The 57,671-nt window shown below is 45.6% G+C and carries 49 protein-coding genes and 1 pseudogene (1 of these 50 running past the window's edge); 24 read left to right on the forward strand and 26 right to left on the reverse strand.

Going from position 1 to position 57,671, the window contains the following annotated elements; genetic code table 11:
• Positions 1-174: 174 nt before the first annotated feature.
• Positions 175-1,965, reverse strand: a complete 1,791-nt coding sequence (locus H6F66_RS22065) for a glycosyltransferase (RefSeq protein WP_190425503.1) — start codon at positions 1,963-1,965, stop codon at positions 175-177.
• Between the two features lie 51 nt (positions 1,966-2,016).
• Entirely contained in the window at positions 2,017-3,231 is a 1,215-nt protein-coding gene (locus tag H6F66_RS22070; protein ID WP_190425505.1) for a glycosyltransferase, read from the reverse strand.
• Between the two features lie 472 nt (positions 3,232-3,703).
• Between H6F66_RS22070 and H6F66_RS22075 the strand changes: the two genes are divergently transcribed.
• Entirely contained in the window at positions 3,704-4,684 is a 981-nt protein-coding gene (locus H6F66_RS22075; RefSeq protein ID WP_190425508.1) for a glycosyltransferase family 2 protein, read from the forward strand.
• A 95-nt stretch (positions 4,685-4,779) separates the two neighbouring features.
• The gene (locus H6F66_RS22080; protein WP_190425510.1) at positions 4,780-5,469 is read left to right on the forward strand and encodes a TVP38/TMEM64 family protein; all 690 of its coding nucleotides are present in this window, start codon (positions 4,780-4,782) and stop codon (positions 5,467-5,469) included.
• Between the two features lie 58 nt (positions 5,470-5,527).
• Here the strand turns inward: H6F66_RS22080 and H6F66_RS22085 are convergent, their stop codons facing one another.
• Both H6F66_RS22085 and H6F66_RS22090 read right to left on the reverse strand, forming a co-directional pair.
• Positions 5,528-7,201: a hypothetical protein gene (locus H6F66_RS22085; protein ID WP_199295170.1), complete on the reverse strand. Its 1,674-nt coding sequence runs from the start codon at positions 7,199-7,201 to the stop codon at positions 5,528-5,530.
• A gap of 345 nt (positions 7,202-7,546) precedes the next feature.
• A complete protein-coding gene (locus H6F66_RS22090; protein ID WP_199295171.1) occupies positions 7,547-8,434 on the reverse strand; it encodes a hypothetical protein in 888 nt (295 codons plus the stop codon).
• 269 nt (positions 8,435-8,703) lie between these two features.
• On the opposite strand from H6F66_RS22090, the gene H6F66_RS22095 reads away from it, so the two are divergent.
• Together H6F66_RS22095 and fmt are read left to right on the forward strand one after the other, a co-directional pair.
• The gene (locus tag H6F66_RS22095) at positions 8,704-9,510 is read left to right on the forward strand and encodes an OmpA family protein (RefSeq protein WP_190425514.1); all 807 of its coding nucleotides are present in this window, start codon (positions 8,704-8,706) and stop codon (positions 9,508-9,510) included.
• Positions 9,511-9,898: 388 nt separating this feature from the next.
• A complete protein-coding gene (gene fmt / locus H6F66_RS22100) occupies positions 9,899-10,900 on the forward strand; it encodes a methionyl-tRNA formyltransferase (protein WP_190425516.1) in 1,002 nt (333 codons plus the stop codon).
• Between the two features lie 26 nt (positions 10,901-10,926).
• Here fmt and H6F66_RS22105 read toward each other — a convergent pair whose 3' ends face one another.
• From H6F66_RS22105 to ccsB, 3 genes are all read right to left on the reverse strand, one after another.
• A complete protein-coding gene (locus H6F66_RS22105; protein ID WP_190425518.1) occupies positions 10,927-11,286 on the reverse strand; it encodes a DUF6464 family protein in 360 nt (119 codons plus the stop codon).
• Positions 11,287-11,576: 290 nt separating this feature from the next.
• Positions 11,577-12,350 carry a KGK domain-containing protein gene (locus H6F66_RS22110; protein ID WP_190425521.1) on the reverse strand — a complete coding sequence of 258 codons (774 nt, stop codon included), beginning with the start codon at positions 12,348-12,350 and terminating at the stop codon, positions 11,577-11,579.
• 146 nt (positions 12,351-12,496) lie between these two features.
• Positions 12,497-13,570 (reverse strand): c-type cytochrome biogenesis protein CcsB, encoded by a 1,074-nt coding sequence (gene ccsB / locus H6F66_RS22115; protein ID WP_190425524.1) that lies wholly within the window; start codon positions 13,568-13,570, stop codon positions 12,497-12,499.
• A gap of 197 nt (positions 13,571-13,767) precedes the next feature.
• On the opposite strand from ccsB, the gene clpP reads away from it, so the two are divergent.
• Positions 13,768-14,367 carry an ATP-dependent Clp endopeptidase proteolytic subunit ClpP gene (clpP, locus tag H6F66_RS22120; protein ID WP_190425527.1) on the forward strand — a complete coding sequence of 200 codons (600 nt, stop codon included), beginning with the start codon at positions 13,768-13,770 and terminating at the stop codon, positions 14,365-14,367.
• 115 nt (positions 14,368-14,482) lie between these two features.
• Here clpP and H6F66_RS22125 read toward each other — a convergent pair whose 3' ends face one another.
• Both H6F66_RS22125 and H6F66_RS22130 read right to left on the reverse strand, forming a co-directional pair.
• The gene (locus H6F66_RS22125) at positions 14,483-15,472 is read right to left on the reverse strand and encodes a hypothetical protein (protein ID WP_190425530.1); all 990 of its coding nucleotides are present in this window, start codon (positions 15,470-15,472) and stop codon (positions 14,483-14,485) included.
• A 499-nt stretch (positions 15,473-15,971) separates the two neighbouring features.
• Positions 15,972-16,151 (reverse strand): hypothetical protein, encoded by a 180-nt coding sequence (locus H6F66_RS22130; RefSeq protein WP_190425534.1) that lies wholly within the window; start codon positions 16,149-16,151, stop codon positions 15,972-15,974.
• A 120-nt stretch (positions 16,152-16,271) separates the two neighbouring features.
• Here H6F66_RS22130 and H6F66_RS22135 point away from each other — a divergent pair, with 120 nt between their 5' ends.
• The 3 genes from H6F66_RS22135 to H6F66_RS22145 all read left to right on the forward strand — a co-directional run bounded on the left by H6F66_RS22135 (position 16,272) and on the right by H6F66_RS22145 (position 19,997).
• On the forward strand, positions 16,272-18,545 hold the full coding sequence (locus tag H6F66_RS22135) for a ribonuclease R family protein (RefSeq protein WP_190425537.1): 2,274 nt from the start codon (positions 16,272-16,274) through the stop codon (positions 18,543-18,545).
• Between the two features lie 74 nt (positions 18,546-18,619).
• A complete protein-coding gene (locus tag H6F66_RS22140) occupies positions 18,620-19,237 on the forward strand; it encodes a flavin prenyltransferase UbiX (RefSeq protein ID WP_190425540.1) in 618 nt (205 codons plus the stop codon).
• Between the two features lie 46 nt (positions 19,238-19,283).
• Positions 19,284-19,997, forward strand: a complete 714-nt coding sequence (locus H6F66_RS22145) for a LapA family protein (RefSeq protein ID WP_190425543.1) — start codon at positions 19,284-19,286, stop codon at positions 19,995-19,997.
• Positions 19,998-20,070: 73 nt separating this feature from the next.
• Here the strand turns inward: H6F66_RS22145 and H6F66_RS22150 are convergent, their stop codons facing one another.
• Positions 20,071-20,262 carry a hypothetical protein gene (locus H6F66_RS22150; RefSeq protein ID WP_190425544.1) on the reverse strand — a complete coding sequence of 64 codons (192 nt, stop codon included), beginning with the start codon at positions 20,260-20,262 and terminating at the stop codon, positions 20,071-20,073.
• A gap of 381 nt (positions 20,263-20,643) precedes the next feature.
• On the opposite strand from H6F66_RS22150, the gene H6F66_RS22155 reads away from it, so the two are divergent.
• Entirely contained in the window at positions 20,644-22,053 is a 1,410-nt protein-coding gene (locus H6F66_RS22155; RefSeq protein WP_190425547.1) for an NB-ARC domain-containing protein, read from the forward strand.
• Positions 22,054-22,215: 162 nt separating this feature from the next.
• Here H6F66_RS22155 and H6F66_RS22160 read toward each other — a convergent pair whose 3' ends face one another.
• On the reverse strand, positions 22,216-22,437 hold the full coding sequence (locus H6F66_RS22160; protein WP_190425697.1) for a hypothetical protein: 222 nt from the start codon (positions 22,435-22,437) through the stop codon (positions 22,216-22,218).
• A 253-nt stretch (positions 22,438-22,690) separates the two neighbouring features.
• Between H6F66_RS22160 and H6F66_RS22165 the strand changes: the two genes are divergently transcribed.
• The 3 genes from H6F66_RS22165 to argB all read left to right on the forward strand — a co-directional run bounded on the left by H6F66_RS22165 (position 22,691) and on the right by argB (position 25,906).
• A complete protein-coding gene (locus H6F66_RS22165; RefSeq protein WP_190425550.1) occupies positions 22,691-24,187 on the forward strand; it encodes an NB-ARC domain-containing protein in 1,497 nt (498 codons plus the stop codon).
• A gap of 86 nt (positions 24,188-24,273) precedes the next feature.
• Complete coding sequence (locus H6F66_RS22170; protein WP_190425555.1) at positions 24,274-24,852, forward strand: shikimate kinase; 579 nt, start codon at positions 24,274-24,276, stop codon at positions 24,850-24,852.
• Positions 24,853-25,012: 160 nt separating this feature from the next.
• Positions 25,013-25,906: an acetylglutamate kinase gene (argB, locus tag H6F66_RS22175; RefSeq protein ID WP_190425558.1), complete on the forward strand. Its 894-nt coding sequence runs from the start codon at positions 25,013-25,015 to the stop codon at positions 25,904-25,906.
• 89 nt (positions 25,907-25,995) lie between these two features.
• On the opposite strand, the gene H6F66_RS22180 is transcribed toward argB, so the two are convergent.
• Complete coding sequence (locus H6F66_RS22180) at positions 25,996-26,439, reverse strand: hypothetical protein (protein ID WP_190425561.1); 444 nt, start codon at positions 26,437-26,439, stop codon at positions 25,996-25,998.
• Between the two features lie 329 nt (positions 26,440-26,768).
• Here H6F66_RS22180 and H6F66_RS22185 point away from each other — a divergent pair, with 329 nt between their 5' ends.
• On the forward strand, positions 26,769-27,299 hold the full coding sequence (locus tag H6F66_RS22185) for a hypothetical protein (protein WP_190425564.1): 531 nt from the start codon (positions 26,769-26,771) through the stop codon (positions 27,297-27,299).
• A gap of 52 nt (positions 27,300-27,351) precedes the next feature.
• Here the strand turns inward: H6F66_RS22185 and H6F66_RS22190 are convergent, their stop codons facing one another.
• Positions 27,352-27,867, reverse strand: coding sequence for an SLATT domain-containing protein (locus H6F66_RS22190; RefSeq protein ID WP_190425567.1), 516 nt, complete (start codon positions 27,865-27,867; stop codon positions 27,352-27,354).
• 182 nt (positions 27,868-28,049) lie between these two features.
• On the opposite strand from H6F66_RS22190, the gene H6F66_RS22195 reads away from it, so the two are divergent.
• The 3 genes and pseudogenes from H6F66_RS22195 (at position 28,050) to H6F66_RS29500 (ending at position 30,611) form a co-directional block, all read left to right on the forward strand.
• Positions 28,050-29,354, forward strand: a complete 1,305-nt coding sequence (locus tag H6F66_RS22195) for a metallopeptidase TldD-related protein (protein WP_190425700.1) — start codon at positions 28,050-28,052, stop codon at positions 29,352-29,354.
• A complete protein-coding gene (locus H6F66_RS22200) occupies positions 29,355-30,215 on the forward strand; it encodes a DUF3153 domain-containing protein (RefSeq protein ID WP_190425570.1) in 861 nt (286 codons plus the stop codon).
• Positions 30,216-30,293: 78 nt separating this feature from the next.
• Positions 30,294-30,611, forward strand: a pseudogene (locus H6F66_RS29500) (DUF5615 family PIN-like protein).
• Positions 30,612-30,621: 10 nt separating this feature from the next.
• Here the strand turns inward: H6F66_RS29500 and H6F66_RS22205 are convergent.
• Positions 30,622-31,092: a tetratricopeptide repeat protein gene (locus tag H6F66_RS22205; protein ID WP_190425573.1), complete on the reverse strand. Its 471-nt coding sequence runs from the start codon at positions 31,090-31,092 to the stop codon at positions 30,622-30,624.
• Here H6F66_RS22205 and H6F66_RS22210 point away from each other — a divergent pair.
• Entirely contained in the window at positions 31,091-31,594 is a 504-nt protein-coding gene (locus H6F66_RS22210) for a DUF1499 domain-containing protein (protein ID WP_190425576.1), read from the forward strand. The genes H6F66_RS22205 and H6F66_RS22210 overlap by 2 nt on opposite strands.
• A gap of 270 nt (positions 31,595-31,864) precedes the next feature.
• On the opposite strand, the gene coaE is transcribed toward H6F66_RS22210, so the two are convergent.
• From coaE to H6F66_RS22250, 8 genes are all read right to left on the reverse strand, one after another.
• Entirely contained in the window at positions 31,865-32,473 is a 609-nt protein-coding gene (gene coaE, locus H6F66_RS22215) for a dephospho-CoA kinase (protein ID WP_190425579.1), read from the reverse strand.
• Between the two features lie 128 nt (positions 32,474-32,601).
• Positions 32,602-34,818 carry an EAL domain-containing protein gene (locus tag H6F66_RS22220; RefSeq protein WP_190425582.1) on the reverse strand — a complete coding sequence of 739 codons (2,217 nt, stop codon included), beginning with the start codon at positions 34,816-34,818 and terminating at the stop codon, positions 32,602-32,604.
• A gap of 236 nt (positions 34,819-35,054) precedes the next feature.
• Positions 35,055-35,504, reverse strand: coding sequence for a response regulator (locus tag H6F66_RS22225; protein ID WP_190425586.1), 450 nt, complete (start codon positions 35,502-35,504; stop codon positions 35,055-35,057).
• A complete protein-coding gene (locus H6F66_RS22230) occupies positions 35,491-40,602 on the reverse strand; it encodes a PAS domain S-box protein (protein WP_190425589.1) in 5,112 nt (1,703 codons plus the stop codon). Before H6F66_RS22230 ends, H6F66_RS22225 begins: the two co-directional genes overlap by 14 nt.
• Before the next feature lie 235 nt (positions 40,603-40,837).
• Complete coding sequence (gene cobA, locus H6F66_RS22235) at positions 40,838-42,427, reverse strand: uroporphyrinogen-III C-methyltransferase (RefSeq protein ID WP_190425592.1); 1,590 nt, start codon at positions 42,425-42,427, stop codon at positions 40,838-40,840.
• A gap of 134 nt (positions 42,428-42,561) precedes the next feature.
• A complete protein-coding gene (locus tag H6F66_RS22240) occupies positions 42,562-43,026 on the reverse strand; it encodes a tetratricopeptide repeat protein (RefSeq protein ID WP_190425595.1) in 465 nt (154 codons plus the stop codon).
• 283 nt (positions 43,027-43,309) lie between these two features.
• Entirely contained in the window at positions 43,310-44,248 is a 939-nt protein-coding gene (locus H6F66_RS22245; RefSeq protein WP_347269419.1) for a homogentisate phytyltransferase, read from the reverse strand.
• A 538-nt stretch (positions 44,249-44,786) separates the two neighbouring features.
• Positions 44,787-45,647, reverse strand: a complete 861-nt coding sequence (locus tag H6F66_RS22250) for a methyltransferase domain-containing protein (RefSeq protein WP_190425598.1) — start codon at positions 45,645-45,647, stop codon at positions 44,787-44,789.
• Positions 45,648-45,778: 131 nt separating this feature from the next.
• On the opposite strand from H6F66_RS22250, the gene H6F66_RS22255 reads away from it, so the two are divergent.
• Together H6F66_RS22255 and H6F66_RS22260 are read left to right on the forward strand one after the other, a co-directional pair.
• Positions 45,779-47,113, forward strand: a complete 1,335-nt coding sequence (locus H6F66_RS22255) for a TrkH family potassium uptake protein (RefSeq protein WP_190425601.1) — start codon at positions 45,779-45,781, stop codon at positions 47,111-47,113.
• Between the two features lie 121 nt (positions 47,114-47,234).
• Positions 47,235-47,939, forward strand: coding sequence for an NAD-binding protein (locus H6F66_RS22260; protein ID WP_190425604.1), 705 nt, complete (start codon positions 47,235-47,237; stop codon positions 47,937-47,939).
• An 82-nt stretch (positions 47,940-48,021) separates the two neighbouring features.
• Here H6F66_RS22260 and H6F66_RS22265 read toward each other — a convergent pair whose 3' ends face one another.
• The gene (locus H6F66_RS22265) at positions 48,022-49,443 is read right to left on the reverse strand and encodes a tetratricopeptide repeat protein (protein WP_190425606.1); all 1,422 of its coding nucleotides are present in this window, start codon (positions 49,441-49,443) and stop codon (positions 48,022-48,024) included.
• A 56-nt stretch (positions 49,444-49,499) separates the two neighbouring features.
• Positions 49,500-50,813: a tRNA preQ1(34) S-adenosylmethionine ribosyltransferase-isomerase QueA gene (gene queA / locus H6F66_RS22270; protein WP_190425608.1), complete on the reverse strand. Its 1,314-nt coding sequence runs from the start codon at positions 50,811-50,813 to the stop codon at positions 49,500-49,502.
• Between the two features lie 167 nt (positions 50,814-50,980).
• On the opposite strand from queA, the gene H6F66_RS22275 reads away from it, so the two are divergent.
• A complete protein-coding gene (locus H6F66_RS22275; protein ID WP_190425610.1) occupies positions 50,981-51,370 on the forward strand; it encodes a hypothetical protein in 390 nt (129 codons plus the stop codon).
• A 98-nt stretch (positions 51,371-51,468) separates the two neighbouring features.
• On the opposite strand, the gene H6F66_RS22280 is transcribed toward H6F66_RS22275, so the two are convergent.
• Positions 51,469-51,975: a YraN family protein gene (locus tag H6F66_RS22280; protein WP_190425612.1), complete on the reverse strand. Its 507-nt coding sequence runs from the start codon at positions 51,973-51,975 to the stop codon at positions 51,469-51,471.
• 17 nt (positions 51,976-51,992) lie between these two features.
• Between H6F66_RS22280 and H6F66_RS22285 the strand changes: the two genes are divergently transcribed.
• A complete protein-coding gene (locus H6F66_RS22285; RefSeq protein WP_190425613.1) occupies positions 51,993-52,502 on the forward strand; it encodes a pentapeptide repeat-containing protein in 510 nt (169 codons plus the stop codon).
• Between the two features lie 69 nt (positions 52,503-52,571).
• Here H6F66_RS22285 and dnaG read toward each other — a convergent pair whose 3' ends face one another.
• Positions 52,572-54,545 carry a DNA primase gene (gene dnaG, locus H6F66_RS22290; protein WP_190425615.1) on the reverse strand — a complete coding sequence of 658 codons (1,974 nt, stop codon included), beginning with the start codon at positions 54,543-54,545 and terminating at the stop codon, positions 52,572-52,574.
• Positions 54,546-54,760: 215 nt separating this feature from the next.
• Here dnaG and H6F66_RS22295 point away from each other — a divergent pair, with 215 nt between their 5' ends.
• The 3 genes from H6F66_RS22295 to H6F66_RS22305 form a co-directional block, all read left to right on the forward strand.
• Complete coding sequence (locus H6F66_RS22295; protein ID WP_190425618.1) at positions 54,761-55,858, forward strand: adenylate/guanylate cyclase domain-containing protein; 1,098 nt, start codon at positions 54,761-54,763, stop codon at positions 55,856-55,858.
• 624 nt (positions 55,859-56,482) lie between these two features.
• A complete protein-coding gene (locus H6F66_RS22300; protein ID WP_199295174.1) occupies positions 56,483-57,292 on the forward strand; it encodes an HpsJ family protein in 810 nt (269 codons plus the stop codon).
• Positions 57,293-57,381: 89 nt separating this feature from the next.
• Positions 57,382-57,671, forward strand: partial view of a glycosyltransferase family 2 protein gene (locus tag H6F66_RS22305; RefSeq protein WP_190425622.1) — the beginning only. Its footprint extends 607 nt past the window's final position; the window shows 290 of its 897 coding nt (coding positions 1-290); it begins with the start codon at positions 57,382-57,384; its stop codon lies beyond the right edge, outside the window.

The raw sequence follows: 57,671 nt of genomic DNA on the forward strand, positions 1-57,671 counted from the left end.
AAGGATTTCCCACTCTTCGTCTGTTAGGCTGCTAGAGTACGGCATGACTGCTGGATACGGCTTTTGCGGTAACTGTACTTCAAGATAGTAAAAGATGTCAAATGGGTTCTATACGCAAAGAGCGCGAAGGAAGAAGTAGAAGGAAGAAGTTAGTAACGAAACCCAAAACTCTTTTTATTTTTCGCAGCGATACAGTTTGTAGTCGTAGCCATCTACTGCGAGAGAAGATAAAGGGTTTTGAACGCATCCGTTTAATTCTATTGGCGCGTGGAAATTTACTAGCCACAAATCTAGGGGTCGCGGCAAAGTAGCTAAAGTTTTTTGCAAGGCAATTGTTGAGGTTTTGGGATTTTTGTCTTGATGGGCTAGGAGAAATTGGGGATTTTGTGGCAAACCTTGACGTTTAAATTCCCAAGCTATTCCCATCATTTCTCCATTTTGTACGTGGGTTTTGCGGGTGGTGGCAATGAGCACGGGCGCTTGAGAATTTTGTTGAATTATTGGGGCTAAAAGGTCGGGACGATAATATTTTTGATAGCCTAAATTACTGACTACTGTTATTCCGCTCAAAAGTCCCATCAGCCAAATTAGAACAACGGCTGTTTTCCCTTTATTTTCCCAACAAGCGGCAAGACTAGCTCCCACTACCACTATTACAGCCGGAAAATAGACAAAGTTATACCGTGCGCCCCGCGTGAGATCGATACCGAGAAAATAGGTAAAGACGAAAAACAACGCGATCGCACTCCAGACGAAAACCTCAAATAACCAAGTATTTTGATGGCGCTGCCGCTGGACTTTTAGACCGCGATATAGTATCGGTAGCGCCCAGAAAAAGAAAATCACCATCACCACCACAGAAGCAATTACTAAAGGTAACTGACTTGCCTCCACTGGTAGCAGAGATATCATAGTTATCCAAGCGGCGATCGCCTGAAACACTGGACTCAACCAAGCAAGACCGACGCGATCGCCTTGAATCCATTCAGTAAGCTTACCTCCATAACTGTTCTGCAAAAATACTGGCACCCAAACTAATCCTCCTGCCAGCGTACCCGCAGCAACCGCAACCAATGGAAGTAGAAACCGAGGAGTAAACAGATCCCCTTTCTCAAGGGAAGCTTGTTTCACATTCTCAACTGCATCTGTTTCTTCTTCCTCTGTTTCCTTTGCGTTCTTCGCGCCTAAAGCCCTAACGCGCATGGCTTCGCTAACGCTAATGCGGTTCATTCCTCCCCAAACTATGGCAATTAACGCCACAGCTTCCGCACACAAGGTAAGAGCGAAGAAATAATGACTAGCAATACCCAAAGTATTCACCCCTACCCAAACCAGCACCAACCAGATTGGCAGTGGTTTCTGACGCTGAATGTGCCTTACAGCGACCACCAAGCCCCCCAAAGAAGCAATCACCCATAACATTGCCAGAGTGTAATGACGAGCTTCCTGCGCCAGGAAGATGCCGTAGGGAGAAACCGCCATCATTGCCGCCGCCATTTGCCCGACTAACTGGGAGCGAAAAGCAAACCGTGCCAGTGCGTAGACAGCGGGAATGGAGGCTACACCCAGAAGCGCAGCAAGCGATCGCGCTCCCCACAAAGAAACCAATCCTTCGATCTCTCCGTTGACGGGAGGAGGAAACAGTTGTAGCCACAGGTGAGTTAAGACAAAGTAGAGTGGCGGATGGTTACTCTCAGTAAGTAAGTGATGAATTACATCGCCTATACCTGCTGCTGGGCTAGGTATAAGCGGTTGCAGAAGAGTATCGAGAGCGATCGCTTGATCTAGAGGAACGCCCGTAAAACTATTGCCCAGACTAAAAGTGAGCGTAGAAAACTCATCAGTCCAAGGCGACTTAAGAGCCAGATTCATCAAGCGCAAGCCAGTTCCAATTCCTATCCACACCACTAGCAGCAGGAGTGGGAATTTTGAGTTTTGAATTTTGAGTTTTGAGTTAGAACTCATAATTTATATTTCCTAATTCTTAATTCCTAACTCCCAACTCCTAACTCGTAACTACTTGACTTCCGTCACCCGCCAGCTAAGTTTGAGGTTAATCCAGAAATTCCAGAATGTGACAGTAGCGATCGCAATCAGATTCGCTATATATTCGTTGATTCCCAACAAATTAAACAGCAAATTTAGAATCGTCACATTCAACACCAGCCCTGCCAAACAGATAATATTAAATTTCAACAACCTTTTAAAGCGCTTGCTCCAGCCCTTTTGCTGACTGCTGATATCCCCAAACGTCCAACGGTCATTCCACAAGAAATTATTGATAATTGCCACTTCAGCAGCAATAACTGCACTGCGAGTCAATCCCCATTCCAACTCGCTACGCAACAGATAAAACACTGCCATATGGACAAACACCCCGCTTAAACCCACCGCACCAAAGCGAATAAACCGACCCACAGGCCAGAGGGAAAGACGTAACTTCAGCAGATGTCGCAAATACTCCACGTATTGTTTCCAAGTTACCTTGCTCATCCCCTCCTGCCGCTCTTGAAACACGTAGCCTACCTCGGCAATCCAACTGATATTTCCTCGGCCCAGCACCTCAATCAAAATCTTGTAACCTAGCGGATTGAGCATTTTGCCAGCAAGACAGTCGTGGCGCACTAAAAAGTATCCACTCATCGGGTCAGAAACGCGACCAACCACCCCAGGCAGCACCATTAACCCAATTAACTGCGCCCCACGGGACAAAAACCGCCGCACAATACTCCAATCGCTTACGCCGCCGTTTTCCACATGGCGACTGGCAACTGCCAAATCTGCTCCGCGCTGCATTTTGCCCCACAGCTGCAATAACAACTCTGGAGGATGCTGGAGATCGCCATCAATCACGCCTAACACTTCTCCCCTCGCTACCTGCCAACCGCGAATCACGGCAGTAGAAAGTCCCCGTTCCTCGACTCGCCGCATCACCCGTAGTTGGGGATATTTGCTGACGAGTGACAGGGCAACTTTCCAGGTAAGGTCTGGGCTATCATCATCGACGACGATCAGTTCGTAGGCATTAGGGAGAACTGCATCCAGCAGTAGGCTCAATAACTGAATTATGTACTCAATGTTTTCACCTTCGTTATAAGTAGGAATCACTAGAGATAAACGAATCAGGCTAGTGCTTGTATTCTTAGAAGCTGTTTGGGCTTCAGGAATTTGCAATGCACCCAAGGGGACGGGCAAAAGGAAGTGAGGTTGTGTAACAGACCAATTCGCCATGAAACTCCACCAAATCGAGTGTGTGGGAGGAGCGAACTCGATTCATGAGATTCCAGGACAGCTTAAAGCAAAATGATAATCTTTATTCAGGTAAGTCGTGTCGCCAAGGTAAATAATTTTTTGTTTTTATAAGCCGAGACAGAAATTAACATTTGGCTCTAAGCTCCACAAGGCCGTATATTCGCGTAGAGCAAAGTTAACAGCGTCTGGATTTTGGTAATTTCCCCGTTGTCTGGTGGACAGGATTGGCGATAAAACTTCGGCATACCCGAATTTTCAGCCTTCCAGATTATAGGATGCGTAACTACACGCTTGATCGCGATCGCGCTCCTTAAAGCCACATCGAACAGCGGCCAGCGCCGCAGCGGTATATAAATCCTAGCGCGAGCATCCTACTGGAAAAAGGAGAATTTAGGTTATTTAGCTCAGCTAGATGAAACTTAACATATCTTAACTTGTCGTGTTTTTTTATATGTCCTCAGATATAAACTCTGTAGAACTCTCTGTAATAGTTCCTGTTTACAACGAGGAGCTAAATATTGACTATTTGTTTGAACGACTGCTATCTGTGCTGGAAACCTTGGACACTAGCTATGAGATAGTTTGCGTCAATGATGGCAGTAAGGATAATACCTTGAAGTGTCTAATTGAACATCATCATCGTAATCCAGTTATTAAAGTAGTCAACTTGTCCCGCAACTTCGGCAAAGAAGTTGCTCTCAGCGCCGGACTCGACTATGCTACTGGTGCCGCCGTGGTGCCGATTGATGCCGACCTGCAAGATCCGCCAGAGTTAATTAAAGAACTCGTGGAAAAATGGCGCGAAGGCTATGATGTAGTTTATGCGACCAGGCGATCGCGTGGAGAAGAAAGCTGGCTGAAGCAAATGACAGCCAACGCTTTCTACAAAATAATTGGTAAAATGAGCCGCGTTCCCATCCCCCGCAATACCGGAGACTTTCGCTTGCTAGATCGGCGTGTGGTTGAAGCCATCAAGCAAATGCCAGAACGCACCCGGTTTATGAAAGGATTATTTGCCTGGGTAGGTTTTAAGCAAACATCCGTACTTTTTGACCGTCCCCAACGTTACAAAGGAACTACTACCTGGAACTATTGGCGTTTGTGGAACTTTGCCATTGATGGTATTACCTCTTTTAGCTTTCTCCCCTTGAAAGTTTGGAGTTACGTAGGCGTTACCATCTCCCTACTGTCATTTCTCTACGCCACTTTTTTAATTTATCGGACTTTGCTCTATGGGGTCGATCTTCCTGGTTATGCCTCGATAATGGTAGCGATTCTATTTCTGGGAGGCATTCAGCTAGTAACGCTGGGTATCATTGGCGAGTATCTTAGTCGTGTCTACGAAGAAGTCAAAGGACGACCGCTTTATTTAGTGCGAGACGCTTATGGCTTTAAAAATAATGGGGAAGAGGGGATTGGTAATAGGGATTAGGGAATTGGTAATAGGGAATAGCTAAGAGGTAAAAGTTGTGAATTAATAAATTCTAATTTCTAAGTTTTTCCCAATCCCCAATCCCCAATCCCTAAATGTTGAATTTTAAAAGCGGCATTTTCCTACTTACTTTCGTCTGCATTATTGTGACTGCGATCGCAGTATATCTGCTGGGAGGCATCGATCCCGCACAACTTCAGGCAAGCCTGAATAAAGCTGGCATCTGGGCACCAATTATTTATATCGCCCTGTATACCGTGGCAACGCTGTTAATATTGCCTTCAACAGCACTCAATCTCACCAGTGGCGCAATTTTTGGCCCTTGGCTGGGGACGCTTTGGACGACTATTGCCGCTGTGATTGCCGCTGTAGTGGCTTTTGCCTTTACGCGCACGGTCGGACGCGAATTTGTTGCCCGAAAGCTGGCTGGGCGCTTAGCTGCCATCGATGCGGAGATGATTCAGGGGGGATTGTTCTATATGTTTGCCGTTCGGCTACAGCCAATTATTCCCTACGGCTTAGTCAATTTTGCCGCTGGTTTAACGTCAGTCCGCTTTCGGGACTACCTTCTGGGAACAATTCTGGGAACAGTTCCGGGAGTGCTGCCGTTTGTAATGTTGGGCAGTTATGGTTTGCGAGCGTTGAGAACGGGTGATTTTTTGCCTCTAATCGGGGCGTTGCTGTTAGCGGCGATGCTGGTTGGGGGTGCCACATGGTATTATCGTCGCCGCAGCGATCCACGCAAGGCTTTATTAGAAAAAGAGCGTGGGGAAACTAAGGAGTGAGGAGTTAGGAATCAATAGGGTTTACTTAACGCTTTGCAATTCATAACCCACAATTCTTTCAATTTGTGCGATGACCCAAAATTGCTGTTGGGGCAACAGGCGCAATATCTGGATTAAATCCTCCCACCTGATTAGTACGAATTACCCACAATGTGGCACCATTTTTTAACAATATAGTAGCAATTTCATCATGCGCTCGTCGCGGTAACATTGTGCGCCAAGTTGTCAGCGCCTTGAAGATGGTGGTAAGGGTGCCGTCTGTTGCCCGAATTCCTGCTAAATTTTCAGCGTTTTTCTCCCAGTCTGATCGGATAATCCCCAAGGGTGCTAATTGTTTTTCAAGGCTGCGGCCCAATTTTACTAACTGTTTAAATCTCAGAGTTTGGGTGTCTTGGGGATGACGGCGTAACCATTCTTGAATGCGGGGATTAGACTTAACTTCTTCCTCTACTTGCTTAATTGTCACAAAAAGCGCCTGATTTGCATCTTGTACGCAAGAAGTTGCTGGTGTGACTACCGATCCGCCAGTACCATCACCAATTCGATAGCGTGCCATCATGATGTTTAACTGCCGCAAAAATTCATCCATTGGTGACAGTTTGATGCCATCAAAATCATAATCTTGGGTGACAGCATCGAATTTAACAATGATGTCGGAAACTGGTCGATTCCCTAGCCAACCCCGCTGTAAATCTCCCATGTAGCTAGACCATTTAATTGCGCCAGCAACGATGCCATCAGGATTATGGGCATAAATTTGCTGATATTCGATGTCGAAGCGTAACTCTGAAGTTATGCGATCGCGCACTACTTTAGCAATACCATAAGCGAAGTGTCCCGTAACCAAACCCAAAGGTGCTGGTTCAGCTTTTTTCCCACCTATCCCCCCATAAGTATGAATCACAATTGCCTTATCTCCCTCGCGCCAAGGAGTATCTATTAAAGATTGGGGAGTAATTGGTTGCTTCTTTGGTTCTAGTAAAATAATTTTTGCAGTTCCCTTTTGCCTTTTCGTACCTTTCCAAATCTTATTAATATAGGCAATTGCCCTCTGATTTACATAAACTTCATCCGCTTGGAGTCGCATCAGGGCGCGGGGTTCAATTGCTTGTGTCACAAAGACACCATCCGCATCTTTTGCACCATAAATATACCAACCTGTTGAATTAAAAGGAGATTTTTCCAGCCCGCGATTCGTCGATCTGGTAATCCCATTGCGGTCAGGTGGCACTTGAGGAATGCGGATAGTTTCTCTGGTGCCATCGAATTGTTGTGATGTTTTATTAAAGTGACGAACAACAAACTTATCTTTGTTCTTTTCTGCTCTTTTAATAATACTAACCAAGCCATAAACTCGACCCACGACTTGCACGGGTTCCTTGGTAATAATCAAAGATTGGCGTTCGTCGTTGGCGTTGGATACAACAACAGGATTTTGTAATTCCACGATGATATTATCTTGAGGGTTTGCCCCCGCCAGTGACTCTAAAGGGCCAACCCTTTGCCAATTGTTCAATCTATCGGGATGCAAATTTCCTGATTTTTTACTATCTTCAGTTGTCTGGTTAAAACTTACATCTTGCGTTACAGTTTTAACAAATTCTTGCACCTCTGGGTCGCCACTCCACTTTAAATTGACAATCTTTCCAATTAAATTTTGATGAGTGGAATCAGCGTTTTGTACTTCAAAAAGTACCGAATCGTCTTTTTGTCGCTGTTCTTTCGATGGCAATATAAGTCTTCCCGTCCACGAACTAACGGGTTGATAAATTGATGAAATCCTTTGATTTGCCGGATAATAATTTGGTTGATTGAATGGACTTTTGATATATATTTCATAATTAGATATATTAGGTTTAGCAGAATTATTTTTTAGGGTATAATAAATATATCCTCCTAAAGTACCAATTAATAGACTCAGAAGCAAAAAAATAATTAATAATACCTTTTTTGGTCGTTTTGTTTTCCGCAATTTATTTATTAATAAAAATAATTTATAAAAATATCTAACTAAGTAAAAACATAAAAGTTTTGAGTTTTGAATTAAAAGCTAATTCAAAACTCAAAATTCCAAACATTAGTAATGAGCTTGCGGCCCTGCCCAAGAATGGGTAATTGTTTGACCAAACACCAAAGGTTGATCTTCGATGGCGGCTAGGGTTTGACCATCGAGATCAACAGCCCATAAAGGCCAGTTTTCCTCGCCCAATTCGCCAGCGCGAAAGAGAACTTGGTCGGGATTGGTGCGACTCCAACCTAACAGGATAGCGTTACTGTAATCATTCCTATTTGGCGCAATTGTGGTAGTGCGATTTTGCTTACGATCCCACACAACGGCGTAGTCAGAAGCATCAGAGGTGCTAAACAGACCTTCAAATTGCCGTGCTAGGATGCGATCGCCTTCTTTAGACCAAGAAACGGGGATCAAAATGGCGATTATCCCTGGCATATCGGCTTCTTCGTTACTGACAAAAGGATTGTCAGCCAAGGGAGAAGATGCTGAGATTGTCCTTAAGTCCCCTGTCCGCAAATTTTCCAAAAACATCACACTCGTAACGCGGGAGCGGAATAAATCCGGCTGCACCTCCATCTTAATCCGACTGTAGGCTGCGTACTGACCATCCGGAGAAACTAAGGACGGACTGCGATAGTAGCGCACACCAGAACCCGCCTTGGTGCTGACTTCCGTATGGGTTGTCAATACCCAATTCCAAGGGATGGGATGAGGACTATCGAGGGGATCGATCTGCACCCCAAGTTGAGCTATTTGGGGAGTCATTTCGGGGGCAGCTTCACGAACTTCCTTTGACGACTGGGGATATTGCATAGGTGAGGGACGTGCGATTGTAGACGCAGCTGTGCTAGCCAAGGCAAATGAGCTAGGAGCCATCAGCAGCGCAGCCGCTAAGAGAGGAAGGTATGGTTCGGGGCAAAACCATACTGAGCGGAGGAGGCGTTTCAACATCGATTAGGGGTTTGTTGCTAAACAGCGTTTCTTGTGTGAAGAGCAACGCCTAAGGAACAGTGCAGCGTCCCTATACGTATATGTATATGTCATAAAACCTGGCATAAATGACAAAAGATTTTAAAAAATTTATTATCTGACCTTAAATCTCGCTTCCGGGGTCATGCAGCACAAACAGGGAGGCGGAAAAGATACGCATCAGCATAAAAGAATAACCTCGTTGACATTAGCGAGTGCTACTCTGTTGTGGAAGAAAGTGGGAAAAACGGGTGACAGAAGACGCAACATTTGCTAAGGCTAATACTTCCCCTCGCCAATCTAGGGGCAAGGGTCGATTTATACAGGCTTTAGGGTGGCGGCTGCTGCTACTCTTGGTTGGAGGTGGTTTGGCTGGGCTTTTTGGTATTGTTGTCGCCACGTTATTTCCTGACTTAAATGCAGAAGTGCCTCTGGTGGTCAGAGTGCTACGCCTCAAACAGCCGCAGCCATCAAGTGCTGTTAGGATGATACCGTCACAGCTCAGTATAGAGCAAAGGCAACAACTACAATCTGAGTTACAACAGTTGCAGCTTGATTTACAGGGAATACGCGATCGCACTAGCAGCCTGGAAACTCAACTTGGTAGCGATCGCGCCAACGTTCCCCTAGAAGCGCGATTAGCTGCCATCGAAGGGCAAATTCAAGGCAAAAGCCTTCCCAATACCTCTGCGTCTGAATTGTCATTGGATGCCGTGAAAGTAACACTGCCCAGCGATAGTTTATTTAAAGATAATGAAAGGGTTTTGCTCCCAGAGGCACCCGTGATTTTGGACGCAGCGATCGCTGATTTGCGTAATTACCAAGATGCCACAATTCATATTGCTGCCCACACTGATGACGCTGGGGAAGCCAAAGATAATACCGAAAAATCCTTTTTACTCGCTAGAACAGTTGAACAGTATTTATCTACCGCTTTGGGTAAGCAATACCGTATGGTTGTTATTGGCTATGGCGAAACTTTTCCCTTGGTAATTAATGATAGCGATATCAACCGACAGCGCAACCGCCGAATTGAATTAATAGTTATTAACCATTAGTTATATTATGTCTGGACAATTATCTATCATTGTAAGGAAACTTCCCTTCTATTAGGAAATGGGCGACATTGGGTTCCGCCAAACTCTCTCTAGAGGTTTTTTTATTATGGGCAGTTCCACGGATTTGATATCATTAGTAAGTTGTTCAGTAAGGAATTATATCAATAATAAATGAGTTATAAAGATTAACTAACTGCGTTGGCGGAGCCTGGGCGTTAGCACTTAGGAAGAAAAGGAAGAGTTCATGAATGATTTAGGATTGCTACAAGTGGATATGCGAAATAAATTACGCATCAAATCCTATTGACAGCTTTATGTAGTAAGGCAAGGTTGTGTAATAAATTCTACATAGTTACTTAACAATTCCCAATTCCCAATCCCCAATTAAATGAAAGTAATATTTTTTGGCACCCCACAGTTTGCTGTACCGACTTTAGAAAGGCTATTAAGCAATCCAGAATTTGAGGTTTTGGGCGTTGTCACGCAACCGGATAAGCGGCGGGGACGCGGCAATCAAATGATGCCTTCACCAGTAAAAAGTGTAGCTTTATCACATCAGCTAAGAGTTTGGCAACCCCAGCGGATAAAAAAAGACGAGGAAACTCTGACCCAGCTACAGGAGACGGGGGCAGATGTGTTTGTGGTTGTTGCTTACGGGCAGATTCTCTCCCAACAAATTCTGGATATGCCTTCATTGGGTTGCATCAACGTACACGGCTCGATTTTACCGAAGTATCGAGGTGCTGCCCCGATCCAGTGGTGTCTCTATCATGGCGAGATAGAAACCGGAATCACGACGATGCTGATGGATGCGGGGATGGATACTGGCGCTATGCTCTTGAAAGCTTCCACTCCGATTCGGCTGTTGGACAATGCCCAAGATTTGCAAGAAAAGTTGGCTGGTGTGGGAGCAGATTTGTTAGTGGAAACTCTCCGGAAGCTGAATCAAGAAATTGAACCAATCCCCCAAGATGCTTCTGAGGCGACATATGCGCCGCTGATTAAAAAGCCGGATTATTATATCGATTGGTCGAAAGAAGCGATCGCATTACACAACCAAATCAGAGGATTTTTTCCGGACTGTGTGGCGAGATTTCGGGGTAATCCTCTCAAAATCATCGCTACTGCTCCCCTTAGCTCGGCTTATGGGTCATTGCTGCCAGAATTAGAGGCGTTACAGCAGGAGTGCCAAGCCTTATCTTCCCTTTCAGTTCATCCCGGTGAAGTGGTGAATATTGTCAAGGGAATGGGGCCCATTGTTCAAACCGGGGATGGACTGTTGCTACTGCGGGAAGTGCAGCTATCAGGAAAACGCGCTCAGTCTGGTTGGGACTTTGCCAATGGCACTCGTTTAGCGGTAGGGGAAGTTTTGGAGAGTTTTGAGTTATGAGTAAATAACTTCTTACTCTTTCCCACTTAGCACTCAGCACTTTCAAATGAACGACAGCGATCGCATGGCCCCTCTGGATTAACCGCACAGCGAATTAGTTCTGAGTGAGCATTAAAGCGGCATCTGGCATCCCCAATTACCCAGCGTCCCTTAACAAAGCTTTTCTCTGTCGGACGTTGCGCTGACTGCACGTAAAGCGCGATTTTATGTAATCGATAGCGTCCCGCCTTGTACTGGTAGCGGTGGCGACGTTCTAAAACAGCGTAAGTTTTACCTGCTACATCTAGATAATTACCCGGTTGCGGTGTCCAATCTAGATCGAGGTTGCCGAGAGACTGACGTGGATGCGTCAAAATCAGCTCTGTGGGTAAAGAGTATGGCTCCATAAACAACAGATGTGTTGGTAACTATATCTTCAAAGTATCGCACTGCCAGCTTATAGCCTGCTTTATCCTCGTTGGGAATGAGAATAGACAAGACATAAATTTCGCGATCGCTTCTCAAAAATTTGTGTAGCCTCAGACTGAAGTCTAAGGCTACTTTCGCTTATGCGATCGCTTCACATCCAGTTATAGCGTTTCAAGGGTTAGGTGGAATATATCGCGGTGACGTTATCGCCACCTTGGTAGAGACATGGTATTGCCATGTCCCTATGAATTGCTATAAACAATGTTAGTTATTGATTTTGCCAATTACCCTGGTTCATGTCTTGCCACACATCGTCAAGTAGCGAGTCGGCTGCGTTGTCTTCCGTCTCATTGTTTTGGGATAATTCTGCAAAGTCCAGCTCATCGTCCTGCATTCCTGTCATCCCTGACAAATCCAGTTCATTCTCATCGAAAACTGGTGAAATTGTCATATCCAGCTCATTTTCATCAAAAACAGGTGTCCCTGACAAATCCAGTTCATTCTCATCGAAAACTGGTGAAATTGTCATATCCAGCTCATTTTCATCGAAAACTGGTGTCTCCGCTAATTCCAGCTCATCTTCAGCGAAAACTGGTGTGCCTGACAAATCCAGCTCATCTTCTGCGAATGGCCCCTCTACCAAGATGACCTCTTCTTCATAAATAAAGGCTGTCGGTGCTGCGACTAGCTCATCCTCTTCGATGGCTGCTGGTGGCGGTGCCTGTACTTGTACTGGCTGGCTCGCTCTCGTAGCTGGTTGCTGTGGTGCATCTGAATCTTCAGGAGAAAATTCCAGAGTAAATCTCACTTTTCCTTTTTGCCAGCCGTTAGAACCAAATCTCAGCACCTCACAAGAGATGCCTTGTTCGCTAAACCAACCATCTTTTTCTTCTGTCCATCCACCTAACCCATATTCCAATTGGGTTCTGATGGCTTCTGCGAATTCTCCGACTCTGAAGGTGCGGTGTCCAATTAAAATTTGGGCAGAATCATCAACAGAGAGAACTTCGCCTTTTGATAATGAGTCGAATTGATTATCCACAACTATCTCCCCCGGCTTAATTTTTTCAAAGTGTGATTAGTCAGTTGTCAGGTGTCACCCAATTGTCAAGTTGTCAATTTGAAACGTTGTGAGGTTCTAACAACTTTCCAACCTTCCAACGTTCTTTCCGCCAACAAACAAAAAGCTTAAAAGAACCAACCGTAGCTGTGGAGTCCTTTGCCCAACAGATTGACCCCAAGATAGCAGACCCAGACTACTACAAATCCTGTTGCTGCCAAAATTGCTGGTCGTCGCCCTTGCCAGCCTTTGGTGATCCGGGCATGGAGGTAGGCAGCAAATACCAACCAGGTAATCAGCGCCCAGGTTTCTTTGGGGTCCCAACTCCAGTAGGACCCCCAAGCTTCATTTGCCCAAACACCACCAGCGATAATTCCAATTGTCAGCAGAGGAAATCCTAACCCGATGATGCGGTAACTGATGTTATCTAGGGTTTCGGCGAGATTCAGGCGCTGCGGCGACAGGATGGAAGCGTCATTAATTACCTCTTTTTGAGAGGTTTGTGGGTTGGCTAAATCGAGAACGGCGGTTTTGGCACTGCCATTGCTTTCAAAAACACTGTTGACAGAAGATGAGTTGCTAGCTTCCCCTTGTGGTTGAAGTACCAAATCGGTTGCTTTTTGTAGACGGTAGGGGCGATCGCTTTCGTCCTTACTGCGAAATCCACCAGTTCCTACGGAACTGCCGCGAAGTTCGATGTTTTTCCCGCCACTAACGACAAGGAAAGCGATCGCTAACAGCGAACCTACCATCAGCGCTGCATAAGAGAGCATCATAACGCTGACGTGCATCATCAGCCAATTAGATTTTAGCGCCGGAACTAACGGTTCTGCCGACTGCATACTTGATGGCAAAGTCAGGGCGGCAAAAGCGGTGATGCCCATTGCCACTGGTGCAGTGACAACGCCCACTAAGCGGCTCTTGCTCATATTTTCCGCAATTAGATGAATTGTAGTAATCCCCCAAGCCAGAAAAAATAGGGATTCATAGAGATTGCTTAAGGGGAAGTAGCCAGCTTCCAGCCAACGTGCGCTCAGTAAAGCAGCAATGCAGAGGTTTGCGATCGCCATCCCCGATGTTCCCAATACTGGTAGGTAAGGAATGTTATTAAAAGCTGCCCCTCCCCAGTAAATCAGCATCGTGACAAACAGGACAGCAAACGAGATATTATCCAACCCATTTTGAAGTGCAACCAGGTTCATGTTGTGTACTAGAAAGTGCAGTTTTAAAACAATCGCGTCGGCATAGCGCCACTTTGATCCTATCGGTTCTGGGGACTCTGGTTAGAGTTGGCAGTGTTTTTTAAGGCGATCGCGCAACGCATACGGAAACCCGCCCAGGAGATTTCAGCATTCTAATCGCTAAAATTAAGAAAAATCACGATAACAGGCTTGGCGTAATGATTCCTACCGTAATCGAACAATCAGGTCGCGGCGAACGCGCCTTTGATATCTACTCCCGGCTGCTGCGCGAACGCATCATCTTCTTGGGACAACAAGTTGACTCCGACCTCGCCAACTTAATCGTGGCTCAGCTGCTGTTTCTAGATGCCGAAGATCCGGAAAAAGATGTTTACCTCTACATCAACTCTCCCGGCGGTTCCGTCACCGCCGGAATGGGCATTTTTGACACTATGAATCAAATTCGCCCCGATGTCAGCACCATTTGCGTCGGTTTAGCTGCCAGTATGGGTGCTTTTCTCCTCAGCGCTGGTGCCAAAGGCAAGCGGATGAGTTTGCCCCATTCCCGGATTATGATCCACCAGCCACTAGGCGGCGCTCAAGGTCAAGCCACGGATATCGAGATCCAAGCTAAGGAAATCCTTTACCACAAGCGTCGCTTAAATGAGTATCTGGCTCAACATACAGGTCAGCCTATTGAGCGGATCGAGGAAGATACGGAGCGGGACTTCTTTATGTCGGCTGAGGAATCAAAGCAGTACGGACTGATTGACCAAGTGATTAACCGCACTCCCTCGGCGATGAGCGCCACCAATTAAAAATTATACCCCCTTAAAAAGGGGGCTAGTTGTAGGTTGGGCCCTTGGTTCCAAGGGCTCAACCTACTTGTCTAGTGTTAGTTAGGAACCTAGTACCGAATCCAATTGGGCCTTTTTAATTTTCAGGCGTTGGCTGGGATTCAAGATAATGCAGGAATTCCAGCAATTCTTCCTCGTTGAGTTCGGCGCGAGTTGGTCTGCCGTAGGTACGCTGCAAATAATCGCGTCCTTGGCGACCTTGATCCTTATTCCAGCCTAAGCGTTTAATTTCGTGAGTAGTTTGGGATAAAGTTTCTAGATAGTCGAGGAACTTCAGCCATTCTTTTTCTGTTAGTAAATTGCGATCGCGCTTGCCGAAACTTCGCTCTAGATAATCGCGTTCCTGATCTTTATTCCAGCGCAATTCCTTGAGCTTGATTGTAATTTTGCCAATCGCATCCCGCAAGTCAATTTCCTCGCCAGCCGGAGTTGTGCCACCCCATGACATATCGGCGGTCGTGGGAGCGCCTAAATCGTCTACTTTTCTGGCGCTATTAACGTTATTGCTGGAGTGATAACCAGGCTTTGTCCCCGGAGAATTGAACTGACTGCCAAACAACCCTCCAGAAACCTCTTCCGGTGTCTCGACAAAGGCATCTTCCTCATACAGCTCACTTTGAGCCGGAGAAAACTCATCATCTGCAAATGGGACGACATCATAAGTCGGGAGTGACGCCGCCGGAGAAGGTACAGCAGCACGGGGTCGTTGTGAGGCAGAAAGTTCAGGGGTGTCATTAACGCTGAGTGTCTCAGCGGGACTTCCCATCGGGTTCGGCTGTACCACGCGCTCTTGCGTAATGACTGGTTCGGGTTTGGGGGTTTCTATCGGCGCTTCAAGTGCAGCAGACTGTGTTGCTGTTGCTGGTGCCATTCCCAACAGGTTCAGCGCTCTAGTTGTTGCCTTATCTTCTGCCAGCTCAACTTCTGGAGCCGCCGCCAAACCTGTCGCTAGGGTAATACCTTCGACTTGAACAACTGCCCGAACCACATACTTTCCTTCGTGAATGGTCAGTAACTCGGTGGACAGGCTACCTAAGGGATAACGAACTCGGAATAGAGAAAACATAAATATTCCCACCCCTAAACCTAGTGGGATGTTGTGGCTCCCATCTTTTGTTAAGTATAGTACGCTGCTAAGAAAACGGATTTTCTTTAGTGCCTAAAGAAACTAAAATAATTAGAGACTGTTCATCGCTAGGTATAAAACCATTCTCTACTGCCCTCTACCTTCGCTTCGTCACCGAGTCCGTTTCACAGCGGTTGGCAGCAGAGGAAAAAAGCAGTGGGTCAAAGTGCTTTCGTCGTTCTCGTCGTCAAGCACCGACTCTCGTAAAAACTGGTTGGTTCTGAACGCCGATTAGAACCGGAGATATTATTCAGGACAGCTGCTTTACACAAGCTGCTTGGGGGATTCCAGAATGGTGAAGAGAGCGATGTACCCCAAAAGCGCCCAAGTGCGGACTTAAAAGACGCGATAAATCCACGTCTGGTACAAGACTAGGAAACTAAGCCGTCTGTTGCTCAAAGTCTGTCTAAATGTGTTTCAAAGCACGTCTAGAGAAAGACTAAAGTCTTGTGCTTGAGTTCTTCTTATGCGATCGCATCGCACTCTCTAGAGATGACGGTTGTTTGTTTACTGTAAGGTGAAAAACGCGCCACAACAAACTTAACAGCAAGGCAGCAACAACAACACGACGGATGTGCAGCTGCCACATCAGGGTAAAAACACAAAGACGAAGAGTCATTAGTCATTAGTCATGGCCTTTGGACAAGAAATGCGCGCACTAAAGACTAGAAACTAAGCACTAATGACTAATAACTAAGGACAAAGAATTGTTTTATGGCGGAGGCAAACTCATAGGTACATGGAATTTTCAATCGCTACACTACTTTCAAATTTTTCTGATGACAAGTTAGTGGCTCCCAAGGTACTCGAAAAAAAAATGGGTTGCCAGGATGAGGCGAGTCTGAATCAACTACAGATTGCCCTGGATGCTTTGGAGAGAATCGGAATTCTAATCAAAGAGCGTGGTAAGTATAGGCGCGTCTATGAAGAAGACGTGGTAGAAGCTAAACTGCGCTGTTCCAGTAAGGGCTTTTGCTTTGCGATTCAGGAGGTAGAGGGGTCGGAGGATATTTATGTGCGGGAGAGCCATCTCTCAACAGCTTGGAATGGCGATCGCGTACTGGTAAAAGTTACCAAAGAAGGAAACCGCAAGCGAAGTCCAGAAGGGGAAGTGCGGCTAATTCTGGAACGGGCAAATCCATCGGTATTGGCACGAGTTAAGCAAAACGAAACCGGCTTTCGCGCTGTTCCTCTAGACGATCGGCTACTATTTGAACTTGACCTGGTTTCAGCCGAGAACCTGGCGGATGCTATTGATTACCTGGTACACGTAGAAGTCCTGCGCTACCCCTTGGCGACAAAACCGCCAGTAGGCAGAGTCGCTCGCATCCTTGGCAGCAATGCGGAAGCAGCAGCTGACACCGATATTGTCTGTTGCAAGCACGATTTGCCTCAGAGTTTTCCGGCAGATGTGCTGTCACAAGCCGAAGCGTTGCCACAAAAACTAGAGAAAAAGGATTTAAAGCATCGTAAAGATTTACGCTCTCTGTTGACCCTCGCCTTTGCACCTGATGGTAGTTACAACCAAGAAAATGCAATCACCTTGGAGAAAACAGAGGATAAACAGTGGCACTTAGGCATTCACGTCACTGATGTTGCCCACTACGTCCAGCCGGACGAGCCGCTGGATCGGGAAGCCCGCAAGCGGGGAATGACGGTGTATCTGGGCGATATGGTGGTGCAAATGCTACCGGATGCGATCGCAAGTCGCTGCTCTTTGGTGCCTGGTCAAGATCGGTTAGCCATCTCAGTCATATTTACCATAGATTCAGCTTCTGGGCAGTTGGTGGAGTATGAGATTCACCCCAGCGTCATCCAAGTGGACGCGCAGCTTAGTTACCAACAAGCTGAGGCGATTTTGGATCGCCATCAGGATGCCGACCCCCCAGTGATGGAAATGCTCAGTCAGTTATTCTTTGAGCTGAGTCCAGCTGTGAAAGCGCAACGATTTGCTAGGGGAGGATTTGAATTAAATCTGCCCGGTACTCAATTACACTACAGCGATGAAGGAACTCTCGGAGCGATCGTAGTTTCGGGGGGAGTTCGTTCTCTGGTAATGGAGTTGATGCTGCTATTCAATCAAGCAGTAGCTTCTCACCTGCAAGGGCTGTTTCTACCTGCAATTTATCGCGTCCAGGCACCCCCAGATGCAGAGGATGTCCAAGAATTGATGAAGTTGGCAAGCAATCTGAGGATGGATCTACGTCTGGAACAGGAAGATGTAGTGACACCACGGGATTATCAACGTTTTACTCAGATGTTCGCCACTTCAGGGTCGGAGCGCGTTTTGACATATCTGTTGCAGTCAACGCTTAAACCGTGTACTTACAGCACGACTGGTGGCTCTCACTTTGGTTTAGCTTTGGGTGCGGGGGAACAGGAGGATGTTCCTTACACTCACTGTTTATCACCTTTGCGGCGCTACGCAGATTTAATGGTTTCGCGGATCTTGCTGGAGATGTTTGAGAAAGGACGCGATCGCCGTACTACCCGTGCTAAAGATAGCGTGAATCTCCGCCATAGTTCCTCTCACGGTAATATCAACTGGAATGTCTTACCACCAGACGCGCAGCAAGAGTTGGAAGCGCAGCTTTCTGGTTTGGTTGTGCATCTCAACGAGCGAGAAAAGCTTACTATAGATGCCCAAGCGGATCTCCAAGGACTCAAAAAAGCTGAGTTGATGAAGGAACGCACCGGGGAGGTTTTCCAGGGGTTAATTACTGGTGTCCAATCTTACGGTTTCTTTGTGGAAATCGAAGATTTGCTGGTGGAGGGACTGGTACACGTCAGTTCGCTCAAAGATGACTGGTATGAGTTCCGCTCCCGCCACGCCTGCCTTGTAGGACGTAAGAGCCGCGTTTCTTATCGATTAGGCGATCGCGTGGAAGTCCAAGTTAAAAGCGTTGATTACTACCGTCAACAAATTGACCTTGTAATCGTCGGCGGCGGTAGCGAAGCCAGCAATGAAGATATAGAGGCAGAAAACGGCGAGTTGGGTGAAATGGATGAATAGCTAATGGCTAATAGCTAATGGCTAATGGCTAATGGCTAATTGCCATTAGCCGTACTTGAAGTGACCAATAACTAATGACTAAAAACACTTTGCCTCTAATCTTAGGCATCACTGGTGCCTCTGGCTTAATTTATGCTGTCCGTGCTTTGAAATTTCTGCTAGAAGCAGAATACAGCATTGAACTGGTTGCCTCTAAATCTACTTATATAGTTTGGCAGGCAGAACAAAATATCCGAATGCCTCCTAACCCTGAAGAACAGGAACAATTTTGGCGACAGCAAGCGGGGGTAGAACTAGCAGGTAAACTACGCTGTCACCCTTGGAGCGATGTGGGAGCTAATATTGCTAGCGGTTCCTTCCGCACACTGGGGATGGTAATCATGCCATGTAGTATGAGTACCGTAGCAAAGCTGGCGGCGGGTTTGAGTTCCGACTTGCTGGAGAGGGCAAGCGATGTACAACTCAAAGAAGGACGTAAACTTGTTATTGTGCCGAGAGAAACGCCCTTCAGCCTGATTCATCTGCGTAACCTGACCACTTTGGCAGAAGCAGGCGCTAGAATTGTTCCAGCTATCCCGGCTTGGTATCACAATCCCCAAAGTATTGAAGACTTGGTGGATTTTGTTGTAGCTCGTGCTTTAGACCAGCTGGACATTGATTGCATCCCAATCAACCGCTGGGAAGGAAAATAGAAATTTAAGATAGTCTTAATTTTTAATTTCTCATTTTTAATAGATTATGCGGATTTTGCTGGTATTTTTGCTGCTGGGAACTCTGGCTTTATTTGCCATTCAAAACTTGTCGCCGTTGTCGATAGTGTTTTTCGGGGCGAGGACACAGGCGCTACCGCTAGCGGTGTGGATAATAGTAGCGATCGCATCTGGCGCGATCGTTAGCGGTTTGTTGCAATTTTTCAGCTATCTGCAACAACGTCCTTTGCGATCGCGCATCCGCAAACTGGAAAAACTAGAAGCCGAATCAACTCGTTCTAACTGGCGACGGCGCGAAACTGGCGATGATACTCAACAAACCCCTTACACCCCTCCCCCTCCACCACCACCGGAAACTAAAAACGCCGATTCCTATGAAGATGACTGGGAAGAGGATACCAGCACTACTGATGACGATGAGTGGGATTTTGAGGAGAAGCCAGCCGTCGCAGACACCAGTTCTCAAAATTTTCCCGAAGAAGACCGCACGAGGTACGAAGTTAGGCAAGAACCAAAAAGCGCCTCACGAGCTGGTTCAGTCTACTCTTATAGCTACCGGGAACCAAAGAATTCAGGCGTTGGAAAAACTGAGGCGGTTTATGACGCCAATTACCGCGTGATTACGCCGCCCTATCAGCCACCGACCCCGGAAACCAATCAGGATGAAGATGACTGGGGATTTGAAGATGAGGACGAAGACAACTTTGAGGATGATTGGCGCAGCGACAAGCCAAGAGCGTGACCCCTAGCCACGCTCCTAATCTTGATTTACAATTTCACCGTTCTATGATTGATTTGTTCAAGATCACAAATGCTTATGAGCGTAGTAGTTCGCGGGATTGCTGCTTCACGTGTCCAGCCATAGCCGCTTGCTGTAAGGTCATAAAGGCGTTTAGATCCTCGCTGTCATACTTTTTTTTGAGCAGCTGTCGCAGTTGTTCTTCAGCTTCTATCGTTAAGTAGCCGATGGCTAGAGCCTGTTGGACAAGTTCACGGATTAGCATCATGTGGTTATTACCTAGAAAAACGTCAAGAGCAAACACCGATTTTTTAAATGCTCAACTCGCCTAAGTAGATTTGCGGATGCCATATCTGAGAACGGAGGAAGATACCACTTACGTAGCTGAAACTGCCACAACTGTCTAAACTCAAGGAAAACCGTAGCCTCATCTCCTTTTCCCTCCACACCCTGTAAATATTTAATAAAGTTTAGATGAAAGTTCGATGAAGTCTCCATAAAATTAAGGATAACTAAAAGATTACGTAAACTACACCTAACAGACGTTATTAAATTCGTTAGAACTTTATCGTTAGTTCGTTAGTATTTCATAATTAATCAGTTAAAATCAGGCGTTGGCAATCTTGAATTGGGATGGCAACGCAGGGGAATGGAATCAACTGTTAATGAACAGGAAGCCGATTTTCAAGAGGCGGCAAATAACTGGAATCTGGAAAAGCTATACATAGACTTAGCTTCTGCCAAAGGTAGAAGCCTGACACCAGTTGAAAAAAAATTCTTGAGAGGCTTACTGTGTGGTTACTCTCCTGCCGAAATTGCAGATACTGTCTACAAAAGTCGCACTTCGAGTGCCGTTAGAGTCTATTTATCCAATGGATTATATAAATATATTCAGGAACTTCTAATTCGTCAGACTGGCGACACAATAAAGATAAAGAACTGGAGCCGCGTTACTAACTTGCTCTCCAAAGCAGGATATAAAACTGAATCTGTTAATTTGCTAGAACAAAATCAAAGCGAGGCAGAGGAGACGTTACAGTCTACAGTAGTTGCTGATCAGCACCAAGATTGGGAAGAAGTTATAGATGTAGAAGACTTCTATGGTTCTCAAGAAGAACTAGCAACTTTAGAACAGTGGATTGTTAACGACAGCTGCCGCTTGGTGGCGTTGCTAGGAATGGGGGGAATCGGTAAAACTGCTCTTGCTGTAAAGTTGGCAGAACAAATAAGCGAAAACTTTGAGTTTGTCATCTGGCGATCGCTTCGTCATGCGCCACCGATTCAGGATCTGGTGGCTTCTTTGATTCAATTTCTGTCTCAAGGACAAGAAACAGTAGACAGCCTATCGGCAGAAGTGACAATTTCTCGCTTGATGACTTATATCCGAAGTCGCCGCTGTTTACTGATTCTGGATCAAGCTGAAGCGGTTTTATGCAGTGGCAAAAATGCTGGTTATTATAGCTACGAATATCAGGTGTATGGAGAACTATTTCGACGCTTAGGAGAAGAACGCCATCCCAGCTGCTGCATTCTCACCAGCCGGGAAAAACCCAAAGAAATTGCCGCACTCGAAGGCGCAAACCTACCTGTTCGCTGTCTTGAATTGCGGGGTTTGGCAGCATCCAATGCACAAGAACTGTTGCAACTTAAAGGTTTGATTGGCGAGCCAGAAGAATGCCGAGTTTTAATTAACCGTTATAGCGGTAATCCGTTAATCCTCAAAATTGTAGCAACGACAATTAAAGATATTTTCAACGGTAATATTACAGACTTTTTATCAAAAGAAATTGTGGTTTTTGGCGATGTCCGTGATTTACTAGATATACATTTTGAACGCTTATCGAATATAGAAAGAAAAGTAATGTACTGGCTGGCAATTCGTCACAAGTCTGTTTCTGTAGGTGCCTTCCAAGAGGAGATTGCACCAGGAATATCGAAACGGGAACAGATGGAAGCCATTGAATCTTTGCGGAGGCGATCGCTTCTGGAGAAAAACTTAACAAACTTCACGCTGCTACCAGTAGTCAGAGCGTATCTAGCAGAAAAATTAGTTGAGTAGGTTTAGGGAGAAATAACTGCTAAATCTGTTGCTTTCTTAATCAGCCTAGTATTAATTAATCTTCCCAGCGAGGCATAGGAAAATAATTCTTGGAGGAGTCATCAATAGTTAATTTTGGATTTTTGAAAGCTATGAACCTCAACCATCCGGATTTTTGTCTCGCTATGAAGCTCTTAAATGCCGGGAAAGCTGCTTTTGTCGCGCTAATTCGCGAGACTCTTGACGAACCTGACCCTCCATTGCTGCTTGCTGCAACTTCATAAAGGCTTTGAAATCTTCAAAGCCATACTTCGTGGTTAGAAGTCTCCGCAGTTGCTCCTCGGCTGCGATGGTAAGATAGCCCGTCGTCATAGCCTGTTGGACAACTTCACGGATATTAATCACTTTACTCTTCATGGGTAGCACCCCCAAAAACTTGTCAACCTAAGTGGAATTACTGGGATTTTACGATTTAGCCTTATTAAGCAACAGTAGCATCACTGAATGTAGATTACAGTAATTTAAAGTTAATTTAAAAGAAATTTAAAGTTAACATAAACTTTTCATAAGCGGATATATTAATAACATTGGATTAATTTATAGAAATCCAATGTTATTACTTAAGGCAGAGTCTTAATAAGGTTTAGTTGTATTTATTATGACTGGTGCATCTGAAATCAAAAGAGGCAATAGTAACGTTTATTTATCCGGGAGTTTGAAGCAAAAGCTACATGATGAGTTTAAAAAAAGATATAAGCCAAATGGCAACCGGGCCCTAATACAAGACTTTTTAAGCGCGTGGCGGAAACAACTCGATACACCTGAACCATCACGCCAAGCTTTACGAGCTATTTTGGAATCAGAAAGTCGCCACACCTGCGAGTATCGGATTGCCAACGGCTTATGTCAACTGTTACTCAACTGTTCATACGATGAATGGATAGACTCATACCAGCAGGTTCAAGACACAACTGATAGGGAGTTAGTCTTTACTCAAAACTGCTCGTTGGCAACTCCTGTTGTCGGATGTTCTTCATCGCAGCCAGAGCTAAAAACGTCAGCTGCCACGCCACAAAGTGAGAACTCAAAACGCCAGATAGGGGTATTTATACCAAATACTCGCTGCCGGAGTGTGTGGGGAAGAGATAACTTAATTGAAGAAATATTGCAGCGGATTTGCGATCCGAATGAAGTATCTATCCTCTCGCTTACTGGCAGTCCGGGGTATGGTAAATCGGAAGCTGCGAGTTTTGTTGCCAAAGAAGCACTTAAAAGAAATCTCTTTAGTGATGTGCTATGGGTTACGGCTCGACAAAGCGAATTAGTTGATGGTTATATTAGCTTTGAAAAGCCTTTTAAATCTCTTAGTTGGCAGCAATTTATCAAGGAAATAGCATATCAACTAGCTTGCCCTGTAGAGCAAGTTCACCAGCGTCTTAGAGAAGAAAAGCTGCTACTCGTATTAGACAACGCTGAAACTGCACAAATTGAGAATATTGTGGGGAATCTTGTCAAGATGCTTAACCCCAGCCGAGCGCTGTTAACCAGCAGACTTAGGATAAAACCTCCATACTTAGGATTAATTGAAGTTCCAAGACTTGAAGAAAAATGGTCACACATTTTGTTAGCTGATGAGGCAAAATACAATAATCTAGCGATACTTAGGCAGGCAAGTGATGAACAGTTACATCAATTGCATGAGTTTTCTTGCGGCGCACCGCTAGCACTACATTTTTTGGTGGGGCGTATTTTTCACGTTCGTACACTTGAGCCAGTATTGTCGGAACTTTCAGCAACCAGCCGACCACTTGAAACATTCTATCGCTTCTGCCTGGAGCCAACTTGGCAACGAATCGGTGTGCCAGCACAGACCATACTGCGTTATATAGCTGGGAGTGATGTAAGCGTCAGCAGAGCAGATTTGTCTAGAGATTGGAAGTTACTGGAAGAAGATTTGGACATAGCGATCGCTGAGCTACGACGATGGTATTTAATTGAAGATTTACAAGATTTGGAGATAGACAATCCACGATATAATTTGCATCCTTGGGTGAAAAGCTGTGTGCGGGGTGGATTGGTGGAAAAGTGGCAACCTTCACTACGAAATTTGAAAGAGGTAGTCTTACAAAATTTTGATATATATGGTAATAGGTAATGGGGAAGTAAAAGACCAATTCTATTTTCTGGAGTTGATTGCGAAAGTGTGAAAGCGATCGCTTGTAGAATTTAATATTTATAGATATGGAAAACAATAATCGTCAAGTTAGGGAATCGCTCAAGGGCATCAATATCTATCTGGTGGGGATGATGGGTGCTGGGAAGACCAGCGTAGGGAAATTACTTGCCCAGCAGCTGGGTTACGGTTTTGTGGACACCGATAACGTAATTGAGAAAGCAGCTGGTAAATCCATTAACGATATTTTTGCCAGTGAGGGTGAAGACAGCTTTCGACAGATGGAAAGCAAAGTGCTACAGGAAATGTCAGCTTTTACCAGGTTAGCGATCGCGACCGGCGGCGGTATTATCCTGCGCCTAGAGAATTGGGGCTATCTGCAATACGGTCTAGTAGTGTGGCTAGACGCACCAGTAGAACTTTTAGTCGCCCGTCTGCAAAACGATACCACCCGACCTTTGTTAAAAAACGCTGACCTAGCTACCGAATTGGAAAACCGTTTCCACCAACGCCAGCCACTCTACGCGCAAGCAGACCTGCAAATCTCCATTAGCCAAGAGCAAACTCCCGAACAAATCGCCAAGCAAATCATAGAAGCGATTCCCACAGTTCTCAGGAAGCGACCTCAAAGCAATAACGGTCATTAAACCTATCCCTAATTTGATGTAGGATTTACTTAGACTAGAGGTATAAATCATGATTAGAGATTGAAATATTGAATCTTCAAACAGCTGCAAATAAACGCCCCGCAGAGGCACCTATGTTCTAAACTTCTAAAAACAATAACTAGCCTGATTCTGCCAAGTAATGATCAACGATAGCGAATACATCCTGAAGGCTGAAGCCACGCGGGTGCGAGTGCTAAGCGAAGCACTACCCTACATCCAGCAATTTGCTGGTCGCACCGTTGTCGTCAAATACGGCGGCGCTGCCATGAAAGACAGCTCGCTCAAAGACAAAGTAATCCGCGACATCGTATTCTTATCCTGCGTCGGTTTGCGCCCAGTTGTAGTACATGGCGGTGGTCCGGAAATCAACTCTTGGCTGGATAAGCTGGGAATCGAGCCACAATTTAAAAATGGTCTGCGCGTCACCGATGCTCCCACAATGGACGTTGTGGAAATGGTTTTAGTCGGTCGGGTGAATAAAGAACTCGTTTCCCTGATTAACCGGGCTGGAGGCAATGCTGTAGGACTTTGCGGCAAAGACGGCAATTTATTCAAAGCCCGTCCAGAAGGTGCCGAGGGTATTGGCTTTGTTGGGGAAGTTACCAGTGTAGATACCAAGCTTTTGCAGTCTCTGGTCAATAGCGGTTATATACCCGTAGTGTCCAGCGTTGCAGCAGATGAAACTGGGCAAGCTTATAACATCAACGCTGACACCGTAGCTGGGGAAATTGCGGCGGCTTTGGGCGCAGAGAAGTTGATTTTGCTCACAGATACAGCAGGAATCTTACAGGATTACAAAGACCCATCCACCCTCATTCCCAAGGTAGATATCGGCGAAGCGCGGCGTTTGATTGAGGCTGGTGTAGTCGGCGGGGGAATGATTCCCAAGGTGAAGTGTTGCGTGCGTAGTCTTGCCCAAGGCGTTCACGCTGCACACATCATTGATGGTCGCATCCCCCACGCACTGCTATTAGAAATTTTCACCGACGCTGGTATCGGGTCGATGATTATCGCTTCCGAGTTTATGGCTTGAGGGCTGGGGACTGGGGACTAGGGACTGGGTAAGAGTCCTTCCAATTCCCAATCCCTAATCACCAATCCCCAGTCCCCAGTCCCCAATCCCTAACGGATAATAATCCGCCTTGGCGAAACAAAAGGTCTTTGATATACCCGTGGTCTAATAATCACTGGGTTCGGGCGCAAATGATCAAACCCTGGATTCACGCGGATGAGTGGCGAACTGAAGACTCCCCCATTCACCCTGACAGAAAAGCCCGGATTGACCGGATAGTAACCCGGATAGTAATCCGAATAGTAATTGTTAGAAAAACCCGTTACTGGGTTTACAGGAATCGGACTGGGAATGGGACTGCCGTAAATCCAGTTCCCAGTTGATGGCCGTGGAATTACGTAAGTAGGGCGATTCCGTATAATTACTGAGGGTCTGGCGTTAACGGGTGAATTCGCTCCTGTTAACATGGCGAATCCTAGCGTTAACGGTGCTAACAGAGTAGCAAGTCCAAGCCGATTGAATCCACCTTGAGACAGATTTATTGCTTTGAGCATAGTTTTAGCTCCCGATTTGTTGGATAGCAACTTGATATGAAAGCTTGAATTACTTCTTAAGGTACGCCCTGGCAAAGCTAAGTAGATTCCCCTAGTTGATTCACCTGAATGGATGATATTGGGGGTGAGGAGTGGGAATTGGGGATTGGGAAAAAGTCTTACCTAGTCCCTACTCCCCAGTCCCCACCCCCTCTGTGATAAAACCCTAGTGGAGGCAAATTATCGCAGGAGTTTTGATTTCAGGATAAACCCCTTCGCTAAAATTTAAAGGGGCTGTCGGCGTTGACGACAAAACTGAAAAAAAGTTCACTCCAGATGACATCGGCAAAGTGAATTCAGAAAACCGAGATATCATTAAAACCCAGTACCAGGCTGGAAAAACCGCATTTGAGCGTGGCGAGTACCGCCAGTCAGTGCAGCATTTGGAAAAGGCGAGTAGCCTTGTGGCTCGTAACTCCCAACTGGGGGGAGAAGTGCAGATTTGGCTGGTGACGGCTTATGAGGCTGCTGGACAAAGGACGGAAGCGATCGCTTTGTTAAAACAGCTGTTTCATCATCCCGCTCCAGAAATCAGCAAGCAAAGCCGTCGCCTACTCTACATTATGGAAGCTCCCCAATTAAGTAGGCGTCCAGAATGGTTGAGTGAGATTCCCGACTTAACTGCACTGGCTGAGAGTCAGGCAGAATTTCGGGGCGCTAGCAATGTTAAACCTGCCAATACTACCCCCCGTAAGCGTCCAGAACCAGAACTGGAACAAGTTGACTTGAGCAAAGTGAATACCCAAGACAATCGTTTTATCTGGGTTGCCCTGATTGCTATCATTTTGACGTTGGGTAGCTTAGCTTGGTGGAGTTTGTAAACCTCCTTTGGGGCATAGATTTTAGAGACGCGAGAAATCGCGTCTCTAAAATCTACACTTGACGCTGCTCTTGTTTAGCTTCTTTTAAACCTTTTTTCCATGACCAGTAAGGAGTTACAGGATTTTCCTTTCTGGCTTTATAAAATTCATCTATTAATATGTCTAGCTTTTGTTTAAGCTCGTGAGGAGAACTCCCAGCGATCGCATCAAAATCTATAAATATTTGAAACTTATCGTTAAGCAGCTGAAACTGATTTCCGGCGTGCCAGTGAGCTTTTGCGCGATCGCTTGGATCTAAGAAAGTTGATATCGCCGTCAGTATTGCTACTAAAATTGATAACATCCCAGCCAGCATATTACTATCTTGCCATTGTGATAAAGCTGAGGCTCCAGCAATAGCAGAAAGAATAGTATTCGGTATTCCTACTATAAATTGCACGTAACCCCAAACTGTTGCTGTACTAAAGTGGGCTTTAGATAAAGCAAGAGTATATATTGCCTTTTGTTGTGCTTGGTCTAGAATGCCAAATTTAATATCTTGGTTTTCCAATCGAGTTGAATTAGCCATTCCGTGAAATAAAAATTAATCTATACCTACTAGAATAACTAGAAGTAAAAACGCCTGACGACTAAAGTCAAGGGCGAACAGACAAAGCCCGCGCAACGCGAGCTTTGTCTGTTTAGCCACACGCTTCGAGCGTGTGGGTTTAATTTAAGATGATTATGGGTGAAGCTGGAGGAACTGAGATGGTGACTGATGCGACGGTGGAGCAAATTCTGAAATTGGCAAAGGGGCGAACCGATGCCGCTGAAGTTTACTATCTATCAAGCTCTGACACACCAGTTGAGTTTGAAAACAATCGTTTAAAATCTCTGCAAACCAAAGCCTTAAAAGGGGTAGCGCTGCGGGTGCTGCATAAGGGTAAGTTGGGTTTTGCCAGTTCCACAGACTTGACGCGGCTGGAAGATTTGGTAGATGCTGCCGTGCAAACGTCGGAAATTGGCGATCCATCTGAGTTTGATTTTGCCAGCGTAATGCAGGTGACAGCACCAGAAACAACATACACACCACCAGCAACTGAAGAATTAGTGGAAGTAGGCGATCGCTTAATTTCCCAAATCCACGACTATAATCCCGATATCCTGGTAGATGTCGGCTTCCACGTCCGGAAAGGAAACATTAAAATTGCTACCAGTTCTGATTTGTACGCCGAACGCAGCAGCCAAATTGTCAGCGCCAGCCTTTCGGGTAACTTAGTACGCGGGGAAGATTTTCTCCAAATTTACAGCTTCGATGTCGCCCGCGATCGCGTTCCCGACTATAACCGTCTTCTGGAAGATTTGTTGCAAAAGTATGCTCTAGCAGAACAGCCAGCCACAATTGAAAGTGGATCTTTCCCTGTCTTGTTCAACCCCAGAGCCGCCGCAGGTGCCATCGGACGCTTATTTAAAACGGTTCTCTCCGGTCAATCGGTTGTCCAAAAAGCCTCTCCATTGGCAGCTAAACTGGGCGAGAAGCTATTTAACGAGGGTTTAACGTTATTTGAAGACCCCACCATCGGAGCTTCTGCCTGCGCTTTTGACGATGAAGGTACGCCCACCAGCCGCAAGGTGTTTATCGAACAAGGCACTGTACGCGGCTTTTATTGGGATCGTCGTTGGGCTGCACGGGCTGGTTGCGAGTCTACTGGTAACGGTTTCCGGGGCGGTTTGTCTCGTCCTAGCCCGGATTTGGTAAATCTGTGTTTTGCTCCTGGTAAGACTTCTACGGCTGATTTAATTGCCAGTATGGATGAAGGGGTAATTGTGGATCAGGTTTTGGGTGCTGGACAGTCTAATCAACTAGCCGGAGAGTTCTCGGTAAACCTGGATTTAGGTTACAAGGTGGAAAAAGGCAAAATTGTCGGTCGGGTGAAGAATACTATGGTGGCTGGTAGTATTTTTGAGGCTTGTAAAAATTTGGTTCTGGGAGATACGCCCGAATGGGTTGGTGGCGGTAGTTATTTGCCTTGTATGTTGTTTAAAGGTTTGGGTGTGGCGGCGCGACATGGGTAAATGAACCGCAAAGACAAGGAAGGACGCGAAGAGAACAAAGAGCAAGGAGGAGAAAGAGTGAGGTTAGCTGTGTTGGAATTTGGCGGTGTGTTGGCGAGGATGCGGGTTCTCTGGGTGATGCTGTTGGCAGTGTTTTTGCTTTCGGGTTGCGTTCAGTATGATGCTGGGGTGAATTTCGAGAGTCCGAATAAAGGGGAAATTGTACAGCATATTAAGTTGCGGGAACAGCTGACTGCTTTTAGCAGCGAACAGGCGCAGGATTGGTTAAATAGTCTTCAGAGTCGCGCAAAGGAACTTTCTGGGAAAGTTAAGCGCATCTCGAAAGAGGAAGTTATTCTGACGGTTCCGTTTGCTAGCGGTCGGGAGTTGGAGGAGAAGTTTAATGAGTTTTTTAATCCTCCGGTGAAGAAGGGTTCCCAACCGGCGACGGATTTACCAACTATTAAGTCTAATTTGAGTTTGACTCAGGGTAATTTTATTTTCTGGGTGCGAAATCGTTTGAGTTACGATTTAGATTTGCGATCGCTCGGTGTTCTTTCTAGTGACGGTAACGTTATAGTTAGTCCCGGTTCGCTGTTTGATTTGGACTTTAGCTTGAAAACTCCTTGGGGTGCTAAGAGTGTTGATAACTCTACCACTGCTATCACTCCAGTTGTCTCCGATAAAGGGCATGAAATGGTTTGGAAGCTGAATCCAGGTGAGGTAAACCACATCGAAGCTGTGTTCTGGCTTCCTAACCCGCTTGGAATTGGCACGTTAGTTATTATTTTGTTAGTGGTGGCAGGATTCTACTTGAAAGGGAAAGATTCCTCCGGAAGTGGGACTGTTTCTGTGACACCGCCTGCGGTTCCACAAAGTTAGTAGTCGAAAGTTGCAAGACGAACAAAGCCCGCCTGCGCCAAATTTTGAAACCTGCGTAGGCGGGTTTATTGTGAGAATATGCAAATTATATTCGCCCTTTTTAGATTAAGTTAGGGCAAGGATACTTTGACCGTTCAGGAAACGGGAAATCCCGGACTGAGGATTCCCGATGAAGATGTGTTAGCTTTTGCTGTGATAAATTAAAGAGCAGTTTTGACACTTGACCGGCAAGATTACATCTAACTGCATCGCTTACAACCTGACCATGCTGGCATAATTGTCTACACAAACGATCGCAATTGAGAGAGGCTGGCAACGCGCATTAATGAGGCTATTTCGGCTGAGGAAGTGACAGGTAAATTAATCCGTGTCAACCGTCTACAGGGAGGAAAATGAAGCGATCGCATTAACTCAATTTTGCTGTACACTCTAAAATTAACCTTTGATTCTCTAGCGCATAAGGCTGAATTTCCAAAGCTTTTCTAAAAGCTACGATAGCAGCACTGTATTCTTCCAACGCGAGATAACACAACCCCATACCATGCAGTGCGCCAAAGTGAAATGGAATTAGCTCGACAGCCATTTGACAGTCGTTAAGAGCTTTTTTATAATCCCTGAGAATATAGTAAAGTACGGCTCGTCTATTCCAAGCTTCGGCAAAATCAGGTTGAGCTGCGATGATTTCTCTAAGTAAGCCTTCGGCTTTGGCAATCTCTCCGGCTTCAAGTAATGCCTGCGATCGCTGTAAAATTTCAAAACCCGCTACTCCCTTTTGATAAAACCAAATGCGCCAAAGCTCAGCCGTAGCCTCATAGCGCACCTTCTCATCAGGGTTTTTCAGGTCTTCTAGTAACGAATTGAGAGAAAATTCATTCATGGATGTCAGCCCCAGTAAGTCACGTTGGCCTGTAATCTTCATATCCTTATGTTTAGCAGCTATCTGTTTCATAGGGGCAACTACTTTTTTAGGAGGAATGACCGTGTTTGCCGGAAAACGACCCACAAATCTAGGTGTACAGTCAGGAAAACTAGCGCCATGTCCTAGTACGCCCAACTGTGTCAACAGCCAAAGCCAGGATAGCGAACATAAAATCGAGCCTCTTACCTACAACTCTAGTGCCGCACAAGCGATCGCTGATCTCAAGACAGTTATCCAGTCTTTCCCTAAAACCAAAATTGTCGCCGAAACCGACAATTACCTCTACGCGGAATTCACCATCAAACTCATCGGGTTTGTCGATGATGTGGAATTCTATGTCGATGATGCCGCAAAAACCATCCACGTCCGTTCCGCTTCCCGCCTGGGACAGTCAGATTTAGGCGTGAACCGTAAAAGGATAGAGACGCTAAGAGCCAAACTCAACGAACTCCGAAGCTAGTAACAACCCCGTCAGAGAAAATTCTGTAACGTTGATTTTGGTTTCCGGTAGGGGCATGGCATTGCCATGCCCCTACCCTACCGCAATTTTCGATATTTTCTAAGGGTTGTATGAAACCACCCCCCTCCGAGAAGTATTGGGTTACAGGGTGGTTTCATGTTGTAACTGTTGGGGGCAGGGAAAACCTGGCACTTGCATTGCACTAAAGCTGCCCAAGTATTGAATAAGCCTGTCAATGACTGAAAATCCACTCTTGAGAAACGCTCTAACTCAACATTCAAAACTTTTTATGGCTGCGTCTACCTGTTGGAGCAGAAATTCTAAAGTGGAGGAGTTGTCAAGAACGACATCAGCCTTGGCACACTTCTGGTCTATTGGCATCTGGCTGTTTATTCTAAGTTGCGCCTGTTCAAAAGTTAAGCGATCGCGTTGAATCAATCTCTGAATCTGCTGTTGTTGCGAACAGCTTACAACCCACACTTCTGTACACAGATCAGTCATTTCAGCTTCAAACAGCAAAGGCACCACTAATACCACCGTGGGATGTAGATTAAAATTATCAATTGCCTCGACAATGCGATCGCGCACAAAAGGATGAATCTGTTGTTCTAGCCACCGACGTTCCTCAAAGTTATTAAAAACAACATTACCCAACCGCCCGCGATCTAAGGTTCCATCCGGTAGCAGTATATCTAAACCGTAGCGCTCAGCAATCAGATTCAGTATCGTCGAACCAACTTTTACAGCATCTCTTGCATAAACATCCGCATCCAAAATCGGCAAATTGTAGACACTGGCTAGATAATTTGAAACCGTAGTTTTGCCAGTCCCGATGCCCCCAGTTAAACCAATAATCCGCCGTTTATCGTCATTATTCATTAGTTATACTCTCGTTCCCAATCTCTGACGGGGAATATCGGAGCATGACGCTAGAGCCTCATTTCTTCTTAGCCATTCCCAGAATTGTGTTCCCAGTATCTGACTAAAAACGAGAATTTTTAATTGTTTTACCATCGCAACTCTGACGCAAACAACTTCACAGCCGCCTCGCTATCCACTGGTCGAGAAAACAAATATCCCTGCCCATAATGGCATTCCCGTTTCAATAGTCGCAACTGAGTCAACTGCTGCTCAGTTTCCACACCTTCTGCCACCACTTCCATACCCAGATTGCCAGCCAGGGTTACAATTGTCCAGATAATCTCCCGACTGTGAGCCTCAATGCCGATACCATTGACAAAAGAGCGGTCAATCTTCAAAGTATCTATAGGCCAGCGGTGCAAATAACTTAATGAAGAATAGCCTGTACCAAAGTCATCAATACACAATAGAATATTCCTTGCCTTCAATTGCTCAAGCAAAGCTTTAGCAGAATCGGCATTTTCCATGATGGTACTTTCGGTGATTTCCAACTTCAAGAAACTAGGATCAAGACCAGTTTCCTGCAAAATTTCGTCAATTTGCTCAATTAAACCTGATTGCCTAAACTGAACACTAGAAAGATTCACGCTGATAGTTAAATCATCCGTAAAATCGGGATATTTCAGCTGCCAAACACGCAACTGACGGCAGGCTTCCTGAAGTACCAACGCACCAATGGGGACGATCAGACCAGTATCTTCTGCCACTGGGATAAACTCAGATGGAGAAACCATGCCCCTCGTCGGGTGAAACCAGCGTACAAGAGCCTCAAAACCACTGATTTTGCCTGTAGATAGGGAAACAATCGGCTGATAGTAAAGTTGAAATTCATGGGTAGCGATCGCTCGTCGCAGATCCGTTTCTAACTGCAAACGATCCACCGCACGAGTGTGCATCACCGGATCGAACACAGCATAACCTGCCCTGCCCTGTACCTTAGCGTAATACATCGCCGTATCCGCCGCCCGCAGCAAATCTTGAGGCTGGTCATCATCAGCGCTGAGGATGCAGTAATGAGCATTAAGCGAGGAGAAAGAGGAAGCCGAAGAACTTCCTGGTGTCTCACTTGTTAATGTTTTTATATCAGTTTTACTCAGAGCAATTCCGATACTGGTAGTTGTGAACACCTCGCGCCCATTCAGTTTAAAAGGCTCCCCCAACTTCCGGTGGATCTGCTGGGCAATGCGAATAGCATCACCTACATCGTGAATATCGTCCAGCAGAATAGCAAACTCGTCTCTTCCCATCCGGGCTAGCGTGTCACTAGCACTCAGGCAGCTTGATAGCTTGCCAGCCGTAGCAATCAGCAGTTGGTCGCCTACCAAGTGTCCCATACTGTATTTGACCATCTGAAAGCGATCCAAATCCAGAAACAAGACAGCAAATAAGCTCTCTGGGTGTTCTTTGCCACGCTCTATGCGACTTGCCAGACGATCCAGAAACAATTTTCGGTTAGGCAAGCCACACAGGGAATCATAAAAAGCATGGTATCGCAGCTGTTCCTCGGCAAGCTTGGCGTGAGTAATATTGTGGCAGTTGACTACAATCCCAGCTACTGCTGGATCGTGCAGTAAGTTAGTAGTGACAGCCTCAAAAACACACCAAGAACCGTTGGTATGTCGAACGTGATACTCAGGTAGTCGGTGACTAACGCTGGGATTTTCCATAGCACGTTCAAATGTTTGATTAACCAGAGTTATATCCTCTGGGTGAACAAACTTTACAGCGCTTTTGCCAATCACCCTAGCTGGTGAATATCCTAAAATTCGCTCAACAGACGGGCTAACATATTGTGAAACACCATTTTCATCAACAATCAGAATAATGTCGGTGGCGTTTTCGATTAACGCTCGAAATCGTTGTTCGCTTTCTTGTAGGGATGCGATTAATCGTGTCTTTTCCGCCTCAGTCTGCCGCTTATGGTCGCGCATTTGTTTCGCTTGCAGCGCCTGCGATACCGCCGCCCCCAGTCGCACTAATCTATCTTTAAGCAGGTAATCAGCTGCGCCGTGTTTCATGCACTCTACTACCACTTCTTCGCTAACTGTGCCAGTAACGACTATGAAGGGAATGTCTAGATTGCGCGATCGCAAAAGTTCCAGCGCCCTGAGAGCATCAAATTGAGGCAAGGTGTAATCAGCCAGAATTAAGTCAAGATCGGGATGCAATTGGGCCAGGTAGTCGGCTTCTGTATCTACGCGCTCCCATTCTGGTTTAAAGCCAGCCCAACGCAGTTCGTGCAAAGTTAGTTCACTATCGGTTGGTGAGTCTTCAAGCAGTAAAACTTTCAGCGGAACTGACATGATGACCTTCTGTTGAGAGGAAGAATGTCTGAGTTTTGATGTTTGCGGTCTGATGTCTGAGTTCTGAAGTGATATATGCAAATTCATGGTTAAGATTTCACCTGTTATAGCCTTTGTGCTTCTGACAGTACAATATGGTTTTAGGTTTGTCGCCTCGGCAATTTCTAAAATTTTGTACTGTATTCGGTTTTAATAATCCAAAATCTTTGCCTTGAAAATGGTATAATCCCTGACTTTTAGAAGATTGGCGACTGGTTCAACACTAGCCAGTACAACCCCAACTGCCTCACAGCTTCAGTGAACTGTTCAAAGTCTACAGGCTTGACGATGTAACTGTTGACACCGAGTTGGTAACTATCTACCATGTCACACTCTTCGCAGGATGAGGTAAGTATTACTACTGGAATTTTACGGGTTTGGGGGTCGGATTTGATGATCTGCAAAACTTCTAAACCATCAATTTTGGGGAGTTTTAAGTCAAGCAGAATCAGTTTGGGGTTGTTGTTGAGGTTGCGGTCTGCAAAGGGGCCTTTACAGAAAAGAAAGTTTAGCGCCTCCTCGCCGTCGCGGGCGATGTGGATGTGATTGGAGATTTTGTTTCTCCGCAGGGCCAAAAGTGCGAGTTCCACATCGTTAGGGTTGTCTTCGACTAGCAAGATTTCCTTTGGGTTCTCAATTGTGGCCATTAGCACCTGTAAGGGTAAAGTAAAAAATTGTACCTTGGTTGACTGCTGATTCAGCCCAGATGCGTCCGCCGTGACGGTGGATGATGCGTTGTACGATCGCTAAACCTACTCCGGTTCCTTCATATTCGTCTGCACGGTGTAGCCGCTGGAAGACACCAAAGAGTTTATGGGCGTAGCGCATATCAAAGCCTGCACCGTTGTCTTTGATGAAATAAACATCATTAGTTATTAGTTCTTGGGTATTAGTTAATGACTGATCGTTATAGCCAATTTCAATTTGGGCGATTTCGCGATCGCGTGTAAATTTGAAGGCGTTGGAAAGTAAATTGATAAAAACTTGCTTGAGTAAGGCTGGATCTCCCTGGCAAATGGGCAGTTCGCCAATGGTAATTCCAATATTACGGTTTTGTTGTTCTTCCTGTAGTTCTGCGAGTACCTGACGCACTAGGTGGAGAATAGCTACTGGCTGTTTTCTTAGCGGTTGGCGCGACAGCCGGGAGAAACTGAGCAAATCATCTATTAACTCGCCCATTTTCTGGGCGTTGTCCTGCACCATCTGTTGATAGCGTTGGGCTTCCGGATCGAGTTGATCGCTATAGTCTTCCTGCAAGATCCGCGAGAAACCGTTGATTGCACGCAGAGGACTACGCAAGTCGTGAGAGACAGAATAGCAGAAAGCTTCTAGCTCTTTATTAGCTGCTTCTAATTGGGCGGTGCGTTCGATGACTCTTTTTTCCAATTCGGCGTTTAGCTGGCGAATTGCTTCTTGGGAAAGCACTTTTTCTGTAATATCGGTGCAGGTGCCAATCCACTCGCGAATTTCACCTTCTTCTGATAATAAGGGAACGCCACGGACATTGAAGTATCGATAATCACCATCGGCACCCCGCAGACGAAACTCGGTGTTATAGATACTTTTGGTTTGGATGGCTTGAGACCACTCTTGGGAAGCGCGATCGCGCTCGTCGGGATGAACGGCTTCTAGCCAGCCCCAACCCTGGATCTCGGCTTCAGATTGACCAGTATAAGCTGTCCAATCAGCTTGCTCGGTAATCATCTCACCTTGACCGTTGGTAGTCCAGACTATCTGAGTGGTGGCGCGTGCCAGAGAACGATACCGCTCCTCACTCTGACGCAACCCTTCCTCAGCCCGCTTCTGGTCGTCAATGTCCGTAGAAGTCCCAAACCATTTGATAATATTGCCATTGCGATCGCGCAATGGTAACGCCCAGCCGAGGTGCCAGCGATATTTTCCGTCAGATGCTCTCTTGAAGCGATATTCAACTTTATAAGGTTCGCCCGTCTGCACTGCATGATTCCAAGTGTCGAGACAATTTTGTACGTCGTCCGGATGCAGTATAGGTTGCCATCCCCACCCCTGAGTTTGCTCTAGGGTCATTCCTGTGTAGTCAAACCAGCGCTGGTTGTAGTAATCTAGAAAGCCATCCGGCTGTCCAGTCCAGACGATCTGCGGCATCGCGTCTGCTAGAAGGCGATAGCGCTGTTCGCTGGCTTGGGCCTCTGTACGCGCCTGCTGCTCAAGTACCAAAAGTTCGGCTAGGGCTTTTTCCAGCTGTCTGCGCTCTGTCAAGTCAACGGCAAAGCAGCCAACCCGATCCGTATACTCGTCCAAAAGTGCCATACCGAATAGAATAGGGACGCAACTGCCATCCTTGCGAGTGTATTCTTGCTCGAAAGGGGTACAAGAGCCAGACTTTCTAATTTCTGCGATCGCTCGTTCATTCAGAGAGCGACATTCTAGGGGAATCAATGCGTCCCAATGCACTCTGCCTGCGAGAAGATCCTCCCGCGTGTAGCCCACCATCGACAGAAAAGCGTTGTTAGCTTCGGCGATATTACCGTTAATATCCCCAAAAAATACGCCAAACATATTCGACTCAGCTAACCGCCTAAACCGGGCTTCGCTTTCTTGCAACGCTTCCAAAGACTGCTGGCGCTCAATCGCAATTCCTGCCATTTGCGTTGCTACTGCAATCAGTTGCAAATCTTCGGCACTGGGGGGGCGAACTTTGCGGTAATACATGGCGAAAGTCCCCAGTATCTTGCCATTGGTGGAAAATATTGGCATCGACCAACAGCTTCGCAATCCATTAGATAATGCCAAATCGCGAAATTCTGTCCACAAGGGATCGTTTTCGATGTCCGAAACGATAACTGGTTTACCAAAATACGCCGCCGAACCGCAGCAACCAACATTAGGAGCGATCGCTATTCCATTTATTGCCTGAGTGTAGCTGCCTGGAAGACTAGGAGCGGCTCCATTCAGCAATTTTGTCCCAGTTTTGTCAACAAGCAGGATCGCGCTAATGCCTTCACCAGACTGTTCCTCGATAAACTGCACCAAAGCGTCCAGCACTTGAAGGAGTGGCACTCCTGTGGCAATCATTTCTAGTAACCGTTTTTGTCCGGCTATCAGCGCTTCCGCTTGCTTGGCAAGAGTTATGTCACGAGCGATACCGCGATAACCTTGAAAAACACCTTGATGATCGAAGACTGGAGAACCGCTGGTTCCGAGGATAACTTCATGACCATCTTTGTGAAGTAACGTTTTTTCCAGTTGCGAGAACGGTTGTCTGAGTGAGGTAAAGTAATCCATCAATTGAGCAAATCGCTCAGCCTCTGACGGTGTCATAAACTCAAAAAGCCTCTTTCCCAGAATCTCGTCTGGCTCGTAACCTAGAATATCTTTGACTTTCGGGTTGACGTAAGTATAAGCATTGTTAATATCTTTTTCCCACACCCAGTCGTTAGTATTTTCGACTATATTGCGGAATCTTTCTTCACTTTGTCGCAGTGCTTCTTCAGCAGTTTTGCGTCCAGTAATATCGCGAGAATTGACAACAATACCACCTACAGCCGGGTCAGCAAAAAGGTTAGTGCATCTTGATGATAAATAGCGCCAATATCCGTTTTTATGTTGATATCTGTATTCTATTGATACGGCTAAGTCAGAATTTTCAATTAAGTTGGATAAATTATTTTTAACGTAGTTAATTTTTTCAGGATCTACAAAATCAAAATATCTCTTACCAATTAATTCCTCTGATTTATATCCCAAAATTATTTCAACAGAGGGACTTTGATACTGCATCACGCCATCAGCATCAATAATAGTGATGATGTCTGAGCTATTTTGAATTAGCGAACGGAATTTAGCTTCACTGGCTGCAAGTGCTGCTTCTCCAAGCTTGCGGTCGCTTATATCTGTGTGCGAACCAGTCATCCGCACGGGGTTCCCTGTTTCATCCCACAGCGCCTGACCGCGATTTAGAATCCATTTATAAGTGCCGTCTTTGCACCTTAGGCGAGACTCGGCGACGTAAAATGGTATTTTCTTATCCAAATGATCTTGGCAAAGTTGTCGCACCCAGTCAACATCATCTGGATGTACGCGACCGATCCATTCATCAAAATGGTTGGCAATTTCATCATCTTCATAACCTAACATTTCCTTCCATCTAGCTGAAAGAAAAACTTGATTAGTTTTGATATTCCAGTCCCAAATTCCATCATTATTGCCGCGCAATGCTAGATGCCAGCGTTCTTCACTTTCTCTTAAAGCTGACTCGGCGATTTGGCGCTCGGTGATGTCGGTGAGGCTGCCGCTGGTGCCATTAATTCTACCATCGGAAGCTAGAGTTAATTGGGCGGTTACTTCCAGGTAACAATGTCTACCATCTTTGGTAATATATCTTCCCTGATTGTGAAAGTATTCTTTTTGCTGTGAAATTAAGGCAAAAAATTCTTGTAAGTTGCGATCGCGCTCTTCCGGATGAATATAATCTAAAAAATTCTTCCCAATGCTTTCTTCAATAGTAAAGCCAGTAAGTTGTGTCCACGCAGGATTGAGAAATGTCCAATGTCCAGCTTCATCGGTTTGAAATAGCACTTGCGGCAGACTATTAACCAGTGAACGATACTTTTTCTCACTTTTTCGCAAAGCTGCTTCTGCTGATTCGCGTTCTTTAAAAGAGCTTTCCAACGATGCCGCCATCGTATCAAAGGCATAAGCTAACTGGTTGAATTCTCCTCTACCATAAGCCAAGCCAGTCCGGACGCTCAAATCCCCTTTGGAGAGGCGGTGCGTTGCCTTCATTAGTGCTTTTACCCGCCGCAATATAAATACGTCGCTGCCTATCCAGGTGGCAATGACTACGAATACCGCAATTGACCCTAAAGTAAATAAGTTTCTCTTGAGCCTTCCTTCAGCCTCAGCATAGGCAACAGTTTTAGGGATGCCAATGGTTACGTAAATGCTACAGCGATCGCTTGTGTTGTTACAAACACCAGAAAGCGGCGCAAAGGCATACAAGCGCGATATACCATCCAAGCCAACAGATTCAACGGTGCCTGTCTTTTGTGTTTTGAGAATAGTTTTGACCAACGGTACTTCTGGGGCAGACTGCCCAATCCATTTTTCTGGGTTGGGGTAGCGGGCTAAAATTGTCCCGTTGCTGTCAATAAGGGTAAAAGTCGATCCGGGCGGTAGATGGGAAGTGTTAACTAATTGACTTAGCGATCGCAAATCCAGGGCGGCATAAACTACCCCTGTCACTTGTCTTTTCTCGTCAAGTAGAGGATAGCTGAAAACCAGCCCTGGTCTGCCTGTAATCTGACCAATTTGATAATCACCAGTAGCGAAGTTACGCTCTTTGAAAGTCCGCACAAACCACAGGCGATTTCCTAAGTTAATTGGCTTTTTAAAAGGAAGAGCGCTGCAAAATACATCGCCATCGGCTTCTACAACACCCAAATTGCCATAGTTTGGATATTCTTGCCGCAGAGAAGCCAAAAACTCACTACACAGTTTGGCATCCTGCTGGCGTACTTCGGGAAGTTGCGCCAGTACAGTAAGTAGTTGGCGGGTATTCTCAATTAAGCGCTCTTGATTGTCAGTAGCGAGTCTGTTCAGCCGCAGGGCATTTTCCTTGGCTTCAACTGTTTCCAGATGACGATCTTCCAAGTGTGTGTAGAGCGTCAGCCCAAACGCCGGAATGACAGCCAGCAGAACCAGCAGCAGCAGGCGCGATCGCAGTGAAGTTGCGTATGCGTTACCTGTTCCCAGTCGGCTTGCCATCGTCCCCAACCTAGATGCTGCTGTATCCCTGATCAGATTTAACGATCTTAAAAGCGATCGCATACGCTATTTCACTCCCTAAACCTTTACCGCTGAAGGAGCAAGATGAAAAAACTAATATTTTGTATTAGATAATACTATTTCCATGCTTATTTCTTCAGGTGTTCTGTGCAGGTGGCACGACTACCCCAAAAGTTAACAAAATTTCCTTAACAGTGGCAAGATTAAAAGTTCTTTAAGAATTCTTCGTTAACACTGTAGTCCACTCTAGTATCGCTTCCAGCAGCCCATCTAACGTGTATTCTGGCGCTTCCACATCAACTCGTCCCAAAAGCTCCTGACAAGTTTTTGAGGTTTGGGGGCCAATTGAGGCGATACAGACATTCTGGAGCGATAATTCCTCAATTGCGCCTACTAATTGACAAAAATGTTGCACGGTTTTAGAACTGGCAAAGGTAATTATATCGACTTGCTGCTGCTGTAGTGCTTGGAGAGCTTGGGGAGAAATCGCTTTTGGACACCGAGACTGATATGCCGCCACTTCTACCACTTCTGCACCAAAAGCGCGTAGTTCCGATACTAAAACTTCTCTTCCACCTGTTTCGACTCTGGGAAACAGAACTTTTTTCTCGAAGAGATTTTCTGGAAAGTTTTCTACGAGGGAATCCGCCACAAAGTCTGGGGGAATAAAATCTGGGTTGATACCTCGCTGTTTTAAACTTTGGGCGGTTTTCTTCCCAACTACAGCAATTTTTACCCCTGCTAACGCACGAGCATCTTTATTTTGTGCTTCTAGGCGTTCAAAGAAGTAATCAACGCCGTTAGTGGAAGTGAGAATTAACCACGAGTAGTCAGTAAGTTGCGCGATCGCATTATCCAAAGCCTCCCAGTTGGAAGGCGGGACAATTTCCAGAGTAGGCATTTCGATTACTGTTGCGCCTTGTTGTTGCAAGCGATCGCAAAACTCACTTGCTTGTCCGGTTGCTCGCGTCACCAAGATAGTTTTACCAAACATAGGAATGGAGGATTGAGGATTGGGGATTGGGGATTGGGAATTGGTAATTCCTTTTGGTTGCGGGGATCGCCTTGTGTCTTCTTCAGGCGATCGCAAATATTCTCTCAAGCCAACTACCTCCCCAATTACAATTACTGTGGGAGAAAGAGATTCACCCTTGGTTTTCTCCACAATATTGCCCAAAGTCCCTATCCAGATTTTTTGTTCAGCAGTTCCCGCCCAACGAATAACGGCGACTGGTGTAGAATGCGATCGCCCATATCGCTGCAACTGATGGACAATTTCACCTAAATTGCGTCCGCCCATCAATATTTCTAGCGTCTGCATCCCGGAGAGTGTCTTCCAGTCTAAGGCTTCTGGTTCATGGGCTGTCACTACGGCAAAACCTCGACTCATCACCGGATCTGTCAGCGGAATTCCTGCTAGTAAAGGTGCTGCTAAAGCTGAGGAAATTCCCGGCACAATTTCAAATGGACACCGGGCGGCAATTAATGCTTGAATTTCGGAACTACAGCGCCCAAAAATAAACGGATCGCCTGACTTTAGACGCACAACGGCTTTACCTTCTTGGCATTTTTCCACCAGCAGTTGGTTAATTTCTGCTTGCGGCGTGCTGGGTTTTCCTCCCCGCTTGCCCATATCCAGCTTCTGGCAATCATCTGGCACCAGTTGCAACAGTTGCTCATCGATGAGCGCATCGTAAACTAAAACTTCTGCCTCACAGAGCAGTTGTTGCGCTTGCACGGTAAGGTAAGCAACATTTCCCGGCCCCGCGCCTACAAGATATACTTTGCCGATATGCTCAGTCATATCAATTTTAGATTTTGAATTTTGGATTTAAGCTGGACGACTAAAGTTAAGGGCGAACAGACAAAGCTTGCACAACGCAAGGCTACACATATAAAGCCGGCTCTTATCAGGCTTTATATGTGTAGCCTCACCCTTCACGGTGTGGGCGTGTTTAGTTTAATTTGCTCGATTAAGTCTTCGAGCTGTTTTTGCTCTGGGGACGGTGCTTTATATAATTCTCTAGCTTTTTGCAGATTTGCGATCGCTTCTTCTAACTTATTTTGCTTCATCAAAGCGTCTCCCAACCTTAAATAAGCATCTATATTTTTGGGCGATCTCTCCGTCAGTTCCCGAAACACAGGCGTAGCCTCATCAAGTTTGTTTTGCGCCATCAGCGAATTTCCCAAAAACAACCGAGCCATATCATTAGTACGGTGTCGTTCAATCACCCTGCGAAATTTTGCCTCGGCGCTTGCAAAATCTTTTTGTTTATAAAGATTTACTCCTTTTTCAAAGATGTTTGAAGTAGTAATTGTCTCCCAGATAAAATAAGCAAGTCCGGTTAAAATAATACCAACCACAGCCGTAGCAAGAAAATAAATTCTTTGATTTTCGCCCATTTTTTCCTCACTTTATACTTTAATTTGTAAGATTGTAATTAAACAAATTTGGATGGATAGCGCTTAATTTTTGCCTTGCGAGCAAGCACGGTTTAGTTCCGGCTGAAATATCAAGTCCATTTCAACGCCCTCAAATGCTTGCTTGGTATTGATTTTAACCCGTTAAAACGGGTTTAAGCTATGAGCCGGAAATTTATTTCACGGCTCATCTGTATGTATGTTGGGTTTCGCTACGCGACCTAAAAAGCGTTATGTAACGCGCCCTTATCAGGCAGTGTTTTTCTTACGCCAAAAGACAGGCGGCGGGAAAAATTAGATATTCCAAGAAAAACAGTTTCCAGATAAATTGATAGAAGGATGCGATCGCTACCTTATCTTGTAAATCAACCCTTGTGCTACGCCACCACAGCAACGCTAGTGCTAATAAATGAGTAATGACTACAAAGGTGGCGTTTAGCAAAGGAAGCTTCACCACTCCCGCTAAAATCATCCCCACGTAACATACAGTTATTACCCAGAGAGAGAGATTAAATACAGCAGCTTTACCCAACTGGATTGTAAAAGTGGTGATATTGTACTGCTTGTCGCCTTCCATGTCGGGGATGTCTTTAAAGATAGCGATCGCAAACGTAAACACCAACACAAACAAGGTTAGCGTCCAGACTGGTACGGGAATCACTTGTTCTTTTTGCAACACCCAACTGAAGTGTAGAAACAGCCCTAAATTAACAATTACCCCCCGCACAGTGAAAATACACAATGCGGCCCAAAATGGAAACCGCTTTAATCGAATTGGCGGTAAAGAATAAGCGGTGCCAATTGCTAAACTAATGCCCACTGTCAAAAGTAAATATTGCCCCAGCAGCAGCGCAGAAAGCAACGCTACAGTACCGCTAAGAGCGATAATTATTACAGCTTGTCGCCGGGAAAATTCACCTGCTGCGATGGGCAAATGGGGTTTGTTAATTTTGTCAATTTCCACATCTTCCAGCTGATTTAACCCCACAATGTAAATATTGCCCCCCAAACAAGCAATCCAACTTCCCAACAGTTGCACCACGCTATCGCCGATGACGTTAGTGGTGCTGAGAGCGATCGCCATCAAGTATAATGCCACCACACTTAAGCTAGTGCCAATGATCGTATGGGGTCGCGAAAACTTCCAAAAGGCATACAGCCAGGGAACACGTTGCTGAACTGGATGGGACTGAGAAGGATTAATTTGGGGCCCGGAAGGCTTTTGAGGAGATATCACAGAGAGTAAGTGCCTGAATAAATGCTCAGGCTTGATTTTAAGCAATTTTTGCTACCAAAGTTATTACTTATTCAATCTGCAACTTTCAAAAAGCCCCTTATTCAGAACATAGGTTGGGCCCTTGGAACCTCACTTAACAAATGCTTATGCGTATTGGGTTTCATCCCTTAACCCTACCTACAGTAGGGGCATGGCAATGCCATGCCCTTAGAAAATGTCGCAATTTTCGACATTTTCTAAGGGTTGTATGAAACCACCCTGCCCAATCCCCGTAAGAGGATGTCTGAAAAGTCATAATCGAGACGCTTAGATGGTGGAGATACCCCTTGCATCCCCCTTTTTAAGGGGGACTAAGACTTGATTCTCCCCCTTTTCTCTAGCGCAGCAGCGCGTTAACGCAGGTGCTAGGGGGATCAAATTAACTCGTGACACTTCTGGGACATCCTCTAACAAGGGGGATCTTCAAGGGATGAACATACTTAACCTAACCGTATTGGTTCAGACGCTAAAGCACATCTCCTTTGCTAGCGCACAGCAACCCAAATCGAATCAAGCCTCGCTGATAACCCCGACTCATTAAGCCTAGAGAAAGCGCAGCCTGAATGGTTGTCCAACCGGAAAGCAGCAAACCCACAATGGCATCGAAATTAAAGGTAGAATCAATTACTACATCCCAGAATGGGGCTACAGCTGTTGACCAGTCTGCCGTGCGAATATTTTGGAAAGAGATATTACCAGCCATTTCTTCATATTCGGGCAGCGAAATCACATAAGGCAAAGCATACACCCGGTAAATTTCCGCCAAATGTTTCCGCTCATCATTTGTAAGTTGCCCATATTCTCCACCCAAAGGACGGTGACACCACGTTGCCATAATGAAAGTTCCACCAGGCTTTAGTACCCGGTAGCATTCCTCCAAAAACTTCTTTTTATTCGGCATATGTTCCCCACTTTCCATCGACCATACCAAGTCAAAGGAGTTATCGGCAAAAGGCATATTTAAAGCATCTGCCACCTCAAAAGATGCCCTTTCACTCAGTCCCGCCGCCGCTGCGCGTTCCTTTGCCCGGTTAGCCTGGACTGGGCTGAGAGTAATCCCAGTGGCAGTAGCGTTAAACTTTTGTGCCAGGTATAGGGAACTGCCGCCAATTCCGCAACCAACATCAACAATATGCTGGGCTTGTTGTACGCCAGCCCAGTTGAGTAATTGTTCTATCAGGTCAATCTGTGCCTGCCTTCGGTCTTTTTTTTGGGTACCATCTGCGCCATAGTACCCGTGGTGCATATGTTCGCCCCAAATCTGTTCCCAAAGACCAGAGGAACCGTCGTATAACTGCTGAATTTGCTGATATAGAGTTGATGTCATGAAATTGTCGCGAAAAGTGCGGATCAAAAATTAGCCTATCAGAACTCCGAAAGCAGTAAGCTCTTAAAAAGAGTTTTTTTCTCCCCTCTCAATTCTTAGATTCAGCACTTAGCTGTTCTTCAGGTTAGCCTATGACTGTTTCCCGAACTATTTGCCTGGGTTTCCTAGCGGTAATTACGGTTGGCACGCTTTTACTGATGTTGCCGATTTCTATGAGTGATGGCAGATGGAGCAATCCGCTAATAGCCCTATTTACGGCAACTTCTGCGGTTTGCGTGACTGGTTTATCTGTGGTTGATGTCGGGACTTTTTATTCATTCTGGGGGCAGCTGTTCCTGGTCTTGCTGGTGCAGGTGGGTGGCTTGGGCTATATGACAGCAACAACTTTGCTTTTGCTGCTGTTGGGGCGCAAGTTTGGCTTGAGAGAGAAAATCGCTCTTCAACAATCATTAGACCAGCCTGGATTGTCTGGTGTGGTGGAGTTGGTTCGCTCGATTATTGCCATGACGCTGATTATTGAAATTTCCGGCATTTTTTTACTGATGTTGGTGTTTGTGCCGGATTATGGGATGGAGCGCGGTCTTTGGCTATCAATTTTTCATAGCGTGAATTCCTTTAATAATGCAGGCTTTGGCCTTTTTCCAAATAATTTGATTCGGTATGTGCGATCGCCCTTAGTCAACCTGATCGTCCCAGTTTTGATTATTTTGGGAGGGATTGGCTACGAAGTGATTATGGAAGCGTATCTCTGGCTACGCGATCGCTACCATAAACGCCCAGAGAAAGTAGTATTTTCTCTGAACTTCAAAGTTGCCACCAGTACCACTCTCCTTTTACTGATCTTGGGAACCATTTTCTTCTTATTTGCGGAATTCAACAATCCGCAAACCTTTGGACAACTAAGCTTCCCTCAAAAATTAATGGCTGCTTGGTTTCAATCTGTTACTCCAAGAACAGCCGGATTTAATACGATTGATATTGGTAAGATGACCGAGGCTGGTCTATTTATTACAATTGCCTTCATGTTTATCGGTACCAATCCCGGCGGTACAGGCGGCGGGATTAAAACTACTACCGTGAGAGTGTTGTTTAGCTGTACTAAAGCAGTTCTACAAGGGAAGGAAGAAGTTCTGTGTTATCAGCGTCAAATACCGTTGGTGCTGATATTAAAGGCTGTTGGTGTCGCATTTGGTTCATTGATGGTGGTGATTGGTTCCACAACTTTAATTGCGCTGCACGATCCACAGTTTGACTTTATCCAAATCCTGCTTGAAGTTGTTTCAGCATTTGCCACAGTTGGACTTTCTGCTGGCATCACAGCGACTCTTTCAGCATTCGCGAAATTGGTGATAATTGCCACGATGTACATTGGGCGAGTGGGAGTGTTGCTACTCATGTCAGCCGTTTTAGGAGATCCTAGCCCCAGCGTTGTTCGATATCCAGAAGAGAATTTATTGGTGGGGTAGCGATCGCGATCGTCAGTGCTAAATAATCTATTGTCAGTTCTCAGTTGTTAATGGTAATGAAATTACCAATTAGCTTTTAACAATTACTAATGACCACAATAAACAGTCCGGAGTAAAGAGAGTGAATTTGTCGTCTTTGAGTTTTTTTCGCAGTCTACGCACCAATAACAACAACAAGCGTCAATTTGCAGTCGTTGGATTAGGGCGTTTTGGTCGTGGTGTCTGCTGGACTCTACACCGACTAGGCTACGAAGTGCTGGGTGTTGATGCCGACGAAAAGAAAGTAGCCCAAATCTTGACAGATCAAATTGCCGCCCACGCGGTGCAATTGGATTCAACAGAACCAGCTGCCCTTAAAGAGGCGGGAATTTCTGATTTTGATACGGTGATTGTGGCGATTGGTAATTATCTGGAAGCGAGTGTAATTACTACGCTAAATTTGAAGGAAGCTGGCGTACCCCATGTAGTAGCTAAAGCTTCCTCAGATATTCATGTAAAATTACTTCAAAAAGTGGGGGCAGATCATGTGGTGTTCCCAGAGCATGAAATGGGCTGTGCTTTAGCAAGAAGTCTCACTAAACCTGCTATTTTAGACCGCTTCGATCTGGACACCGATCATAGTATTGTAGAAGTTATTGTTCCCGACGAGTTTCACGGCAAAACTATTTCCGAACTTCAACTCCGCAACCGCTTTGGTTTGAATTTGTTAGCAGTAAGTCACGATAGCAAGTTTGAAATTAACCCCAATCCCCACCAGCGACTTTATAAGGGATCGGCAATGGTTGTGATTGGCTGCAATAAAGACATTAATCGTTTACCAATTTAAGGCAACCGACGAAAGGTAAAGGCTTTTTATCTCGTCCCCAGCCAGAGACGGGGAACGAGAAGACTCCTACTGTTTGCCTTTTTTAGTTGGCTCCTATCTGCTGTAAAAATTGGTTTAGCTGGTCAATTTTGTCTACATTCCCCTGCTGATTAAACAAACTCTTCGCTTGGATTAGAAAAGGAATCGCCTCCTCGCGTCGTCCAGTTTGTTGCAGGGAGACTCCCAGGTTATAAAAGGCATCAGCCAGACTGGGATCGATGACAATGGCTTGCTGGTAAGCTGCGATCGCTTGGGCTAACTGACCTTGCCTTTGTAGCGCCACGCCCAAGTTATACTCAATCGTAGCGTCATTCGGCTTGAGACGCTTAGCTTCCGTCAAAGCCGTGGTTGCTTCTTTGACTTGATTCCGCTTCAGTAGCATCGCCCCCAGTTGCTGGTAAGATTCAGCATCGTTGGGATTGAGACGCACCGCCTCTTGGAATCTGTTGGCTGCTGCTTTGAAGTTACCTTGCTGGGCAAAAATCACCCCCATCTGGTATTGAGCATCTGCCAACTCAGGATTGCGATCTGCTGCTGTCTTAAATGCGTTTACCGCCCGCTGCTGCTGGTTTTGCTGGGTATAAAGTAACCCTAGTTGATATTGAGCTTCGGCATAGTTTGGGTTAATCCGAACCGCTTCCTGAAATTCGGTGAGTGCAGCTTCGGGTTGGTTTTGTTTCACCAAAAGCAGCCCCAAGTTATAGTGAGCCTGGGCGTAGTTGGGTTCTTTGACCAAAGCTTGCCGATATGCAGCGATCGCTTCCTCTGATTGCCCTTTAGCTTCCAACGCCAACCCAACATTATAGTAGCCATCTGCTAAGTTGGGATTAAAAGCCAGCGCTCTTTGGTACGCAGCCAGCGCTGCATCTGGTTGCCCTTGTCTATATAAAGCAACTCCCAAATTGTAATAAGCCTCTCCCAGATTCGGGTTGAGGCGTATAGCTTGTAGATACTCGTTAGTTGCCCGCTCAAACTGACCTTGTTGAGCTAATGAATTTCCCAACAGATAATAAGCCATTGCAATGCTAGGGTCAAACTCCAGCGATTTCCGAAGGGCTAGTTCTGCACCCCGAAAGTCTTGGCGGTTATACCGGGTCACTCCTTGCTGGAAGTAAGAAGCTGCTTCCAAATCTTGAGTGTATAAACCCTCGACCATCTGTTTATTTCCTAAGGTGGATGTAAACGATGCCGTTTTTTGTTGTTTGTACCGTCGTTCTCCGGCACAGGCATTATCGGCAGTTGTCCAACCAAAAGCAATCAAAGCAGCTGCAAGCAAATAAGTTGATTTGTGGTTTTTCAGCATATTTAGGAACCCCGCACCACTATCTCTTAAGTAATAGTAATAGTAATTGTAAATGGGGATTGGGGATTGGGGATTGGGGATTGGGGAAGAAGAAAAAGTCTTACCTATAGCAATCCTATTTAAGTTATGAACGAGTATTCGCCCTGGTGTAGGGATACGCACTGCCGTGTCCCTACAGAAGTTCACGAATCATTTAGGATTGCTATAGTCCCTAGTTCCTAGTCCGCAGCCCCTGCTCCTTCTGGCAAAATTAGCATTGCATCACCAAAAGAATAGAAGCGATATTGATGCTTTATTGCGACTTGGTACAAATCCAGTAACCGCCCACGCCCAATCAAAGCGCCAACCAACATCAGCAAACTCGAACAAGGTAAATGGAAATTGGTAATCAGCCCGTCTACTACCCGCCACTGATAGCCGGGGTAAATGAACAATTCTGTTTTACCGGAATATGGCTGCAATTCCCCATTAGCGGCGGCTGACTCTAGACTTCGCACCACCGTTGTCCCTACGGCAATAATCCTACCGCCTTGCGCCTGGGTTTCCCGAATTTGTTCCACAGTTGACGCGGGTACTTCCACCCATTCCCCGTGCATTTTGTGGGTAGTAATATCCTCCACTTCCACGGGGCGAAACGTACCAACTCCGACGTGTAGCGTCACCGAAGCTTGCTTAATCCCTCGTTCGTGCAAGCGATTGAGTAACTCTGGGGTAAAGTGTAGCCCAGCTGTCGGGGCTGCGATCGCGCCTTGGCGTTGAGCGTAAACAGTTTGATACTCCTCCGGCTGAGATTGGGAAGCTGTAATGTAAGGTGGTAGGGGCATTTCACCGTATTCTTCTAACATCTCCCAAAAAGACACCCCCAAAGGAACATCAAACTGCAACAAACGCCCCCCAGTGGTCTCATCCCTTTCCAGCACAGTTGCACTCAACGGATTAGGGATTGGGGATTGGGAATTGGGGATTGGGAATTGGGTAGACTTCGGGAAAGCTTCCTTGTCCCCAGTCCCCAGTCCCTTGTCCCCAGTCCCTTGTCCCCAGTCCCTTGTCTCCAATCCCTGAGGTTCAAAAAAAATCTTCGCCCCCGGTTGTAACCGCCGCCCTGGTTTCACCAAAGCTAACCAGCAGTTATTTTGCCGTTCCTCCAGCAGTAACACCTCAACTGGTGCGCCCGTAGATTTACGACCACGGAGGCGAGCGGGAATAACACGAGTATTATTTAATACAAGTAAATCTCCCGGCTTGAGTAAATCCGGTAAATCACGGAAAATGGCGTGAAAATGGCGATTTGGGGAATCTACTACCAACATACGCGCACTATCCCTGGGCACCGCCGGGTTCTGTGCAATCATCTCTGCTGGGAGTTCATAGTCATAACTGGATAACAACCGATCTATATTATTCTCGCTGGGTGACTCAACTTCATTGTTCAGCTTGAGTTCCCCTAGTCCAGCAACAGCTTCACAGTTTCCCGACTCACAGTTTCCCGACTGGGTATCTGTAATTTCAGTGTCTCCATCAAGTTTAGTCATCCGGTTTATCCCCGTTAGTCTACGGATAATTTATTGCTCAATGTAACTAAAGTAATTGGGTAATATCCCCCAGATAAGATCGGGGGCTTTTCCCCTGTTGCAAAAAGCTTTATAAGGTGAGAATTAGAGGTATAGCAACAGCTTGGCACTCCTCACCAAGAAACCTCATGGAATACGTTTACTTTCTGGCGAATGCCAGCCTTACCCTACGGGTGGTTGAATATCTACACGGAATGCCCCAACTGCCCGTGCGTTTAATGACTGTAATTCATCAGATTGATGGCTGGGTAATCAAGATCAAAACCTACAGCCCGCTAACCCCTCAGCAAGATGGCGACTTTAGGGCATTTATGAACGAGCTGGGAATCCCCTACGAGCCTGCAATTCGCCTCCAAATGGCCCTTTGGAGCCTGGAAACGGGACAGTCCCCAATAGAAGTTATGCGACGCTATCAAGTAGCTGTAGTTTCTCATGGTACCCCGGATCGCAGCGATATTGAAGCATTCCGGCAACAGTTCACTAGAGGGCTAGGATATTGCCCCGAAACTTTAGCTTAATTATTCTTTGGCTAATGGCTAATTATTTAAAAGTAATTAGCCATTAAATGTAGGGTGAATGCCCGCCAAAGCGAGGGACTGGTGGGTATTGCTAATATTTAATCAAAAGCAGACTGGATGTAGTCTTGTACACTCAGATGGTATCCTAAGAGCGTCATCTCCCCAGGTTTTGGTGAAGCAACCGAGGCAGGTTGAGAAAGAAGCGATCGCACACATCTGACAAGAGCGACATCAAAACGGCAAGAAAGATTTGCTAAATCTGGGTTATCCGCTAGAAAAAGCTCCGCTGTGCGCCAAAGTTTTGCTTGCTTTTTCGCTGTAATTGCCAGCATTCCATCCGCATCCCAATTTCCCCGACTGCGAGTTTTAACCTCGACAAATGCTAAGACTGGCTCAAGGGAATTGGGGATTGGGTATTGGCTAGACTTCGGGAAAGCTTCCTTGTCCCCAGTCGAGCATTGTCGCGCAATTATGTCTATCTCTCCCCAGCGACAACGCCAGCGACGATGCAGAATTAAGAAACCTTGTGAATGTAACCATTGAGCAACCAGGTCTTCTCCTAAAACACCGATATTGGGATAATGAGATAGACGACGGTTTTCCATCTTCCTCTGGAAGCAGCATGAATTTTAGGCTAAACAATCGGATTTCGACAATTTTACTGGGTTTGTTGCTGGTAGCGATCGCATCTTTAACAGCTTTCGGCGCGATCGCCACTCCTGCCCTAGCTGAAGACTACAACAAAGAATTCTTGATCGGTGCAGATTTCTCAGGTAAAGTGCTTACGGACTCCAGCTTTACTAAAGCCAATCTTCGCAGCAGTAACCTGAGTCATACAGATTTGCGGGGTGTCAGCTTCTTTGGCGCTAATCTTGAAAGTGCCAATTTAGAGGGAGCCGATCTCAGAAACGCTACCCTAGACACTGCTCGTTTCACTAACGCTAACTTAACTAACGCTATTTTGGAGGGAGCGTTTGCCTTTAACTCCAAGTTTGAAGGTGCCATCATTGATGGAGCAGATTTTACAGATGTCTTGTTTCGTCAGGATGTGCAAAAACAGTTGTGTAAAACAGCTAAAGGCACCAACCCGACGACAGGACGCGAAACTCGTGCCACTCTATTTTGCCCCTAATCATTAGCCAGTATTTTACTCGTTCCCAGGCGTTCGTCTGGGAACGAAAATGTCACGACTAAGGAATACTTAGCGATAAAAATACAAAAATTGCAGCTGTTGATCTAACTCTTTAATTCGCTGTTTTGCTCGGTAAAATTCCTGACAGTAGTATTGCCGTTTATTCAAATCCAGAGAACTATCAAGATTTTTCCATAGTTCTAAAAAGTGACGATAAAGGTTTTCACACATTACCCGTTCCATACAAGCAGCGCCTGCTTTGATCAATTCCGGAGCGCGGAGAATATCGAGTTCGGCATTTTCGTCTAGATAAAATAGTCCAGACACTTGAGCCATTTCTTCAGGAAAATCAACATACAGGTTTTGTAGCGCAGATAGTAAATCTGGTGATGTTTCCTGTAAAGATGAAATTCTTAGCCACAAAAGTCGGTGGTGAGGAAGGCTAAATAATAAATCTTGTTCTTCTAAAGTATCGCTAATCAACTGTCGATATTCTGGGCAATGCAGATAAAAGCGCAACAGTAAAGCCTCGGCTCTTTCTAAAAGAGTGCTTTCAGAAGTAACAGGTAATTCTTTTTGACCTTTATTTCTATTAACAGAAGGACGAGTCTTAAACCGCTTATTTTGCTTAAGAAGATTGTTTACTAACAGAGGCACTTTTAGAGAATTGTCCTGGTTTAGAAGTTCTTCCCAGTGACGGACAATTTTGTTTAGGAGATTGTCTGTTAATAGTCCAACCCGTCGAGAATCCCCTTGGCTGAGAATTTCTCCACAGTGATTAATATAATAGGTAATCTGATCGTCATTGGTGATGTTATTTAGTAATTTCACCATTTCTGCCGTAACTTGCTGAAATTGATCTGCCTGTTTAAGATTTTTTCCTACTAAGATTTGCTGGATTTGCCAATCAAGCCAGAGAGGAGCATCAAGCAGCAATTCCCGATATTTTTCAGCGCCACCTTTGAGGATAAATTCGTCAGCATCTTTTCCATCAGGCAAGTTGAGAACTCGCAGATTCACTTGTCCTTGATAGGCGAGATTGGCAATTTCTCCAATTGCTCTTTGAGCTGCCTTGGTTCCGGCGGCATCGGCATCAAAGTTGAGTACAATTTGCTTAGATTCGGTGTAACGTAGTAGCTGTTTGACTTGATCTAAGCCCAGCGCTGTACCTAGAGAGGCGACAACGTTTTCGATTCCGTGGGAGTGGAGAGCGATCGCATCAAAATATCCTTCCACTACCACAGCCCGATCCTGCTTGCCAATAGCTTCACGGGCTTTATCCAAAGCAAACAGAATTTTGCCTTTATTAAATAATTCGGTTTCCGGAGAATTGAGATATTTCGGCTGATCGTCCCCCAGAGTTCTGCCGCCAAAGGCAATTACTCGTCCTTGAGAGTCGTGGATGGGAATCATCAAGCGATCGCGAAATCTATCAATATAGCCGCTCCCCCCATCCCGCAGCTTAATCAAACCCGCTTGTTCCACCAGCTGCGCCGGGTAGCTTTTCTGTACCACTAAGTAGCCATAGAGAATTTCCCAACCCGCCGGGGCATAACCAAGCTGGAACTTTTGAATAGTTTCTTCCGAGAGTTGCCGCTTGGAGTACAAATATTCTAAAGCCGCCTCCCCTTGGGGCTGTCGCAGCGCGTGTTGAAAAAAGCTTGCCCCCACTGCCAAAATCTCATACAGCTGCTCTCGTAGCGTTATTTGCCGCTGTAATTCCTCGCGCTGTTCCGCCTCCAGCATTTGCACCGGAACTTGATAGCGCCGCGCCAAATCCAGCACCACCTCACCAAAGGAACGTTTAGAGTGTTCCTTCAAAAAAGTAATCGCATTTCCCCCGGCTTGACAGCCAAAGCAGTAGTACATCTGCTTAGTGGGGCTGACGGTAAAACTGGGAGATTTTTCCTCATGGAAAGGACATAAACCTACATACTCTTTGCCCCGCTTGCGTAATACAACGTGTTCCGAGATGACTTCAACGATGTCAACCCGTTGTTTTACTTCCTCAATTGTGTCTGGATGCAGGCGGGGTATTTGCACGATTACCTCTTTATACTGATAAAATACATCATGATAATTGTTGATTTTTTGTTAACAAAAACCAGGGGCATACTTACTTATATTTTAATCTGGTACTAAGCTAACTCTCAGCACAAATTTAGGTCGATAAAATCAAATAGTCAGTAACGGTGATATATAAAATATACTCAAGGGTCGCACACTACTAAAATCCTTAATATATCTAGCGACACCAAATGTTTAACGTTTTTCATAGACACCAGAATAATATTGCTCTAGCTGTAGCTGCCTTGGAAAGGTATAGCATTAAACCAGAGGTACAGCAGCGGCTGAGGGCATTTTTACAACAAAGCGATCGCCGCGAATTATATCATGCTAACCCCAAACGGATTGCTGAAAAATTGCAGTTGAGCGAGCGGGAGACTTTGCGGGTTTTAGTCATTGCTCTCAAGGAGGGTATTTTAACTCTCAACTGGGACATTCAATGTCCGGCTTGTCGCGGCATCGACTTCAAACCAAAAAGTTTATCCGATTTGCGGACAAATCATCTATGTACAGCTTGTGACAGTGTATACGCTACTGATGCTGACGAGCAGGTGCGAGTTACCTTTAGTATTGATGAGAAATTGCGCCGCCTGGAAAAAGCATTTGACGATCCGGCCTTTCGTGCCAAAATTGATGCGGAATATGGTGTGGTTTCGGGACACCAATTGCTGACTCTACAAACCTTCCGCGATTTGTTTCCTCGCGAGACGATACTGCCTAATGAAAGTTTGGTGATTCAGCGGGTGGCAATTTTATTTACCGATTTGGCTGGTTCGACGGCATTGTATGCGCGGCGAGGAGATTCGCGGGCTTATAATTTAGTGCGGCAACACTTCGATCTGTTGTTTCATGTGGTAGATGCTCACAACGGTGTCGTCGTCAAAACGATAGGGGATGCGGTGATGGCAGCATTTACTGTGCCAAGTGATGCCATGCAAGCTGCGATCGCTATGAACCACCAGATGCAAGCTTTGAATCTACGGTTGCAACTTGCAGCAGAAGACCAGCTGATTCTTAAGATTGGCATAGATGTTGGGCCTTGTATCAGTGTCAATTTAAATGAGCGTCTTGACTACTTCGGCACCACGGTCAATACAGCAGCGCGAGTTGAAGCAAAAAGCCTTGGTAATGACATCGCTTGTACTGAGAATGTTCTGATCGACTCTGATGTTGCCAATGTTGTCAAGGATTTCCCGCGAGTCGGTAACACAATGAGCCTCAAAGGGCTGGATACGCAGATTATGGTTTATCGGATTCAACCAAAACAAGCGATCGCTTCCATAAAATAGGGATTGGGGAATAAAAAGATTCCTTTTTTATTTTGCTCTTTAATAAACAGTTATCTACTTAAATATAAACAGCTTAATTGATAAACTAATATCATATTTGGCTGTTAATAATTTATAAGGACTCTTTGCTTATTGGTAGCATAAAACATTTTCACAAGATAGATATATAGCAGCAATACCATGTACTTAAAGCTAAAAATACCAACATTACGATTTATTTGTCGGAACATCATCCAACATTCATATAGAATTTTTTGGGTGATTTTACTCAGTCCCAACCTACAACTATTCTTAAAGGAACCGTATTGAAATATATAATATTCCGATTTTTATCAAAATTATATCGATTCAGTTGCAGATTATAATTTATTTAGTAGTTGTATACGCAGTTGAGGTAAAATATAGAGTTTGTGACAAAACTTTTGATTATCGGAGGTTTTAACCTCTAGATAATCATCGCATATCGACAACAACGGGGTAAAAGCCCTCTCTTGTCATCCGGGAAACCAAGGGGTTAATAGGGCTGCTGCAATGGGTGCTTAAATGACCGGAAGACAGATAAGACACTCAGTATGTTAATCAGTTAAGTTTGATGTGGACGATCGCTAACCCAAGACAAAAGCCATGAAAGCAACTAATAGCCGTCAACCTTCCTCTATTACTTCCAACATTCTCAAGGTAGTCGGGCTGATACTGATTCTCTCCTCGCTCATTGATTATGCGGTGCTTCTGATTCCGCCTGCGACTCCCAGTAACGCTGTTCCAGAACAGGTACAGCTAGGCTTCCTACAGTGGCAACAGAACGTTACATTCCAGCTAATTAACCAAGGAGTCATTCCGATGGTTGGTCTTGCCTTTCTATTTGCTGGATTTTGGGTAGACAGTAACTCTGGCGCGGCCCGCAAAGGTTGGGAAGACATAGTGAGAATCGGAGCGCTTGCACTAGCTGGGTTGTTGGGTTTGGCATTCCTACTGCCAGTTCCCATCCTCAACATCAACAGCCTGCGTCTGTTGAACAATCAAGCTGTCGCACAAATTAACCAAAGAGCCACTCAAGTAGAAACTCAGATTGCTAGCCAATCGCAACAGGTTAGCTCCCTGCTTCAAGATGAAAAGAAGCTTACCGAGCTAGATCAGGCGATCAAGAGCGGTCAAGTGCAAGGAGAACAGCTGGCGAGATTACAGTCTCTTAAAGACCAATTGCAAAGATTAAAGCAAGATCCAAAAGCTCTAAACCAACAAGTCGATGCTGCTAAAACTCAACTTCGTGGCGGCAAACAAGAAGCACAAAAACAAGCCGAAAGTCAGTTTTTAAGATCGAGTATAAAGAATGGACTGAGCAGTTTGCTCTTAGCCATAGGCTACCTGGCAATTGCCGCACTGGGATTGACAGGCGGCATCGGGGGAGGTCGTCGTAAAGCTCAGCCACGTTAAGGTAGGGAATTAAGAATTAAAAATTCCCCAGTTTTTAATTCTTAATTCCTGAAAGAGATTGATTATTTTCCATCACGATCGGCGGGAAAATGTTCTCAATTTACATACTGACCTATAACGAAGAGCTGGATATTGCAGCTTGTATTGAGTCGGCACTGCTATCTGATGATGTGGTTGTGGTGGATTCCTACAGTAGCGATCGCACTGTAGAAATTGCCAGTCGCTATGACATCCGCGTGGTGCAACACCGCTTTGAAAGCCACGGCCGACAAAGAACCTGGATGCTCGAAGAAGTACCAGCCAAACACGATTGGATTTACATCCTAGAAGCCGATGAGCGGATGACACCAGAGCTGTTTCAAGAGTGTTTGGAAGCCAT

Source organism: Trichocoleus sp. FACHB-6 (genome assembly GCF_014695815.1).
GTDB lineage: Bacteria > Cyanobacteriota > Cyanobacteriia > Cyanobacteriales > FACHB-T130 > Funiculus > Funiculus sociatus.

What these genes read in the sequence shown, in the direction of transcription:
- H6F66_RS22065 (WP_190425503.1), bottom strand. Translation starts at nt 1,965, where the DNA reads ATGAGTTCTAACTCAAAACTCAAAATTCAAAACTCAAAATTCCCACTC.
- H6F66_RS22070 (WP_190425505.1), bottom strand. Translation starts at nt 3,231, where the DNA reads ATGGCGAATTGGTCTGTTACACAACCTCACTTCCTTTTGCCCGTCCCC.
- H6F66_RS22075 (WP_190425508.1), top strand. Translation starts at nt 3,704, where the DNA reads ATGTCCTCAGATATAAACTCTGTAGAACTCTCTGTAATAGTTCCTGTT.
- H6F66_RS22080 (WP_190425510.1), top strand. Translation starts at nt 4,780, where the DNA reads ATGTTGAATTTTAAAAGCGGCATTTTCCTACTTACTTTCGTCTGCATT.
- H6F66_RS22090 (WP_199295171.1), bottom strand. Translation starts at nt 8,434, where the DNA reads ATGTTGAAACGCCTCCTCCGCTCAGTATGGTTTTGCCCCGAACCATAC.
- fmt (WP_190425516.1), top strand. Translation starts at nt 9,899, where the DNA reads ATGAAAGTAATATTTTTTGGCACCCCACAGTTTGCTGTACCGACTTTA.
- H6F66_RS22105 (WP_190425518.1), bottom strand. Translation starts at nt 11,286, where the DNA reads ATGGAGCCATACTCTTTACCCACAGAGCTGATTTTGACGCATCCACGT.
- ccsB (WP_190425524.1), bottom strand. Translation starts at nt 13,570, where the DNA reads ATGAACCTGGTTGCACTTCAAAATGGGTTGGATAATATCTCGTTTGCT.
- clpP (WP_190425527.1), top strand. Translation starts at nt 13,768, where the DNA reads ATGATTCCTACCGTAATCGAACAATCAGGTCGCGGCGAACGCGCCTTT.
- H6F66_RS22125 (WP_190425530.1), bottom strand. Translation starts at nt 15,472, where the DNA reads ATGTTTTCTCTATTCCGAGTTCGTTATCCCTTAGGTAGCCTGTCCACC.
- H6F66_RS22130 (WP_190425534.1), bottom strand. Translation starts at nt 16,151, where the DNA reads ATGACTCTTCGTCTTTGTGTTTTTACCCTGATGTGGCAGCTGCACATC.
- H6F66_RS22135 (WP_190425537.1), top strand. Translation starts at nt 16,272, where the DNA reads ATGGAATTTTCAATCGCTACACTACTTTCAAATTTTTCTGATGACAAG.
- H6F66_RS22140 (WP_190425540.1), top strand. Translation starts at nt 18,620, where the DNA reads ATGACTAAAAACACTTTGCCTCTAATCTTAGGCATCACTGGTGCCTCT.
- H6F66_RS22145 (WP_190425543.1), top strand. Translation starts at nt 19,284, where the DNA reads ATGCGGATTTTGCTGGTATTTTTGCTGCTGGGAACTCTGGCTTTATTT.
- H6F66_RS22150 (WP_190425544.1), bottom strand. Translation starts at nt 20,262, where the DNA reads ATGATGCTAATCCGTGAACTTGTCCAACAGGCTCTAGCCATCGGCTAC.
- H6F66_RS22155 (WP_190425547.1), top strand. Translation starts at nt 20,644, where the DNA reads ATGGAATCAACTGTTAATGAACAGGAAGCCGATTTTCAAGAGGCGGCA.
- H6F66_RS22165 (WP_190425550.1), top strand. Translation starts at nt 22,691, where the DNA reads ATGACTGGTGCATCTGAAATCAAAAGAGGCAATAGTAACGTTTATTTA.
- H6F66_RS22170 (WP_190425555.1), top strand. Translation starts at nt 24,274, where the DNA reads ATGGAAAACAATAATCGTCAAGTTAGGGAATCGCTCAAGGGCATCAAT.
- argB (WP_190425558.1), top strand. Translation starts at nt 25,013, where the DNA reads ATGATCAACGATAGCGAATACATCCTGAAGGCTGAAGCCACGCGGGTG.
- H6F66_RS22180 (WP_190425561.1), bottom strand. Translation starts at nt 26,439, where the DNA reads ATGCTCAAAGCAATAAATCTGTCTCAAGGTGGATTCAATCGGCTTGGA.
- H6F66_RS22190 (WP_190425567.1), bottom strand. Translation starts at nt 27,867, where the DNA reads ATGGCTAATTCAACTCGATTGGAAAACCAAGATATTAAATTTGGCATT.
- H6F66_RS22200 (WP_190425570.1), top strand. Translation starts at nt 29,355, where the DNA reads ATGAACCGCAAAGACAAGGAAGGACGCGAAGAGAACAAAGAGCAAGGA.
- H6F66_RS22210 (WP_190425576.1), top strand. Translation starts at nt 31,091, where the DNA reads ATGGATGTCAGCCCCAGTAAGTCACGTTGGCCTGTAATCTTCATATCC.
- H6F66_RS22205 (WP_190425573.1), bottom strand. Translation starts at nt 31,092, where the DNA reads ATGAATGAATTTTCTCTCAATTCGTTACTAGAAGACCTGAAAAACCCT.
- coaE (WP_190425579.1), bottom strand. Translation starts at nt 32,473, where the DNA reads ATGAATAATGACGATAAACGGCGGATTATTGGTTTAACTGGGGGCATC.
- H6F66_RS22220 (WP_190425582.1), bottom strand. Translation starts at nt 34,818, where the DNA reads ATGTCAGTTCCGCTGAAAGTTTTACTGCTTGAAGACTCACCAACCGAT.
- H6F66_RS22225 (WP_190425586.1), bottom strand. Translation starts at nt 35,504, where the DNA reads ATGGCCACAATTGAGAACCCAAAGGAAATCTTGCTAGTCGAAGACAAC.
- H6F66_RS22230 (WP_190425589.1), bottom strand. Translation starts at nt 40,602, where the DNA reads ATGGCAAGCCGACTGGGAACAGGTAACGCATACGCAACTTCACTGCGA.
- cobA (WP_190425592.1), bottom strand. Translation starts at nt 42,427, where the DNA reads ATGACTGAGCATATCGGCAAAGTATATCTTGTAGGCGCGGGGCCGGGA.
- H6F66_RS22240 (WP_190425595.1), bottom strand. Translation starts at nt 43,026, where the DNA reads ATGGGCGAAAATCAAAGAATTTATTTTCTTGCTACGGCTGTGGTTGGT.
- H6F66_RS22250 (WP_190425598.1), bottom strand. Translation starts at nt 45,647, where the DNA reads ATGACATCAACTCTATATCAGCAAATTCAGCAGTTATACGACGGTTCC.
- H6F66_RS22255 (WP_190425601.1), top strand. Translation starts at nt 45,779, where the DNA reads ATGACTGTTTCCCGAACTATTTGCCTGGGTTTCCTAGCGGTAATTACG.
- queA (WP_190425608.1), bottom strand. Translation starts at nt 50,813, where the DNA reads ATGACTAAACTTGATGGAGACACTGAAATTACAGATACCCAGTCGGGA.
- H6F66_RS22275 (WP_190425610.1), top strand. Translation starts at nt 50,981, where the DNA reads ATGGAATACGTTTACTTTCTGGCGAATGCCAGCCTTACCCTACGGGTG.
- H6F66_RS22280 (WP_190425612.1), bottom strand. Translation starts at nt 51,975, where the DNA reads ATGGAAAACCGTCGTCTATCTCATTATCCCAATATCGGTGTTTTAGGA.
- H6F66_RS22285 (WP_190425613.1), top strand. Translation starts at nt 51,993, where the DNA reads ATGAATTTTAGGCTAAACAATCGGATTTCGACAATTTTACTGGGTTTG.
- H6F66_RS22295 (WP_190425618.1), top strand. Translation starts at nt 54,761, where the DNA reads ATGTTTAACGTTTTTCATAGACACCAGAATAATATTGCTCTAGCTGTA.
- H6F66_RS22300 (WP_199295174.1), top strand. Translation starts at nt 56,483, where the DNA reads ATGAAAGCAACTAATAGCCGTCAACCTTCCTCTATTACTTCCAACATT.